Origin of the sequence: Vibrio kagoshimensis (assembly GCF_050337535.1) — a bacterium.
GTDB classification, from domain to species: Bacteria; Pseudomonadota; Gammaproteobacteria; order Enterobacterales; family Vibrionaceae; genus Vibrio; species Vibrio gallaecicus.
This window is the reverse complement of the sequence record NZ_JAKJSZ010000007.1, coordinates 115,343-171,102: the sequence shown is the minus strand read 5'-3', so window position 1 is coordinate 171,102 and position 55,760 is coordinate 115,343. Positions and strand designations below refer to the sequence as shown.

Annotated in this window: 58 protein-coding genes, 7 tRNA genes and 1 other RNA gene (2 of these 66 running past the window's edge); 33 read left to right on the top strand and 33 right to left on the bottom strand. The window is 42.0% G+C overall.

Annotated elements, in window-relative coordinates; all coding sequences use genetic code 11:
- The 3 genes from dnaG to rpsU all read right to left on the bottom strand — a co-directional run.
- Positions 1-1,700: the 5' portion of a DNA primase gene (gene dnaG, locus L4C37_RS08355; RefSeq protein WP_137374451.1), read on the bottom strand. It extends 52 nt beyond the left edge of the window; 1,700 of the gene's 1,752 nt are visible here — the first part of the coding sequence; its start codon is at positions 1,698-1,700; its stop codon lies beyond the left edge, outside the window.
- A 131-nt stretch (positions 1,701-1,831) separates the two neighbouring features.
- Positions 1,832-2,275: a GatB/YqeY domain-containing protein gene (locus tag L4C37_RS08350; RefSeq protein ID WP_429768321.1), complete on the bottom strand. Its 444-nt coding sequence runs from the start codon at positions 2,273-2,275 to the stop codon at positions 1,832-1,834.
- A gap of 25 nt (positions 2,276-2,300) precedes the next feature.
- Positions 2,301-2,516, bottom strand: a complete 216-nt coding sequence (rpsU, locus tag L4C37_RS08345; RefSeq protein ID WP_004396009.1) for a 30S ribosomal protein S21 — start codon at positions 2,514-2,516, stop codon at positions 2,301-2,303.
- Positions 2,517-2,773: 257 nt separating this feature from the next.
- Here rpsU and tsaD point away from each other — a divergent pair, with 257 nt between their 5' ends.
- Positions 2,774-3,790, top strand: a complete 1,017-nt coding sequence (gene tsaD, locus L4C37_RS08340) for a tRNA (adenosine(37)-N6)-threonylcarbamoyltransferase complex transferase subunit TsaD (protein WP_137374453.1) — start codon at positions 2,774-2,776, stop codon at positions 3,788-3,790.
- A 111-nt stretch (positions 3,791-3,901) separates the two neighbouring features.
- Positions 3,902-4,717, top strand: coding sequence for an alpha/beta fold hydrolase (locus L4C37_RS08335; protein WP_429768320.1), 816 nt, complete (start codon positions 3,902-3,904; stop codon positions 4,715-4,717).
- A 145-nt stretch (positions 4,718-4,862) separates the two neighbouring features.
- Here L4C37_RS08335 and plsY read toward each other — a convergent pair whose 3' ends face one another.
- On the bottom strand, positions 4,863-5,459 hold the full coding sequence (gene plsY, locus L4C37_RS08330; protein ID WP_372264411.1) for a glycerol-3-phosphate 1-O-acyltransferase PlsY: 597 nt from the start codon (positions 5,457-5,459) through the stop codon (positions 4,863-4,865).
- 160 nt (positions 5,460-5,619) lie between these two features.
- Between plsY and folB the strand changes: the two genes are divergently transcribed.
- The 3 genes from folB to L4C37_RS08315 are packed head-to-tail and all read left to right on the top strand — an operon-like array spanning position 5,620 to position 7,279.
- On the top strand, positions 5,620-5,979 hold the full coding sequence (gene folB, locus L4C37_RS08325; protein WP_273297396.1) for a dihydroneopterin aldolase: 360 nt from the start codon (positions 5,620-5,622) through the stop codon (positions 5,977-5,979).
- A complete protein-coding gene (gene folK / locus L4C37_RS08320; protein ID WP_429768319.1) occupies positions 5,976-6,458 on the top strand; it encodes a 2-amino-4-hydroxy-6-hydroxymethyldihydropteridine diphosphokinase in 483 nt (160 codons plus the stop codon). Before folB ends, folK begins: the two co-directional genes overlap by 4 nt.
- Positions 6,459-6,472: 14 nt before the next feature.
- Complete coding sequence (locus tag L4C37_RS08315; protein ID WP_137374458.1) at positions 6,473-7,279, top strand: undecaprenyl-diphosphate phosphatase; 807 nt, start codon at positions 6,473-6,475, stop codon at positions 7,277-7,279.
- A gap of 192 nt (positions 7,280-7,471) precedes the next feature.
- On the opposite strand, the gene L4C37_RS08310 is transcribed toward L4C37_RS08315, so the two are convergent.
- The 11 genes from L4C37_RS08310 to mutY form a co-directional block, all read right to left on the bottom strand.
- On the bottom strand, positions 7,472-9,097 hold the full coding sequence (locus tag L4C37_RS08310; protein WP_137374459.1) for a methyl-accepting chemotaxis protein: 1,626 nt from the start codon (positions 9,095-9,097) through the stop codon (positions 7,472-7,474).
- 278 nt (positions 9,098-9,375) lie between these two features.
- A tRNA-Asn gene (locus tag L4C37_RS08305) sits at positions 9,376-9,451 on the bottom strand.
- Between the two features lie 44 nt (positions 9,452-9,495).
- Positions 9,496-9,571 (bottom strand) — tRNA-Phe (locus tag L4C37_RS08300).
- A gap of 7 nt (positions 9,572-9,578) precedes the next feature.
- Positions 9,579-9,654, bottom strand: a tRNA-Thr gene (locus L4C37_RS08295).
- Between the two features lie 56 nt (positions 9,655-9,710).
- Positions 9,711-9,786, bottom strand: a tRNA-Asn gene (locus L4C37_RS08290).
- 35 nt (positions 9,787-9,821) lie between these two features.
- Positions 9,822-9,897, bottom strand: a tRNA-Phe gene (locus tag L4C37_RS08285).
- Between the two features lie 7 nt (positions 9,898-9,904).
- Positions 9,905-9,980: transfer RNA gene (locus L4C37_RS08280), tRNA-Thr, on the bottom strand.
- Positions 9,981-10,047: 67 nt separating this feature from the next.
- A tRNA-Phe gene (locus tag L4C37_RS08275) sits at positions 10,048-10,123 on the bottom strand.
- Positions 10,124-10,226: 103 nt separating this feature from the next.
- On the bottom strand, positions 10,227-11,360 hold the full coding sequence (mltC, locus tag L4C37_RS08270) for a membrane-bound lytic murein transglycosylase MltC (protein WP_137374460.1): 1,134 nt from the start codon (positions 11,358-11,360) through the stop codon (positions 10,227-10,229).
- A gap of 69 nt (positions 11,361-11,429) precedes the next feature.
- A complete protein-coding gene (locus L4C37_RS08265; RefSeq protein ID WP_137374461.1) occupies positions 11,430-11,702 on the bottom strand; it encodes an oxidative damage protection protein in 273 nt (90 codons plus the stop codon).
- Positions 11,703-11,733: 31 nt separating this feature from the next.
- Positions 11,734-12,795: an A/G-specific adenine glycosylase gene (gene mutY / locus L4C37_RS08260; RefSeq protein ID WP_273297359.1), complete on the bottom strand. Its 1,062-nt coding sequence runs from the start codon at positions 12,793-12,795 to the stop codon at positions 11,734-11,736.
- 166 nt (positions 12,796-12,961) lie between these two features.
- Between mutY and trmB the strand changes: the two genes are divergently transcribed.
- Both trmB and glsB read left to right on the top strand, forming a co-directional pair.
- Entirely contained in the window at positions 12,962-13,681 is a 720-nt protein-coding gene (gene trmB / locus L4C37_RS08255) for a tRNA (guanosine(46)-N7)-methyltransferase TrmB (protein ID WP_137374463.1), read from the top strand.
- Between the two features lie 188 nt (positions 13,682-13,869).
- Positions 13,870-14,790, top strand: coding sequence for a glutaminase B (glsB, locus tag L4C37_RS08250; RefSeq protein WP_137374464.1), 921 nt, complete (start codon positions 13,870-13,872; stop codon positions 14,788-14,790).
- Positions 14,791-14,845: 55 nt separating this feature from the next.
- Here the strand turns inward: glsB and hemW are convergent, their stop codons facing one another.
- The 7 genes from hemW to L4C37_RS08215 all read right to left on the bottom strand — a co-directional run bounded on the left by hemW (position 14,846) and on the right by L4C37_RS08215 (position 19,715).
- Positions 14,846-16,036, bottom strand: a complete 1,191-nt coding sequence (hemW, locus tag L4C37_RS08245) for a radical SAM family heme chaperone HemW (RefSeq protein ID WP_429768318.1) — start codon at positions 16,034-16,036, stop codon at positions 14,846-14,848.
- Positions 16,036-16,635, bottom strand: coding sequence for an XTP/dITP diphosphatase (locus L4C37_RS08240; RefSeq protein ID WP_273295297.1), 600 nt, complete (start codon positions 16,633-16,635; stop codon positions 16,036-16,038). Before L4C37_RS08240 ends, hemW begins: the two co-directional genes overlap by 1 nt.
- Before the next feature lie 50 nt (positions 16,636-16,685).
- The gene (locus tag L4C37_RS08235) at positions 16,686-17,117 is read right to left on the bottom strand and encodes a DUF4426 domain-containing protein (RefSeq protein WP_429768317.1); all 432 of its coding nucleotides are present in this window, start codon (positions 17,115-17,117) and stop codon (positions 16,686-16,688) included.
- A gap of 29 nt (positions 17,118-17,146) precedes the next feature.
- Positions 17,147-17,437, bottom strand: coding sequence for a DUF167 family protein YggU (gene yggU, locus L4C37_RS08230; protein ID WP_429768316.1), 291 nt, complete (start codon positions 17,435-17,437; stop codon positions 17,147-17,149).
- 64 nt (positions 17,438-17,501) lie between these two features.
- Positions 17,502-18,059 carry a YggT family protein gene (locus L4C37_RS08225; protein WP_137374469.1) on the bottom strand — a complete coding sequence of 186 codons (558 nt, stop codon included), beginning with the start codon at positions 18,057-18,059 and terminating at the stop codon, positions 17,502-17,504.
- 60 nt (positions 18,060-18,119) lie between these two features.
- Positions 18,120-18,938, bottom strand: coding sequence for a pyrroline-5-carboxylate reductase (gene proC, locus L4C37_RS08220; RefSeq protein WP_429768315.1), 819 nt, complete (start codon positions 18,936-18,938; stop codon positions 18,120-18,122).
- A 72-nt stretch (positions 18,939-19,010) separates the two neighbouring features.
- Complete coding sequence (locus tag L4C37_RS08215) at positions 19,011-19,715, bottom strand: YggS family pyridoxal phosphate-dependent enzyme (RefSeq protein ID WP_429768314.1); 705 nt, start codon at positions 19,713-19,715, stop codon at positions 19,011-19,013.
- A gap of 26 nt (positions 19,716-19,741) precedes the next feature.
- Between L4C37_RS08215 and L4C37_RS08210 the strand changes: the two genes are divergently transcribed.
- Together L4C37_RS08210 and L4C37_RS08205 are read left to right on the top strand one after the other, a co-directional pair.
- On the top strand, positions 19,742-20,773 hold the full coding sequence (locus tag L4C37_RS08210; protein WP_137374472.1) for a type IV pilus twitching motility protein PilT: 1,032 nt from the start codon (positions 19,742-19,744) through the stop codon (positions 20,771-20,773).
- A gap of 111 nt (positions 20,774-20,884) precedes the next feature.
- A complete protein-coding gene (locus tag L4C37_RS08205) occupies positions 20,885-21,994 on the top strand; it encodes a PilT/PilU family type 4a pilus ATPase (RefSeq protein WP_137374473.1) in 1,110 nt (369 codons plus the stop codon).
- A gap of 73 nt (positions 21,995-22,067) precedes the next feature.
- On the opposite strand, the gene ruvX is transcribed toward L4C37_RS08205, so the two are convergent.
- The 7 genes from ruvX to zapG form a co-directional block, all read right to left on the bottom strand.
- On the bottom strand, positions 22,068-22,493 hold the full coding sequence (ruvX, locus tag L4C37_RS08200; RefSeq protein ID WP_137374474.1) for a Holliday junction resolvase RuvX: 426 nt from the start codon (positions 22,491-22,493) through the stop codon (positions 22,068-22,070).
- A gap of 68 nt (positions 22,494-22,561) precedes the next feature.
- Positions 22,562-23,125: a YqgE/AlgH family protein gene (locus tag L4C37_RS08195; RefSeq protein ID WP_137374475.1), complete on the bottom strand. Its 564-nt coding sequence runs from the start codon at positions 23,123-23,125 to the stop codon at positions 22,562-22,564.
- A 99-nt stretch (positions 23,126-23,224) separates the two neighbouring features.
- Positions 23,225-24,175: a glutathione synthase gene (gshB, locus tag L4C37_RS08190; RefSeq protein ID WP_429768313.1), complete on the bottom strand. Its 951-nt coding sequence runs from the start codon at positions 24,173-24,175 to the stop codon at positions 23,225-23,227.
- Between the two features lie 9 nt (positions 24,176-24,184).
- A complete protein-coding gene (gene rsmE, locus L4C37_RS08185) occupies positions 24,185-24,916 on the bottom strand; it encodes a 16S rRNA (uracil(1498)-N(3))-methyltransferase (protein ID WP_273295308.1) in 732 nt (243 codons plus the stop codon).
- Positions 24,917-25,094: 178 nt separating this feature from the next.
- Entirely contained in the window at positions 25,095-26,156 is a 1,062-nt protein-coding gene (gene degS / locus L4C37_RS08180) for an outer membrane-stress sensor serine endopeptidase DegS (RefSeq protein ID WP_372264434.1), read from the bottom strand.
- Between the two features lie 244 nt (positions 26,157-26,400).
- Positions 26,401-27,756, bottom strand: a complete 1,356-nt coding sequence (locus L4C37_RS08175; protein ID WP_273297211.1) for a Do family serine endopeptidase — start codon at positions 27,754-27,756, stop codon at positions 26,401-26,403.
- Positions 27,757-27,891: 135 nt separating this feature from the next.
- A complete protein-coding gene (zapG, locus tag L4C37_RS08170; RefSeq protein ID WP_273297212.1) occupies positions 27,892-28,335 on the bottom strand; it encodes a Z-ring associated protein ZapG in 444 nt (147 codons plus the stop codon).
- A gap of 218 nt (positions 28,336-28,553) precedes the next feature.
- Between zapG and zapE the strand changes: the two genes are divergently transcribed.
- From zapE to sspB, 8 genes are all read left to right on the top strand, one after another.
- A complete protein-coding gene (gene zapE / locus L4C37_RS08165) occupies positions 28,554-29,657 on the top strand; it encodes a cell division protein ZapE (protein ID WP_429768312.1) in 1,104 nt (367 codons plus the stop codon).
- A gap of 245 nt (positions 29,658-29,902) precedes the next feature.
- Positions 29,903-30,331: a 50S ribosomal protein L13 gene (gene rplM, locus L4C37_RS08160; protein ID WP_010434689.1), complete on the top strand. Its 429-nt coding sequence runs from the start codon at positions 29,903-29,905 to the stop codon at positions 30,329-30,331.
- A gap of 13 nt (positions 30,332-30,344) precedes the next feature.
- The gene (gene rpsI / locus L4C37_RS08155) at positions 30,345-30,737 is read left to right on the top strand and encodes a 30S ribosomal protein S9 (protein ID WP_137374480.1); all 393 of its coding nucleotides are present in this window, start codon (positions 30,345-30,347) and stop codon (positions 30,735-30,737) included.
- A gap of 328 nt (positions 30,738-31,065) precedes the next feature.
- Positions 31,066-31,656, top strand: a complete 591-nt coding sequence (gene petA, locus L4C37_RS08150) for a ubiquinol-cytochrome c reductase iron-sulfur subunit (RefSeq protein ID WP_137374481.1) — start codon at positions 31,066-31,068, stop codon at positions 31,654-31,656.
- Positions 31,656-32,921 (top strand): cytochrome b, encoded by a 1,266-nt coding sequence (locus L4C37_RS08145; RefSeq protein WP_137374482.1) that lies wholly within the window; start codon positions 31,656-31,658, stop codon positions 32,919-32,921. Before petA ends, L4C37_RS08145 begins: the two co-directional genes overlap by 1 nt.
- On the top strand, positions 32,918-33,655 hold the full coding sequence (locus L4C37_RS08140) for a cytochrome c1 (protein WP_429768311.1): 738 nt from the start codon (positions 32,918-32,920) through the stop codon (positions 33,653-33,655). The genes L4C37_RS08145 and L4C37_RS08140 overlap by 4 nt, the downstream gene beginning before the upstream one ends.
- A gap of 87 nt (positions 33,656-33,742) precedes the next feature.
- Positions 33,743-34,378, top strand: a complete 636-nt coding sequence (gene sspA / locus L4C37_RS08135; RefSeq protein ID WP_137374484.1) for a stringent starvation protein SspA — start codon at positions 33,743-33,745, stop codon at positions 34,376-34,378.
- A gap of 19 nt (positions 34,379-34,397) precedes the next feature.
- Entirely contained in the window at positions 34,398-34,874 is a 477-nt protein-coding gene (gene sspB, locus L4C37_RS08130) for a ClpXP protease specificity-enhancing factor (protein WP_429768310.1), read from the top strand.
- Between the two features lie 88 nt (positions 34,875-34,962).
- Here sspB and L4C37_RS08125 read toward each other — a convergent pair whose 3' ends face one another.
- Genes L4C37_RS08125 through L4C37_RS08110 form a run of 4 tightly spaced genes read right to left on the bottom strand, consistent with a single transcriptional unit; the run spans position 34,963 to position 38,348 of the window.
- The gene (locus L4C37_RS08125) at positions 34,963-35,550 is read right to left on the bottom strand and encodes a BON domain-containing protein (RefSeq protein WP_372264438.1); all 588 of its coding nucleotides are present in this window, start codon (positions 35,548-35,550) and stop codon (positions 34,963-34,965) included.
- A 10-nt stretch (positions 35,551-35,560) separates the two neighbouring features.
- Positions 35,561-36,151: a phosphoheptose isomerase gene (locus tag L4C37_RS08120; protein WP_102576580.1), complete on the bottom strand. Its 591-nt coding sequence runs from the start codon at positions 36,149-36,151 to the stop codon at positions 35,561-35,563.
- A gap of 3 nt (positions 36,152-36,154) precedes the next feature.
- Entirely contained in the window at positions 36,155-36,550 is a 396-nt protein-coding gene (locus tag L4C37_RS08115) for a YraN family protein (protein WP_273293517.1), read from the bottom strand.
- A complete protein-coding gene (locus L4C37_RS08110; RefSeq protein ID WP_429768309.1) occupies positions 36,537-38,348 on the bottom strand; it encodes a penicillin-binding protein activator in 1,812 nt (603 codons plus the stop codon). The genes L4C37_RS08115 and L4C37_RS08110 overlap by 14 nt, the downstream gene beginning before the upstream one ends.
- A 61-nt stretch (positions 38,349-38,409) precedes the next feature.
- Here L4C37_RS08110 and rsmI point away from each other — a divergent pair, with 61 nt between their 5' ends.
- From rsmI to lpxC, 16 genes are all read left to right on the top strand, one after another.
- A complete protein-coding gene (gene rsmI, locus L4C37_RS08105; RefSeq protein ID WP_429768308.1) occupies positions 38,410-39,273 on the top strand; it encodes a 16S rRNA (cytidine(1402)-2'-O)-methyltransferase in 864 nt (287 codons plus the stop codon).
- A 108-nt stretch (positions 39,274-39,381) separates the two neighbouring features.
- Positions 39,382-39,773: RNase P RNA component class A (gene rnpB, locus L4C37_RS08100), an RNA gene on the top strand.
- A 227-nt stretch (positions 39,774-40,000) separates the two neighbouring features.
- Positions 40,001-40,951, top strand: a complete 951-nt coding sequence (gene rsmH, locus L4C37_RS08095) for a 16S rRNA (cytosine(1402)-N(4))-methyltransferase RsmH (RefSeq protein ID WP_429768307.1) — start codon at positions 40,001-40,003, stop codon at positions 40,949-40,951.
- Positions 40,952-40,957: 6 nt separating this feature from the next.
- Complete coding sequence (gene ftsL, locus L4C37_RS08090; RefSeq protein WP_137374490.1) at positions 40,958-41,275, top strand: cell division protein FtsL; 318 nt, start codon at positions 40,958-40,960, stop codon at positions 41,273-41,275.
- A complete protein-coding gene (locus tag L4C37_RS08085) occupies positions 41,272-43,008 on the top strand; it encodes a penicillin-binding transpeptidase domain-containing protein (RefSeq protein WP_429768306.1) in 1,737 nt (578 codons plus the stop codon). Before ftsL ends, L4C37_RS08085 begins: the two co-directional genes overlap by 4 nt.
- An 18-nt stretch (positions 43,009-43,026) precedes the next feature.
- Positions 43,027-44,514, top strand: a complete 1,488-nt coding sequence (gene murE / locus L4C37_RS08080) for a UDP-N-acetylmuramoyl-L-alanyl-D-glutamate--2,6-diaminopimelate ligase (protein WP_273293513.1) — start codon at positions 43,027-43,029, stop codon at positions 44,512-44,514.
- On the top strand, positions 44,511-45,872 hold the full coding sequence (locus tag L4C37_RS08075; protein WP_429768305.1) for a UDP-N-acetylmuramoyl-tripeptide--D-alanyl-D-alanine ligase: 1,362 nt from the start codon (positions 44,511-44,513) through the stop codon (positions 45,870-45,872). The genes murE and L4C37_RS08075 overlap by 4 nt, the downstream gene beginning before the upstream one ends.
- Positions 45,869-46,951 carry a phospho-N-acetylmuramoyl-pentapeptide-transferase gene (gene mraY / locus L4C37_RS08070; RefSeq protein WP_137374494.1) on the top strand — a complete coding sequence of 361 codons (1,083 nt, stop codon included), beginning with the start codon at positions 45,869-45,871 and terminating at the stop codon, positions 46,949-46,951. The genes L4C37_RS08075 and mraY overlap by 4 nt, the downstream gene beginning before the upstream one ends.
- 75 nt (positions 46,952-47,026) lie before the next feature.
- Positions 47,027-48,352: a UDP-N-acetylmuramoyl-L-alanine--D-glutamate ligase gene (murD, locus tag L4C37_RS08065; RefSeq protein WP_429768304.1), complete on the top strand. Its 1,326-nt coding sequence runs from the start codon at positions 47,027-47,029 to the stop codon at positions 48,350-48,352.
- Between the two features lie 22 nt (positions 48,353-48,374).
- Positions 48,375-49,571, top strand: a complete 1,197-nt coding sequence (gene ftsW, locus L4C37_RS08060) for a cell division protein FtsW (RefSeq protein WP_137374496.1) — start codon at positions 48,375-48,377, stop codon at positions 49,569-49,571.
- 7 nt (positions 49,572-49,578) lie between these two features.
- Positions 49,579-50,640, top strand: coding sequence for an undecaprenyldiphospho-muramoylpentapeptide beta-N-acetylglucosaminyltransferase (gene murG / locus L4C37_RS08055; protein ID WP_429768303.1), 1,062 nt, complete (start codon positions 49,579-49,581; stop codon positions 50,638-50,640).
- 13 nt (positions 50,641-50,653) lie between these two features.
- Positions 50,654-52,114 carry a UDP-N-acetylmuramate--L-alanine ligase gene (gene murC, locus L4C37_RS08050; protein WP_429768302.1) on the top strand — a complete coding sequence of 487 codons (1,461 nt, stop codon included), beginning with the start codon at positions 50,654-50,656 and terminating at the stop codon, positions 52,112-52,114.
- 190 nt (positions 52,115-52,304) lie between these two features.
- Positions 52,305-53,084: a cell division protein FtsQ/DivIB gene (locus L4C37_RS08045; RefSeq protein ID WP_137374499.1), complete on the top strand. Its 780-nt coding sequence runs from the start codon at positions 52,305-52,307 to the stop codon at positions 53,082-53,084.
- The gene (gene ftsA / locus L4C37_RS08040) at positions 53,077-54,342 is read left to right on the top strand and encodes a cell division protein FtsA (protein WP_137374500.1); all 1,266 of its coding nucleotides are present in this window, start codon (positions 53,077-53,079) and stop codon (positions 54,340-54,342) included. The genes L4C37_RS08045 and ftsA overlap by 8 nt, the downstream gene beginning before the upstream one ends.
- Positions 54,343-54,373: 31 nt before the next feature.
- The gene (gene ftsZ / locus L4C37_RS08035) at positions 54,374-55,603 is read left to right on the top strand and encodes a cell division protein FtsZ (protein ID WP_273293508.1); all 1,230 of its coding nucleotides are present in this window, start codon (positions 54,374-54,376) and stop codon (positions 55,601-55,603) included.
- A gap of 97 nt (positions 55,604-55,700) precedes the next feature.
- Positions 55,701-55,760 carry the beginning of a UDP-3-O-acyl-N-acetylglucosamine deacetylase gene (gene lpxC / locus L4C37_RS08030; protein ID WP_273293507.1) on the top strand. The gene runs 858 nt beyond the window's last position, so the window shows 60 of its 918 coding nt (coding positions 1-60); it begins with the start codon at positions 55,701-55,703; the stop codon falls past the right edge of the window.

The following is a 55,760-nucleotide window of genomic DNA, read 5'->3' as shown; positions in this document are numbered from 1 at the left end:
GATAAACCGATGCTTCTTGCTTTAGCTTGTAGATTTTCAATTTGTTTTTCCACGCACTGGGCAAGTATATTGTCCAATGAGTCTAAAAATATATCTTCTTGATTGTCTTCATCGAGGGGGATCTCCCAACTCGCAAGACGAGACAGAAGTGCCTCATTTTTACTATCGCGCCAATGTTCTAATAATTGACCCGTGTTGATATGGGGATTCGAACGACACTTATCAAGTACTTCTGTTAATAAACTTAACCCTGGGAGAGTAAGCTCTTTCACACTTGATAAATCCGGTACCATATCAGCATAGCTCGGATTTTGAATAAGCAAAGCAATAACCTCTCGCATTGGTGTTCGCTTCAACTCTTTATGAGGTTGAGGCTTGTTACCTTGGCTGTGATTTCTTGCTCTTCTTAGTTGGTTATCAAAACCGGTTCTTTCATCCAGTAATTTCTCCAGTAATTCTTGGAAATAACTGTCTGGAATTTTATTTATCATGGCACTGGCATGAGCTCGCAGTGCTGACTTCCCTTCATTTGTTCCTAGATTAAGCTGGTGTAGCTCAATCAAGTTATCAAATAAATAGGTAGAAAGCGGAGTCGCATTTTGAACTAAGTGTTCAAACGCATCTTTCCCGTTTTCTCTTATATAACTGTCTGGGTCTTCACCATCAGGCAAAAACAAAAACTTCAAAGTATTACCTGTTTTAAGGTATTCCAGTGAGTTCTCTAGTGCGCGCCATGCGGCTTCTTTACCTGCTCGGTCACCATCGTAACAGCTCACCACGGTATTCGTTTGGCGAAATAGCATTTGAACATGATCGCCAGTAGTGGATGTGCCTAATGATGCGACCGAATAATCTACACCATATTGAGCAAGCGCGACTACATCCATATAGCCTTCAACGACTAATATTTGAGGCGGTTCACGATATGCTTGTAAGACTTCATAAAGTCCGTATAGCTCTTTGCCTTTATGAAAGATCGGGGTTTCAGGTGAGTTAAGATATTTAGGTGTACCATCACCCAATACTCGCCCACCAAAGCCAATCGCGCGACCACGTCGATCTCTGATTGGGAACATCACTCGGCCACGGAAGCGGTCGTATCGGTTGCCTTTGTCGTTTTCAATTAACATGCCGCCAGTGACGAGCATATCTTGAGCATCTTTCTGCTGACCAAAATTCTTTCGAACTAAGTCCCATTCATCAGCGACATAACCGATACCAAACTTCTGGACAATTTCGCCTGATAAACCACGGTTCTTGAGGTACTCAATCGCAGGTTTATTGGCAGACAGTTTCAATTGAGAACGATAAAACTGGCTAATCCCTTCCATTAAATCATAGAGATTACGCTTTTGTTCTGAATTAGCTCTGGGTGCAGTTGTGATCGCACCGCTGCGCTGCTCTCGAGGGACTTCTAATCCGAGATATGAAGCCAGCTCTTCTATTGCTTCCACAAAATCTAAGCGTTCGAATTCCATGATGAAATCGATAGCATTACCGTGTACGCCACAACCAAAACAGTGGTAAAACTGCTTTTCTTGGCTGACGCTAAACGATGGTGTTTTTTCGTTATGGAAAGGGCAACAAGCACCGTAGTTTTTGCCTTTTTTCTTAAGTTTTACGCGTGCGTCAACGATGTCGACTATATCAAGACGTGCAAGGAGATCATCAATGAAACTGCGAGGGATGTGTCCTGCCATAAAACCTTAGAAAAAAGCACTAACTAGAGGAGTAGATAATAGTTAGGTATTAGTGAAAATTGAATAGGCTATAGATACAAACAAGCCGTGCTTTCCAAAGGATTACACGGCTTGCTGCAATTTTTATGGGATTAAGCGAGTTTAGAACGAACTAAACCACTAACTTTACCCATATCTGCACGCCCTTGAATTTGTGGTTTCAAGATAGCCATTACTTTACCCATGTCTTGCATGCCCGCAGGGTTAGATTCTGTGATTGCGCTATCAACTAGAGCAGACACTTCATCTTCCGTTAACGGTTGAGGCATAAAGCCTTCAAGTACAGTAATTTCTGCTTTCTCCACATCAGCCAAATCTTGACGATTAGCTGATTCATATTGGGTAACAGAATCGCGACGTTGTTTAACCATTTTTACTAGCACTGCAAGAATGTCGTCGTCGGTCAGAGTGACCCGCTCGTCAACTTCACGTTGCTTAATTGCTGATAAGGCTAAACGAATAGTACCAAGGCGCGGTTTGTCCTTGGCTTTCATCGCTAATTTTTGCTCGTCTTTGAGTTTTTCAATTAGAGCCATAACTCAGTCCTTATGGATTAAGTTATTAGTACAGGCGAACGCGACGTGCGTTTTCGCGAGCTAGCTTCTTAGCGTGACGCTTTTGAGCTGCTGCTTTAGCGCGTTTGCGAACTGTAGTTGGTTTTTCGTAATGCTCACGACGACGCACTTCAGAAAGGATACCTGCTTTTTCACAAGAGCGCTTGAAACGACGTAGTGCAACGTCGAACGGTTCGTTTTCACGTACTTTAACTATTGGCATATGCCTTTCACCTCAGGGGTTATTCATTATCGCTGGTTACTCATTTCCAAATCAGAGAAGTTACCCATCGAGCTAACTCTCTTTTATGTTTGGTCTCTAACCAGCTTGATCAAAAATGGTGCGGAATTTTAATCCGATCACAGTGGCTTTGTAAAGCACTTTGTCGATTATAGTCTGTACAATATTTGTTTGAAGAGCTTAGGCAGGGTAATATTGCGCTAATTTCCCATTTTAGACGAAAGCGTGCCGAGAAAATTATGCGCATTATTGGTATTGAAACCTCTTGTGATGAAACAGGAATCGCGATTTATGATGATGAGCAGGGGCTGCTTTCTCATCAATTATATAGCCAAGTAAAGCTGCATGCCGACTATGGCGGTGTTGTGCCTGAGCTGGCATCACGTGACCACGTGAAAAAGACCATTCCACTGATTAAAGCAGCTTTAGCGGAAGCAAACCTCACATCAAAAGATATTGATGGCGTGGCTTACACAGCTGGCCCTGGTTTGGTTGGCGCACTGCTGGTTGGTGCAACGATTGGTCGCAGTATTGCTTACGCTTGGGGCGTACCAGCTGTACCAGTTCACCACATGGAAGGTCACCTGCTTGCTCCTATGCTAGAAGATAATCCACCTCCGTTCCCATTTGTGGCTTTGCTGGTTTCTGGTGGTCACACTATGATGGTCGAAGTCAAAGGGATTGGCGAATACAAGATCCTTGGCGAATCGATTGATGATGCGGCGGGTGAAGCCTTTGATAAAACGGCTAAGCTAATGGGGCTAGATTACCCAGGTGGACCATTGCTGTCTCGCCTTGCTGAAAAAGGCACGCCTGGTCGATTTAAATTTCCACGTCCAATGACAGATCGCCCAGGCTTAGACATGAGTTTTTCTGGTCTTAAAACATTTGCTGCAAATACCATTCGAGCAAATGATGACGATGAGCAAACTCGTGCTGATATTGCTTATGCATTCCAAGAAGCAGTATGTGGAACCTTAGTAATCAAGTGTAAGCGCGCATTGGCACAGACAGGCATGAAACGTATAGTGATTGCTGGTGGTGTAAGTGCAAATAAGCAGTTACGTGTTGAGCTTGAAGCGCTTGCCAATAAAATTGGTGGTGAGGTGTATTACCCGCGTACTGAGTTCTGTACAGATAATGGGGCGATGATCGCTTATGCCGGAATGCAACGCCTTAAAAATGGCGAAGTGGCGGATTTATCAGTACACGCTACACCTCGCTGGCCTATTGACCAGCTTGAACCGGTGGCATAACAGTTTGAACTTTTACTGATGTATTATTTACTGACGTATTGATGTTCACGTATTTCTAAACGGTCGCTTTTATAGCGACCGTTTTGTTAGGTAAAGAAAGTAGGAAGAGAAATGGAAAAGTTTACGATAGACAATCAGACAATGACTTATATCGACCAAGGTGAGGGACCAGTTTTAGTCTTAGGGCATAGCTACCTTTGGGATAGCAAAATGTGGCAGCCTCAGATTGAAGCTCTTAGTCAATCCTATCGCTGTATTGTACCTGACTTATGGTCTCATGGTTCTTCGGAAGCAGCCCCTACGACCATGCGTAATTTAAAAGATTACGCACAGCATATTTTGTCATTATTGGATCATTTAGGGATCCAAGATTTTTCTATTATCGGTTTATCTGTTGGTGGTATGTGGGGTACGGAGTTAGCCGCGCTAGCGCCTTCTCGTGTTAAATCTTTAGTGCTGATGGATACGTTTGTGGGCCTAGAACCAGAAGTTGCTCATGCAAAATATTTTGAAATGCTAGGTGGTATTGAACAACTGAAATTGGTTCCTCAACCTATTGTTGATGCTGTTGTTCCATTATTTTTTGCTAATGATGCACAAACAGATAACCCTAAGTTGGTTGATGATTTTGCTCAAACTCTATCTAAAATACAGGGTGAGCATGCTGAGCAAATTGCACGAATTGGGCGCATGGTCTTTGGTCGAAGAGATCTCATTGATACTGTTGAACAGTTTGCTTTGCCAGTTCTGGTGGCTGTTGGTCAAGAAGATAAGCCGAGACCAGTATTAGAGTCTTACTTAATGCATGATTGCATTACAGGGAGTGAGCTTGTGCAAATTCCAAAGGCTGGGCATATCAGTAACTTAGAGCAGCCAGAATTTGTGACTAAGATGCTCGAAACATTCTTAGCTAAAGTTTATGGCTAGAGTCGTTATCTGACCAATCATCTTGATTACTTGAATGTGATTACAGGTAATAAAAATCAGTTTAGTCTTGTGGATTCATTGGCTTCAATCATTAACTCATGTTGAAGGTTTACTTCTTGCAAGTTAATAGCCAAATGATCATGTGCTAAGCTGATTTTTTTTGTCCAATTTTTGGTTCGCTTCCATCAATTAAGCGACGAATGTTTTGGTGATGTCGCAACACAATCAAGCAGCAAAGCATAGCGACTGGCAAAGTGTACTGCGGCTTAACTAGCCATGCATAAAATGGAGCAAGCAATACGGTGACAATTGCGGCAAGAGAAGAATAGCGAAAAATAAAAGCAATGATTAACCAGGTCGCCATAATCATGCCAGTTAGATCTAACCCTATCGGAGCGATGGCTCCTAAGGCTGTTGCCACACCTTTTCCACCTTTAAAGTGAAAGAAAAGGGGATACATATGGCCTAAACAAGAAGCAATGGCGATGACGCCAAGCATTACGGCGTCAATATTTAGAAAATATCCAAGCCAAACTGGAATGGTCCCTTTCAGCATGTCACAAAGAAGTACCGATGCCGCAGCATATTTCCCCCCTATGCGCAGTACATTGGTCGCACCTGGATTATTTGAACCGACCGTTCTAGGGTCTGGCAAACGGACGACACGGCAAATTAAGACAGCACTAGAGATCGAACCCAGTAAGTAGGCTGCAATAATCATAATGAGTGCTAAAGGGGTCATGTTTGTCCTTAAACAGGCTAATAAGTCTTAACGCTTGGAAAGTAACGCATTATTTAAGAGTCAATGCTTTATCCAAGAGTAATTGATATCATATCTGGAATCCTGTAAATAATACGTTTTTTTCCCTCATTTGGGTATCCGACCTCTAAAAGGACAAGTCATGGCTCTGGATAAAGTTTTCATTGAACAGTTAGAAGTAATCACAACAATTGGTGTCTACGATTGGGAGCAAGAAATTAAGCAAAAGCTTGTTCTTGATATTGAAATGGCGCATGACAACCGACCTGCAGGTAAAAGTGACGATGTGGTTGATGCTCTTGATTACTCGAAAGTCAGTACTTTGGTATTAGATCATATTGAAAATGGCCGATTCCTGCTGGTTGAGCGTGTGGCGGAAGAAGTTGCAGAGTTAATCATGGATCAATTTTCAGTACCTTGGATCAAAATCCGCTTAGCGAAACCAGGGGCGGTACCACAAGCAAAATCCGTTGGTGTTGTAATTGAACGAGGTCAAGCATGACACTCACCTATGTTGGTGTCGGAACTAACATAGACAGAGATAAGCATGCCAAAGCGGCGTGGGCTGAATTAAAGGCTCTTGGAAGAAATCTCCGGAGTTCAACTATTTACCACTGTGATCCAGTCGGCTTTGATAGCCGTGCGTTTTATAATTTCGTTATAGAACTTGAAACATCTCTATCATTGACTGAATTTTCACACGAGCTTCGTAAAATTGAGTTTAAATGGGGCAGGTCGGAGAACGCGCATAAATTGCAAGATCGGACTCTTGATCTTGATATTGTGCTTTTTGGTGATGTGGTTTCCAAACATTCTCCAGAACTACCTCGAAGTGATATTTTTAAATATCCTTTTGTAACACAACCACTTTATGATCTCTGTCCTGCGAGAGTTATCCCGCAAGACGGACGAACCGTCAGTGAAATATGGCAGAAAATGGAACGTTTAGATTCCTTATCTGTAGTAGACATAGAATTATAATTTAAAGGTAAGTAATGAGTTATTTTGAAGCGTTTATTTTGGCTTTGGTACAAGGCTTTACCGAATTTTTGCCGATCTCGAGTTCGGCGCATTTGATTTTGCCTTCAGCGGTATTAGGTTGGGAAGATCAAGGCTTAGCATTTGATGTGGCGGTTCATGTAGGAACCTTGACTGCTGTTGTTATATACTTCCGGAAAGAAGTTGTATCACTGCTCAGTGCGTTTTTCGCCTCTATCTTTAAAGGCGATAGAAGTAAAGAAGCGAAGCTAGCTTGGCTTATTATTCTGGCTACAATACCTGCTTGTATCTTCGGTCTTCTGATGAAAGACATCATTGAGATCTACTTACGTAGTGCATGGGTAATTGCAACGACGACCATCGTCTTTGGTTTGTTGCTGTGGTGGGTAGATAAGAACGCTTCATTACGTGATGATGAATACCAAGCGGGCTGGAAGAAAGCTTTGTTTATTGGTCTAGCTCAGGCTATGGCTATTATCCCTGGTACATCTCGTTCAGGTGCGACAATTACTGCTGCTCTTTACCTCGGCTTTACTCGTGAAGCTGCAGCCCGTTTCTCTTTCCTGATGTCTATTCCAATCATTACCCTTGCTGGTGGCTATTTAGGCTTAAAGCTCGTGACTAGTGGTGAGGTGATTGACGCAGGTGTACTTCTGGCGGGTATCGTCGTTTCATTCATTAGTGCGTATATCTGTATCCACTTCTTCTTGAAGCTTATTTCGCGTATGGGCATGACACCGTTTGTGATATACCGACTACTACTCGGTATTGGTTTGTTCGCCTTTTTGATTAGTACTCAATAATTAGTTTTTAGTAAGAAAGCCAGCTCCTCAAAGGATTAGAGCTTGCTCTAAAATGAATAAAACAAAAAGACCTCACTAGAAATGGTGAGGTCTTTTTTTGTTTATGGTGGATTATTGAAGGAGGTTAGCCGACCTTAGTCATTTAATTGGTCGGCATAATTCAGGACCGATGTAATTTAAATCACAAGAGCATTAATGCTTCACTTCAAATCGATTGACCCAATTTTCAAGTTCATTTGAAAGTGAAGTTAGGGTTTGAGTACTGTTATGGCTCTCTGTCACTACATCACTTAGTTGATTACCACTTTCTTCAATCATATTAATTCGTTTTGAAATATCATCACTTACTTGCGTCTGTTCCGCTGCTGCAGTCGCTATTTGGTGGCTCATGGATGAGATGGACTCAAGAGCATTAACAATCTGTTGTAGCGCTTCTGAAGCGTTTTGAGACTCGGTCACAGTACTTTGACTGGTTTCAGCACACACACCCATAGTATGAATTGCGTTTCTTGAGCCTTCTTGAAGGTTATTGATCATCAGCTGAATTTCTTTGGTACTGGCTTGGGTTCGACCCGCTAGGTTTCGAACTTCATCAGCAACAACTGCAAAGCCTCGACCTTGTTCACCAGCTCTTGCTGCTTCAATTGCCGCATTTAGTGCGAGTAGGTTAGTTTGCTCGGCAATGTCACCAATTACATCAAGTACTTTTACTATGTTATTTACGTCATTACCTAAATCAGCAACAGCATCACTCGCAGTGTTGAGCTGGCTTGCCAATCCTTGAATATTATCCACGGTGTTATGAATAAGCTGCTGAGTATGTTGGCTTTGTTTATCCGCTTCATCTGTATTTCTAGCGGTATCACCAGCAGAGTCTGCAACATTATTAGCTGAAGATGCCATCTCAGTCATTGCTGTAGCAATCATTTCAGTGGATTGCTGCTGTGTATCCGTTAGCTGAGCAATAGAACCAGCACGAGATTCAACACTGTGTAATTCAGAGCGTAGAGCAAGCATTGATGTGTTTAGGTTTGAAACGAGATCGGCAAGAGATAAACTCATCTGTTGCACCGCTTGGTAGATACTCCCTGGTACCGCTTCTGTATCGAAAGATGTTTGTATCTTACCTTGAGCTACCGCTTGTACTGCTTCACGTACATCTTTAGGTTCACCACCTAGCAAAGCAAGCATGCGTTTAATTGAAATGATTAAGCTGGTTAAGATAACCCCTGCAATCACTAAGCAGAGAAATAGCTGCCATTGTGCGGTAGACCAAAAACGTGCATTCACTTCATTAAAACCAATGCCTGTACCTACAACCCAGCCCCAGTGTGGTGTTTTTTCAGCGATGGATAACTTTTCTTCAATGCTTCCGTCTGGCTGCTTCTGTGTCCATGTATATTCAACTATCTGACCAGTTCTGTTACCTAATACTCTTTGTATTAGTTGCCCGACGCTGTTTCCATCACCATCTTTAAAATCATTAAAGCTGGTACCATGCAATTGTGGATCTAGCGGGGTCGCGACAAAAGTCATGTTTTCATCTGCTACATAAACATATTCATTGTCTTTATAAATGTTATTGCGGAGCAGTCGAGTCGCCAGTTGTTTTGCTTGTTCTTCTTCTAGGGTGCCATCAATAGTCATTTTCTCAACTTCAGTTAAGATGCTATACGCACTTTTAAAGAGTTCTGTTACTCGGGCTTTGTTGTCCATGTCACTTGCAACTCGTAAAGTCCAAAGTCCTGTAGCGGTTAATACAAGTAACGCAGCCAGTATTACAGTGGACAATAGATAAGCTTGTGTCTTTAATTTCATACATCCTCACACAGCGATAAATTAGAAAATATCATTTATAGTAATTATTCATTAAATCTTAATCTAAGTAGTGTAGTAGCTAATATGAGGAATGCTCTAAAGTATGATGAAGATTAAATTTACGATGCAAAAAAAGTAAAATGTGATGGTTAATTGGGTTTTATATAATAGATGGCGGGCGTTTGTGAGGTGAGTCGATTTAAAAAGGTGTTGGGGATTAGGAATGTTACTGCGTTCAGAATGCAAAAAAGCCGCATCATTGATGCGGCTTTTTAAATTGGCTCCCCTTGCAAGACTTGAACTTGCGACATACGGATTAACAGTCCGCCGTTCTACCAACTGAACTAAAGGGGAATTGTTTATTTAACTATTCTTAAGAATAACTAAATTACAAATTATGGTGCCTCGAGGCGGAATCGAACCACCGACACGAGGATTTTCAATCCTCTGCTCTACCGACTGAGCTATCGAGGCAAAAGAATGGTGCCGACTACCGGAGTCGAACTGGTGACCTACTGATTACAAGTCAGTTGCTCTACCTACTGAGCTAAGTCGGCACACTATATTCTTATGCTTTGTGAGTACAAGTTTAATCTAAACTCATTCTCGAATGTGGCTCCCCTTGCAAGACTTGAACTTGCGACATACGGATTAACAGTCCGCCGTTCTACCAACTGAACTAAAGGGGAATTATTTGCCTTAACATAAGTTAAGAACCAAATAATGGTGCCCGGAGGCGGAATCGAACCACCGACACGAGGATTTTCAATCCTCTGCTCTACCGACTGAGCTATCCGGGCAAAAGAATGGTGCCGACTACCGGAGTCGAACTGGTGACCTACTGATTACAAGTCAGTTGCTCTACCTACTGAGCTAAGTCGGCACACTAAATTCTTTTATTTTTTGTCCGTGTTTTACTTTAAAAATATCAACACCAACAAAACAAATTGTGGTGCCCGGAGGCGGAATCGAACCACCGACACGAGGATTTTCAATCCTCTGCTCTACCGACTGAGCTATCCGGGCAACGGGGCGCTATTAAAAGGCTTTTCCGTATTTTCGTCAACACCTTTTTTTGAAAATTTTTAAAAAAAGGTGTGTTCGTTGTTTTTTTATTCAAAAGTAGGCGTTAAGTTTTGCCAGAGTTAAAGTCTTTCTTGAATTTTGTTACTTTTTCTAGGTACCTACGTGATTCTTTATTGGGGTGTTTCTTAGTTAACGCCCAATATGCTTGGTTTGGTTGTAAGGCATTTAAGTCATTCATCGCACGCTTTCGGTTACTGCTGAATGTATTTAATACGCCCCCAGTGCCGCCGTTATAAGCGGAAATCATACTGTACTCGAGTGTTGTAGGGTGTTTTACATCTTTTAAATAACGATTTTTTAAGATGTAAAAGTAGGCAGTACCGGTGTCTATATTGGTTTCAGGGTTAAATAAATATTCCGGTGTTGGTTCACCTGGTTTATTTTTTACCAATTTAAATACGTCACGTCCCGCTGTTTTCGGTACGACTTGCATTAAGCCATAGGCATTAGCCCAACTTACCGCGTATGGATTAAAGCTGCTTTCTGTTTTGATGATCGCATAGATCAGGTCTTCTGGAATGTCGTATTTTCTCGAGGCACGTCTTACTATGTCGGCGTATTTATAACTTCGTTTAATGGCATGATCTTCCACCATTGGGATTTCAACATAATATGATTTCTTGAAATCGACTTCTTTAGTTTTTAGATTATTGGCGATGAGGTAATCGGCAAATCGATTAGCTCGCCATGTCCACTGAATTGGCTTTTGCTCTTGATCAACCACTTGATTATAAAGGAAAGGCTGACCTTCTAAAGTGATGCTTTTTGACGAAAATAGATCAACGTTTGCCGGATCATCAGGCGTGAGAAGCGTTGTCATGATCGCATTCTTAAGATGTTTTTTAGGCTCGGTTGGCGAAACCGTTTCAACAAGGATAGTACCTTTAGTGAAATTAACTTCAGAACGACTCAAGTAATTATCTATATATTTCACATAGTTACTTTTACCTGCCATTTTTATTTCTTTAGAGCCCCAGCGTTTTTGAATATTGCCGGAAAAGCTATTGATGAGAGAGTCTAAAGCTGCAGTATCTTTTTCAAATTGACCTGGAAGTTCAGCTAAGTTGCCAGCAAAGCGGTTGGTTGGCTCATAATTGACGTCGTATAAACCTTCAATAAATTCTCTGCTGCATCCTGTGAGTAGCATTGCTGCTAAGAAGTAACCAAGCTTTTTCATAGACCCTCATATAAAAATGACATCATAACCAAGGGTATGATGTCATTAAATTTTATCTAAATAAATGTCTTATTCGCTTGGTGGAGTGTAACCATCAATAACGACTTCTTTACCTTCAAAAAGAAAGTTAACCATTTCAGTTTCTAGAAGCTTTCTGTGCTCTGGATCCATCATGTTAAGTTTCTTTTCGTTAATTAGCATGGTTTGCTTGCTTTGCCATTGAGCCCAAGCTTCTTTAGAAATGTTGTCAAAAATTCGTTTACCCAAATCGCCTGGGTAAAGTTGAAAATCTAGGCCTTCAGCGTCTTTTTGTAATCGAGTACAAAATACAGTACGGCTCATAATGAATCCTTATTATCGCGTTATGTTGTTATTAAACGCATGTGTCTAGTTCGAATGGAAGGCTTTCTAACAGCTGTTTTACTGGAGCCGCTAAGCCAATTTCTTCTGGTTGAGATAAGTTATACCAGAGACCTTTTGTCCCTTCCATTATCAAATCAGGTTGTTTAGTTAATTTAACCAATACAGGGGTGATATCTAAATGGTAGTGACTAAAGGTGTGCCTAAATGCAATCAAGGTTTCGTTTGATTGTATATTTTGTTCTTGAATGGATCTGAGATCTAATTGGTGTTCAATTTCAGCAGTCTCATTTTGAGGGAAGCAAAATAGCCCTCCCCAAATACCTGATTGAGGTCTCTGTTCAAGCCAAACCTGATTATCGTGATAAAGCATCACAAACCAAGTCTCCTTTACTGGTTTCTCTTTTTTCGGTTTTTTCCCGGGAAAATCGAGTTGTTTATCTAATTTGTTGGCTTCACACATAGTGCTGACAGGGCATAACGAGCATTTGGGCTTACTTCGAGTACATACAAGCGCGCCCATATCCATCATGGCTTGATTGTATTTATCGACATCCTTACGAGGAGTGTGCTGCTCTGCATATTCCCAAAGTTTGTTTTCTACTTTTTTTTGCCCAGGCCACCCTTCAACTATAAAGTTGCGAGCCAAAGTGCGTTTCACATTACCATCTAAAATTGCATGAGGAAGCTTGTGAACAGATGAAAGAACCGCCGCCGCAGTAGAGCGCCCAACACCAGGTAGAGCATTCATTTTTTCTAAGTCTTTAGGGAACTCTCCATCATATTGTTCAGCGACTATTTTTGCTGCTTTATGTAAATTTCGCGCTCGTGCGTAATAGCCAAGCCCTGTCCAAAGATGGAGGACTTCATCTTGTTCTGCATTTGCAAGGTCGATGACGGTCGGAAAACGCGCTAAAAAACGTTCGTAATAAGGAATCACTGTCGTCACTTGCGTCTGCTGTAACATGATTTCAGATAACCAAACGGTGTAGGCGCTTTTGTTTTTTTGCCAAGGCAGTTCTTTACGCCCATAGGCGTCATACCACTTTAAAATGGCGCTTGCGAAAGGAGTCACGGCTTGCTCAATGCTTTGCTATTATTAGAGGTGAAATTGCACCACACTTAGCGTTGGATGTAAAACAGACAAATTGTGTGGGAATTTATCCACGGAAAGACTTGCACCGAAGGCATTTCTTTGGATAATCCCCGCTTTGATTAATCAATGTGCAGGCAAAAAATCAATGAGTGAAGTGACCACTAACGAATATACTGAAGACGGCAAACTGGTTCGTAAGATCCGCAGTTTTGTTCGCCGCGAAGGCCGTTTAACTAAAGGTCAAGAAAATGCGATGAATGAATGCTGGCCAACAATGGGTATCGACTACAACCCAGAGCTTCTTAACTGGAAAGAAGTCTTTGGTAACGATAACCCTGTTGTACTAGAGATTGGCTTCGGTATGGGTGCATCACTGGTTGAAATGGCAAAGAATTCACCAGAAAAGAATTTCCTAGGTATTGAAGTACATAGCCCTGGTGTGGGTGCCTGTTTAGGTACAGCTCGTGATGCGGGTGTTACTAACCTTCGCGTAATGTGCCACGATGCTGTTGAAGTATTTGAGCATATGATTCCAGACAGCAGCTTGCATACTTTGCAGCTGTTCTTCCCTGACCCATGGCATAAAGCTCGTCACCATAAGCGTCGTATCGTTAAAGCAGAATTTGCGGAAATGGTACGTGGTAAGCTTCAGCTTGATACTGGCATTTTCCATATGGCAACAGACTGGGAAAACTACGCAGAGCACATGATCGAAGTGATGAATGTTGCGCCTGGTTTTGAGAATATCGCTGAAGATGGTGACTATATCCCTCGCCCAGATGAACGTCCACTGACTAAATTTGAAGCTCGTGGTCACCGTTTAGGTCATGGCGTTTGGGACATTAAGTACAAGCGTACTAAGTAATTTCCGATCTCTAAAGCTGTAGAGGCTAATTGACTTAGTTTTTACCCCTACATTTTATGTGATTGATAAAAGCCAACATTATTGTAATGTTGGCTTTTTTGTCCTTAGGCTTTTATCAATGAATAGAGGCTTAAGGACAAAATAATGAAAACACCCCTACAAAAATAACAATATAGAAGTAAGCACTCATGAAACCCACTCAAGCTATTTTGACCGAGATATTAGAAGAAGTTCGCCCTTTAATTGGTCAGGGGAAAGTCGCGGATTATATTCCAGCATTGGCTCGTGTATCGAATCAAAAGTTGGCGATTGCGGTGTATACCAATGAAGGAGAAGTGATTCAAGCCGGTGATGCTGAAGAGGCTTTTTCTGTGCAATCTATTTCCAAAGCGCTGAGTCTTACTTTAGCTATGGTGTTGTATAAACCAGAAGAAATCTGGAAAAGAGTGGGTAAAGAGCCTTCTGGTCAGGCTTTTAATTCGATGATTCAGCTTGAGATGGAGCATGGTATCCCTCGTAATCCATTTATCAACGCTGGTGCGATAGTCGTCGCTGATTTGTTACAAAGCCGCTTATCAGCTCCTAGGCACCGTTTATTGGAATTTGTGCGCCAGTTATCTGGTGACACTCATATTGTGTATGACAAAGTCGTAGCGGCTTCTGAAATGATGCACAGTGATCGAAATGCGGCTATTGCCTACTTGATGCGTTCGTTTGGTAATTTTGAGAATGATGTTATTCCTGTTCTCAATAATTATTTTCATGCCTGTGCACTTAAGATGACTTGTGTTGATCTGGCTAAGACCTTTAGCTACCTAGCAAATAAAGGAGTGTCAGTTCAAACTAAGAAAGAGATCATTACCCCCGTTCAAACCAAACAATTGAATGCTCTACTGGCGACTTGCGGTTTATATGATGGTGCAGGGGAGTTTGCTTATCGTGTCGGAATGCCAGGTAAATCAGGCGTAGGTGGCGGTATTATCGCTATCGTACCTGGTGAGATGACCATTGCAGTTTGGTCTCCTGAATTAGACCCGTCAGGGAATTCACTGGCTGGTACTCAAGCTTTAGAGCTGCTTTCTGAGCGTATTGGTCGTTCCATTTTTTAGCGGTAAGTTGTTCTTAATTCAATAAAAAACCTCTCATGATGAGAGGTTTTTTATTTTAAGAGCCTTCATCGTCAGCCATGAAAGCTTCGAGAAGATCATTAAGGAAGAGTTTTCCTTTCTCGGTGATTTGCCAGTGTGTTGGCGTTTCATTCAAGTAGCCCAGCTCTTTTGACCAATCAATGGTTTCCTTAATTGAATCTAAACTTAGGCCTGTTGTGTCAATGAAATCTTGCTTTGGGCACGCTTCAATTAATCGAAAACGATTCATGAAAAACTCGAAAGGGCGATCATCATTTGCTACTTCAAACTCATCGGATAGATAAGGTTTGATTAAGTTCTGGTAAGCCGAAAGATAACCTCTGGGATGTTTCACTTTAGTTGTGCGGATGATTCGACCATCGGTAAAGCTGAGCTTACCGTGAGAACCACAGCCGATTCCTAAGTAGTCACCAAAGCGCCAATAATTTAAGTTATGTTGGCACTGGTAGTTGGGTTTGCTATACCCAGATATTTCATATTGTACATAACCAGCATCAGTGAGCTTTTGATGTCCTCTATCGAAAATGTCCCAAAGGTCATCGTCATCAGGTAGTGTCGGTGTTTTGTAATAAAACATGGTATTAGGTTCTATCGTCAACTGATACCAAGATAGGTGTGGTGGATCCAGTTCGATCGCTTTGTCCAAATCAGCCAATGCTTGATCAATGCTTTGATCGGGTAAACCATGCATAAGATCTAGATTGAAGCTATTTAAACCGATTTTATGTGCTAGGTGAGCGGCGTTTACTGCTTCATCTTGCCCGTGAATTCGTCCTAATCTTTCAAGCTTTTCTTGTTCAAAGCTTTGTACACCAACTGAAATGCGAGTAACACCTGCTGTTTTATACCCAGCGAAGCGTTCAGCCTCAATGGTGCCAGGGTTCGCCTCCATGGTTATTTCGATTTCGGGTTTGAACGGAATACGTTGCTCAATACCTTGAAGTAAACGACCAATGCCTTCCGGTGAAAATAGGCTGGGAGTACCACCACCAATAAAAATGGAATGTAATGGGCGAGGTGCACCATTAAGCTGATATTTTTCGATATCAGTGTCTAAATCTTCCAGTAGCGCATCAATGTATTCACTTTCAGGAATATCAGCTTTGAGTGCATGCGAGTTGAAATCACAATATGGGCACTTTTGTACACACCATGGAATGTGTACATAAAGACTCAATGCTGGTGGTGTTAATACAGCACTTGGCATTATAGAGCTTGCTCTTTTAGCGTTTTGAATAGTGCAGTTAGCGCTTTTCCACGATGAGATAATTGCTTTTTACGAGTTGATTCAAGCTCTGCAGATGCACAGTTATCTTCAGGAACAAAGAAGATTGGGTCGTAGCCGAATCCATTTTCACCATGCGCCTTCGTTAAAATACGACCTTCCCATTTACCGTGGCAAACAATTGGTGTTGGATCGTTTGCATGGCGCATCAGTACTAAAACACAATGAAAGCGCGCAGTACGCTTTGCTTCTTCTACGCCTTGCATCGCATCTAGCAGCTTTTCTAAGTTTTGCTGGTCAGATGCATCTTCGCCTGCATAACGAGCTGAATAAATACCAGGAGCTCCTTGAAGAAAATCAACTTCTAAGCCTGAATCGTCAGCAATAGCAGGTAGCCCGGTTTCTTGTGCAGCGTGGCGAGCTTTGATAATGGCATTTTCAATGAAAGTTGTGCCTGTTTCTGCAACTTCAGAAACGTTAAATTCACTTTGTGCTGTTACGTCGAAACCAAAATCAGACAGAAGATCTGCCATTTCACGTACTTTACCTTGGTTGCCTGTTGCTAGAACGATTTTACTCATGGTCGGATAACTCTAATAAATGGGTTGTGGAAGAAGCTTTTAGTTAAAGCTTAGTCTTCAGTGTAGAATTTTTGGGTGAATCGTAATGGACCCGCGCCTTTTATCCCAGCATTAACATCAATAGTGAAGGTGATATTTTCTTCGTGAGTAATGGGGAATTCAGTTAGGTAGTAAATGGCATCACCTTCTTTAATTTCTCTGAAGGTTAATTTGCGTGTGTTACCGACTAAGTTTTTTGCCGTGCCAGATACTTTTGCTGTGGTTGCTGGTTTACCCAACGCTGAGTTATCTAGAATACTGATGTTTAGAACCGCAGAGTAGCCGTTTCGTTTTAGTTGATACTGTTTGGCGACTTCCGCAGATAAGAAAGTGGAATTGAATGCTGAATAGTGAACCTCAACATCTTTAATGTTTTTAAATTGACCAGCCCAAGTAGGGAAGGCGATGACGCTGGTAAGTAGTGCTGTTATCCATAAACGCATATTGGCTCCAAAAATATAGCAAAAAGCCATCACAGGATGGCTTTGATTTCATTAGGGATTTGGTTAGGTGAGCAGATTCGAACTTGCTTGTGCCTACCTAACTCTCCCTTTTCAATTTTAATAAGCCCTTTAGCTACCTTAAATTGTTTCGCTAGGTATTTTGCTAAATGAGCATTGGCTTTGCCATCGACAGGTGGAGCTGTAATGGCAGTTTTAAGTTCATCCCCATGCAAGCCGACAATTTTATCTCGGCTTGCTTTAGGTTGGATATAGAGCCGTAAAAGAATATCGTCTTCATCAGCCCAAACTGCTTTTGGCATTGGTTAGTGCCTTAGTGTTTTAACTTAGTGCTACCTTTGGTTTGCTCAGCACCATAGGGTCTGATTATAGCTGATACCAAATAGGACCAATTAGGTCACCCATTAAGAAGTTCGCAAATTGCAGAACAATAAACAGTACCAGTACGCTTAAATCAAAACCGCCCATTGCTGGAAGAATACGACGAATTGGAGCAAGCATTGGTTCTGTCAATTGATGGAAAACATACTCGATTGGGCTGCGACCTTGACTTACCCAGCTTAGAATTGCGCGGATAAGTAGAACCCAGAAAATAAGCCCACCAGCTGCTTTAAGTAATGCAAGTAATCCAAAGATTAGGAAGCTAACATCAAATACCGCTGCGCCACCTGAAATCACTAGGTTTAGTGCCGTGAACTTCAATACACATAATACATAAGCAAATAGAATGGTTGCTACATCAAAGCTACCAATCGATGGGATGAAGCGTCGTAAAGGGGCCACAACAGGTTGTGTCGCTTTAACGATAAATTGTGAGAATGGGTTATAGAAATCTGCACGCGAGGCCTGTAACCAAATACGCAGAATGACCACCATGATGTAAAGATCAAATACGGTAGAGATCAAAAAGCTCATCGAATTCATAGAGTTTCCTTTTTCGGAGTGACTTGTGGCGAGCGCTTATTAATGCCTGCCACATAATAATTAAAACAGTTTTTCCATCTCTTCAGCACGAGACACAGCCGCTTGCATGGCTTTGGCTACAATGTCTGACAGTTGGTTTTCATTGAAAGTTCTGAGTGCTTCTGCTGTCGTGCCACCTTTTGATGTGACTTGTTCACGCAGTGTCGATAACTCTGTGCTTGGGTTAGCAACTACCATTTCTGCTGCACCTAATGCCGACTGTTGAACCAACTTACGTGCAGTGTCGGCATCGAAACCTTGTTTGATGGCTTCGGCTTGCATAGCTTCCATAAATAAGAAGAAATACGCAGGGGCACTGCCAGCTGCTGCGATAATGTTATTGATACCCGATTCTTGCTCAACCCAGCACACTTCGCCAACGGCTTGCATTAATTGAGAAGCGAAGCTTTTATCTTGCTCATTGACTTTCTGGTCGGCATAAAGCCCGCTCATACCTTTACCAAGTAATGATGGAGTATTTGGCATGACACGAACCAAGTTCAATTGGCTATCGAGCATTTCATTAAGGCGTTTTGCACTAATACCAGCAGCAATTGAAATCACTAATTTATTTTCGAAATTGATAGCTTGCAGAGGCTTGCACACATCAGCCATCATTTGCGGCTTAACGGATAACACAATGACGTCTGCATTTTGTGCTGCTGTGTAGTTATCACTGGTAGTTTGAATGCCATAGTCAGCTTCAAGAGGCTGTCTTCTAGTTTCTGAAGGAGCCGTCGCCGTGATTTTATGTGCGGGATAACCACTCGCCACAAGACCTGCAACAATTGAACGAACCATGTTCCCTGCACCAATAAAGGCGATATTCTTGTGTTCCATATTTCTCGGTCCTAACCTTGTAATGTGACGAACTAGCTTGTTCATCATTAGCTCAACTATTTGGGGCTGATATTATTTGGTGTAATTACGAGCACCAAAAATTGCCGTGCCTATTCTTACCATTGTGCTGCCTGCTTCAACAGCTGCATCCATATCACCGCTCATACCCATTGAGAGTGTATCTATGCCTGAATATTTATCACTAAGCTTATTGTTAAGAGATGCTAATTGTGAAAAAGCATTAAGCTGTGATTGATAATCTGACACGTTAGCAGGAATTGACATCAATCCTCTTAAGGTGAGGTTGGGAAGTGAAGAAATCAACTCTGCTAATTCAAAAACTTCGGCTTCAGAGGTGCCTGATTTTGAATCTTCACCGCTTGTATTGACTTGAATGAGTACCTGCAAAGCGGGTAGGTGTTCCGGTCTTTGATCATTTAAACGCTGAGCTATTTTTCCTCGTTCAATAGAATGTACCCAATCAAAATTTTCAGCGATTGGTCGCGTTTTATTGGATTGAATAGGACCAATAAAATGCCATTCTAAATTTAAGTTAGAATGTTGTTCTGAAAAGTGTTTTACTTTATCTACGCCTTCTTGGACGTAGTTTTCACCAAATGAAACTTGCCCACTTTGTGCGGCTTCTAGAATTGCCTCGATAGGTTTAGTTTTACTTACGGCTAAAAGTTGCACGGACTCTGGAGGTCGGCCACACTTTTGTTCTGCATTACGGATCTGCGAGGTGATCTGTTCAATATTTTGTTGAATACTACTCATAGCTGACTTTACTTAAGGGAAAATAAATGGATATCACTGAGTTACTGGATTTTAGTGTAAAGCATAACGCGTCAGATCTACATCTTTCTGCGGGTGTATCTCCAATGGTACGTATAGATGGTGAAGTAAGGAAGCTTGGAGTTCCTGCTTTTAGTCATGCTGATGTACATCGTTTGGTTTTTGAGATCATGAACGATTCCCAGCGCAGTGAATTTGAAGAAAAGCTGGAAGTTGATTTTTCTTTTGAATTACCTAGTGTCGGACGCTTCCGTGTTAATGCATTTAATCAGGCTCGTGGCTGTTCTGCTGTATTTCGTACCATTCCCGTTGAGATCCCAACCTTAGATCAATTAGGTGCGCCAGAGATCTTTGAAAAAATTGCAAATTATGAAAAGGGCTTAGTACTCGTTACGGGTCCTACTGGTTCTGGTAAGTCGACCACACTTGCCGCTATGGTAGATTATGTAAACCGTAACTATAACAAACACATATTAACCATCGAAGACCCGATTGAATTCGTACATACCAACAATAAGTGTTTGATAAACCAACGTGAAGTACATAGAGATACCCATAGCTTTAAAGCAGCCTTACGCAGTGCTTTACGTGAAGACCCTGATGTTATTTTGGTGGGCGAGCTTCGTGATCAAGAAACGATCAGTTTAGCGCTTACAGCGGCCGAAACGGGGCACCTTGTTTTTGGTACATTGCATACTAGCTCTGCGGCAAAAACCATTGACCGTATTATTGATGTATTCCCCGGTAGCGATAAAGACATGGTTCGCTCTATGCTTTCTGAATCACTTCGCTCGGTTATTGCTCAGAAGTTGCTTAAGCGTATTGGAGGCGGTCGTGTTGCTTGCCACGAAATTATGATGGCGACGCCAGCAATTCGTAACTTGATACGTGAAGATAAAGTGGCGCAGATGTACTCAATTATCCAAACTGGAGCTGCTCACGGCATGCAAACAATGGAACAAAACTCCAAGCAGTTGATTGCTCAAGGTTTGGTAGATCCAGAAGAAGTACAGAAGAAAATTGAAACATCGTTATTCTAGTTCGTTGGCTATCAATCTCGTCAGTTAACAGTATCGTCAGTTAAAATATTGCTTAAAGCTTTTTGGATTAAAGCTTTCTTGGTTAAAAATGTGCATTAAGGCTAAATTAAAATGGAATTGAATCAAATTCTCGAAGGGATGATCTCGCAAAAAGCATCGGATCTTTATATCACGGTGGATGCACCTATATTATTTAGAGTTGATGGGGAGTTGCGCCCTCAAGGTGAAAAGCTCAATGAAGCTCAAGTTGCTCAGTTGCTTGATGCCATGATGGATCAAGATCGCCGTGCTGAGTATCGTCGAACTCGTGAATCAAATTTTGCGGTAGTTCGAGATACTGGGCGTTTTCGTGTGAGTGCTTTCTTCCAGAGGGAATTGCCTGGTGCTGTAATTCGCCGTATCGAAACCAATATCCCTAGCTTTGAGCAGCTTAAACTTCCTGATGTACTTCAAGACCTATCTATCGCTAAGCGTGGGTTAGTGCTGGTGGTAGGTGCTACAGGGTCGGGTAAATCAACTTCTATGGCGGCAATGACAGGCTATCGTAATTCTAACCGCTCAGGGCATATCCTAACGGTTGAAGACCCTATCGAGTTTGTTCATGAGCACAAAAAATGTATCGTTACTCAGCGTGAAGTTGGGTTAGATACAGATAGTTATGAAGTTGCGTTAAAGAACTCGCTTCGACAAGCGCCTGATATGATTCTTATTGGTGAAATACGTAGCCGTGAAACGATGGAATATGCGATGACTTTCGCGGAAACTGGTCACCTTTGTATGGCGACACTTCATGCCAATAATGCTAACCAAGCGTTAGAGCGTATTTTGCATTTAGTGCCAAAAGAGCAAAAAGAGCAATTCTTATTCGACTTATCAATGAACTTGCGCGGCGTGGTTGCTCAGCAACTTATCCGAGATAAAAATGGTAATGGTCGACATGGTGTGTTTGAGATTCTGCTCAATAGCCCAAGGATCTCTGATTTGATTCGCCGCGGTGATCTTCATGAATTGAAGGCGACGATGGCGAAATCGAAAGAAGTTGGTATGCAAACTTTTGATCAATCATTATATGACTTAGTTGTTTCAGGGAAAATCAGTGAAGAGGATGCATTTCATAGTGCAGATTCTGCCAATGATCTACGCTTGATGCTCAAGACCCAACGCGGTGATGACAGCTACGGAACCGGTGCACTTGCAGGTGTGAAGATTGATATGGAGTAAGAACGATTTCTTACCAGTATGAATTTACAGATATAATAAAGGGTTGCTTGGTAGCAACCCTTTTTTTATTTGATTATTCGCCCCATTGAGCTTCAAACCAGCTTTCTAGGATAACCACTGCTGACTGATTATCGACATTACCTTTACTCAGTGCTTTATACCCACCCATTTCGAATAGGTCTGCTCTCGCTTCTGTGGTTGATAACCTTTCATCATGAAGCTCAACGTTCACACCAAAGCGTCCTTTGAGGCGATTCGCAAATTTCTTTGCTCTTGGTGTGATCGTTTCTAAATCTTTACCGTGAAGATCGGTAGGCAAACCAACGACAACCAAATCGGGTTGCCACTCTTTGAGCTGTTTCTCTATATCATCCCAGTTAGGGATACCATCTTTTGCTTTGAATGCTTTTAACGGGCTTGCTGTGCCAGTGATTTCTTGACCGATAGCGCTGCCGATACTTTTAGTACCGTAATCAAACGCCATAATTGTTCGTGACATGGTGTTTCCAAATGTTTTAAAGAAAAGGCTTTTTGTAGTGTGCGACTAAAATTTAGAACTTATGATCTCTAGGCGTGACCAGCATCCGAAGACAGTTGAGATACATTGATGCCTAGCATTTGTACCGCTACTTTCCAGCGTTCAGCTATCGGTGTATCGAAAATGACTTTTGGATCAGCTTCGATGGTAAGCCAAGAATTTTCGGTGAGTTCTATCTCTAGTTGACCTGGATCCCACCCTGAATAACCCAGAGCGATAAGGTAATTCTGAGGCTCCGCATCGGTGCCAAGTACTGAAAGAATATCTTTGGAGGTGGTCACCGAGATATGATCAGTCATATTGATGCTTGATTGGTAAGTATCTTTAGGTTGATGAAGAATAAAACCTCTATCTTCAGCGACAGGTCCACCATTTAATACAGGTTGCGCTAAGCTGGCTTGCTTATGCTGAGGTTGGATCGGTTCTACTTCAACTTGCTTGAGCATTGACCCTACTGTGACATCAATTGGAGCATTGATCATTAACCCCATTGCACCTTCATCATTATGCTCACATAAGTAGATAACTGAGTGCTGAAAGTAGGGATCTTTCATTCCGGGCATTGCTACGAGAAAATGGTTAGTCAAATTCATAATATCTCCTGCCACTAAGGAAAAATGAGCGACAAAGCTGTCGCTCTAATAGTATAGGTTTTGCTAGAGATTATCGAAATCCTTGAGACTTCGGAATTACTATTTATCGTTAACTCGGCGTTCAATCGCATCCATTAACTTGCCTGTTACCGAAACATCGAATGCAGCTTCAATTTCACGGATACAGGTTGGGCTCGTAACGTTAATTTCAGTTAGTTTGTCGCCAATAACATCAAGACCAACAAAAATCAGTCCTTTTTCTTTTAGTGCCGGTGCAACCGCTTTAGCGATCGCCCAATCAGTTTCGCTTAGAGGTCGAGCTTCACCTGTACCGCCGGCAGCAAGGTTGCCACGAGTTTCACCTTTAGCTGGGATACGAGCTAGGCAGTAAGGCATAGGTTCACCATCAACAACCAGAATACGCTTATCGCCATTACTGATATCAGGCACGAAAGTTTGTGCCATTGCGTAGTTTTGACCGTGGTTTGTTAATGTCTCGATGATCACTGATACGTTTGGATCGCCTTCTTTCACTCGGAAGATTGAAGCTCCACCCATGCCATCTAATGGTTTCAGGATGATATCACCGTGCTTCTCGCGGAACGCTTTAATCTTTTCAGCTTTACGAGTTACGATTGTCGTGGGTGTCAGTTCCGGGAACCAAGCAGTGAACAGTTTTTCGTTACAATCACGTAAGCTTTGAGGCTTGTTGACAATAAGAGCGCCATTTTCTTCTGCACGCTCAAGAATGTAAGTCGCGTAAATATATTCAGTATCGAAAGGAGGATCTTTACGCATCAATACAGCATCAAGTTCAGATAGTGCAATAGTTTGCTCTGATTTGAATTCATACCAGCCGCTTGGATCTTCTTTTAATTCGACTACTTTCGTATCTGCAATAGCGACACCTTGATCTAAGTGTAGATCATCCATTTCCATATAGTGGATTTCATAACCACGACGCTGTGCTTCAAGCATCATGGCAAAGCTAGAGTCTTTTTTAATATTAATGGATGAAATCGGATCCATTACGATGCCAAGTTTGATCATTTTATTCTCCTAGCCTAGATCGCCAAAACGGACTTGTAAGGCAGTAATTGCAGTTAGAGCCGCGGTTTCGGTACGTAATACACGAGGACCGAGTAGCGTCTCTTCAAATTTATATTGTTCTGTCATGCTGATTTCTTCAGCGGATAACCCACCTTCAGGTCCGATCAAGAGTCGAACTTTATTGATAGGCTCTGGAAGTGTGTTAATAGAGTATTGTGCTCGAGGATGTAAGTTCAGCTTTAGAGCTTCGCTTGGTTCACCGCACCATTCTTCAAGTTGCATGATTGGTCGGATAACTGGAACAGTGTTACGCCCTGATTGTTCGCAAGCTGCAATAGCAATTTTTTGCCATTGAGCCAGCTTCTTTTCGAAACGCTTGGCATCAAGCTTTACACCGCAACGCTCTGAAATTAGAGGGGTAATGGTATTCACACCTAATTCGACGGACTTTTGAATAGTGAACTCCATTTTATCACCGCGAGAGATAACCTGACCTAGGTGTAAATCCAGGGGGGATTCGCTGCTACGTTCAATACGTTCACTTACTTCAACAATGACACTTTTCTTTGTGACTTCTGAAATCGTTGCAGGAAACTCCGCACCACTACCATCAAATAGTAGGACCTCTTGGCCTTCCTTCATTCGTAATACTCGACCAACGTGACCGGCAGCGTCTTCACCTAAAGAAAGGGCGCCTAGCTGGTGGATGAATTCAGGGTGATAAATACGAGGTACTCTCATGTCAGCAAACCTATTGATATGTGCGTTTAGATATTTTTGTCTTTGCCTAACATGGATGCTAAGTAAAGAAAAAACAAGTAGCTATTTAAAATAGCTGAGAGATCACATCATGCCGCTAAAAGAAATGAACAGCATGATGAATTGATAAGGAGTTTAAGGAGGTATCACATTACCCAGTTTAACGAATAGCTTCCTCAACTGTTACTTGAAGCGTGATCTCTTCACCTTTGCGAAGTATACCGACATCAATCACAGTTCCTGGTCGTAAATCAGTGACTATATCCCTCACACTTTGTAGGTCGTTTATTTTTATGTTGTTAATTTTAAGGATTATGTCTTGCACTTCAAAGCCTGCATTTTCTGCCGGTCCATTCGGGTCAATGCGAAGTACGACAACACCTCCAATGCTTTTACTGCCGATGAGGCGACCAGTGACTGAATTTATATCTAGCCCGTTAACGCCGATATACCCACGTATAACTCGACCATCAGCAATGATTTTTTGCATGATTTTATTCGCTAATTGGTAGGGAATCGCAAATGAAATACCATAAGTTTCCATGTCCGTTGCTGGTTGATATGATGCGGTATTAATGCCGACTAGCTCACCTTGGGTATTAATTAAAGCTCCTCCAGAGTTGCCTTCATTAATAGCGGCATCTGTTTGAATGAAGGCTTGGTGCCCATCAGTATTATTTGAAAAGCGACCTGTCGCTGAGATAATCCCAAATGTAGTGGTTTGCCCTAGGTTGTAAGGGTTACCTATTGCGAGTACCACATCACCCACATTAGCTGTGTAATTTGGGTTAAGTGGGATCACTGGTAGGTTATCACCCTCGACTCGTAATATCGCAATATCCGTGCGCTCATCTGAGCCAACAAGTTGAGCAGCTGCAGACCGCCCATCTTGAAGTGCTACAATAATTTGGTCTGCCATTTCCACAACATGGTAGTTCGTAATAATGTAGCCTTTTTCACTTACGATGACCCCAGAGCCTAGCCCTTGAATGAGAAGTTTACTTCGGTCGTTATCGGAGTATTTTTGGCTATAAATATTTACAACTGCTGGCGAGGCTCGTCTTACCGCTTGGTTGAATGAGACTTGTAGTGAGTTGAGATTACTAACCTGTTGCTCAATAACTTGAGGAATAATTGAAGGTCGAAGACTAGGGGATACAATCAGTACAAGTGCCGCAGACACTAGCCCTAGTGAGATAGAACGAAATAGAAAGGACAGCATGTTTCCCTCTTCAACAGGTAAGGTATAAGTCACCGATGTAAGACGGCAAAGTGATTTACCAGTGAAGCATAGCATTTTGATTCAGCGAAATGAAAGAGTGAACACCCAACAGTTCATCGAATGTTCACTCTATTTTTCATAGGGTTTTGGTTTGTGTCGCGATGGTATTAACCATATTTTCAGCCATTCCCCTTACTTTTTGCATTGGTACAATTTTATACTGGTACCCAGTCAGTCAGTAACGTTATCTAACTACTAGGTAGATAGTGCGCTCACCTCTTTGGATATTTAAAGCGAGAACTGCTGGTTTCTTTTCTAGCATTGTTCGTAATTCTGCGAGGTTTTCTACTCGCTGTCGATTGAGACCAATTATGATGTCATTCTCTAGGAGTTGATAAGCTTCAGCTGGGGACCCTTTCGCTACCGAGGATACCTTAACTCCGACTACAGCATCTTTATCTGTGGTATTCGTAAGCTCTGCGCCCGCTAAACCGTCATGCAGTTTTTCTGCTTTCGTTTTGCTATTTGTCGATTCGCCAAGAGTAACGTCGAATGATTTTTGGTCACCATCTCGCACTGCTCCCAGTTTAATTTTTTTACCTGCCCCCAGAGTGGCAACTTTGGCTCTTAATTCACTGAAAGTGTCGATACGTTTGCCATTGATAGAGACAATAATGTCTCCAGCTTTTAAGCCTGCTTTGTCTGCCGCACTATCTGGCACAACTTGGCTAACGAACGCACCTTTACTGGACTCGTAGCCGAGGGCTTCAGCTAACTCCGAAGTGATTTCTCCACCTTGAACTCCCAACATACCGCGTTTAACCTCGCCAAAATCTAAGATTTGCTCTGTGAGGTTCTTCATCATATTGGATGGGATAGCGAAGCCAATTCCAACGTTTCCACCATTGGGGCCTAAAATAGCCGTATTGATACCAATCAGTTCGCCATTCAAGTTGACTAAGGCACCGCCGGAATTGCCGCTATTAATTGCCGCATCGGTTTGAATGAAGTTCTCAAAATTCTCAAGGTTTAGACCACTTCTACCTAATGCTGAGACAATACCAGACGTAACTGTTTGACCTAAGCCAAATGGGTTGCCGATTGCAACAGTAAAGTCACCAACACGAAGTTGGTCGGAATCCGCCAATTTAATTTGAGTTAGGTTCTTTGCTTCTTCTAATTTGAGAAGAGCGACGTCTGACATTTCATCACCGCCAATCAACTCAGCGTCGTATTCACGGCCATCGTGTAATTTTACTTTGATTTCGTCCGCACTATTAATCACATGATAGTTAGTAACGATATGACCTTTTTCAGCATCGACAATGACACCAGATCCTAATCCTCTGAATGGACGTTCTTGAGTTTGTTCAGGACCAAAGAAGAATTGAAATTGTTCAGGGATACGTTGACGTTGAACTTGCTTACCTTCAACGGCAATGCTCACTACTGCAGGGGTCACCTGTTCAAGCATAGGTGCAAGGCTGGGAAGTTGCTCACCATTTACACTCAGTGGTAGTGCTGCGGTGGCTTGAATGGGGGTGATGATGGAACTTAAGCTTAAAGTCATTATCGATAAAGCAAGCAAAGGTTTTTTCATCATAAACTCCTCTCTAGTTATGGTCTCGTATCATCATATGTAGATAAATAATGATGCTAATCAGTAGACCTGAGTGAAAGTTATGACTCAAAAACCTTTCTAAAGTTCACCTTAAATGATTTAGGTGCAATAAGATTATGATGCTTTTGCTGTCACTAGTTCAGGCGCATCGATAATTTCTTTTTCTGGTTCGCTAAACAAACCGGTTGCACCGTGAGCATAATCTTTTGGCGGTTGCTCAATTGAAGTTTCCGACTTCTCAGCTTTGTCAGAGTGAACTGCCGCCGTTTTTACAAACGGGTTGTCTTGCTCTGGTAAGTTTGGAAGAAGTTCAGCACTCGTTTTTTCCATATGTTGATACAGCTTAGTGTAGTCTTTTCCTAAGGTATCCAGCATTTCTGCTGTTTGTGCAAAGTGATCAGCTAACTCTTGTCGTTGTTGCTCTAATGCAAACTTTGCAGAGTCTAATTCTTTTTGTACGTTTTTCTGTTTGTTGTATTCAGGGGTCATGAGACGAGAAATAACGACCCCTAAAATTGCTCCCACAAGCAAACCAGCAACGGCATACATCCAAGGCATAACAGCTCCTTATAATTGTTTTTTAACATGTTTGTTACTGTGTAGTTACACGTATTGCGGCTCCATGGTACTATGAGAATGATGCAGTATAAAGAGAAATGCATGTGCGCTAGTTAGCAAGTTGGCGTCGATTTATACTATTGTGAACACTGTTTTATTCTGGCTTTATCTAAGTTTGGTAGCGAGCCAGTGTGGCTTTTATTGTGGAAACCTCCGTCATGAACCCAATTCAAAAATACGAACAAGATATACAAGAGCATGGTTTTCAAAGAGATCCAGCCCAAGAGCAAGCAGTTCAAAGCTTGGATAAACTGTTTCATGAATTTCAAGATTATTTGAATGCACCTACACCGGAGCTGACTCGTTTTCAAAAACTGCTGGGGAAGAAGCTTGAGCTTCCACAGCCTCCCAAAGGCCTGTATTTCTGGGGAGGGGTAGGGAGAGGTAAAACTTATCTAATGGATACGTTTTATGATGAATTACCAACCACAAAAAAAATGAGAGTCCACTTCCACCGCTTTATGTATCGGGTGCATGATGAGTTGAAGGCGCTGGGTAATGTCAGTGATCCATTACCTTTAGTCGCCGATAAATTGAAGCTAGAAGCAGACATTATCTGTTTCGATGAATTTTTTGTTTCAGATATCACAGACGCGATGATTTTAGGAACATTGTTCCAAGAGCTTTTCTCAAGAAGTGTTGTGCTGGTAGCAACATCAAATATTCCCCCTGCTGATTTGTACCGAAATGGGTTGCAGCGCGCTCGTTTTCTTCCAGCTATAAAACTTATCCAAGAGAATTGTTACATTCTTAATGTAGATAGCGGTATTGATTATCGATTAAGAACATTAGAGCAAGCTGAGATTTATCACTACCCTCTAGATAAGCAAGCTAACATCAACTTGGAAAAGTATTACGCTCAGTTAGTTGGAGAAGATAAAGAAAAGCTCTCTCAAATTGAAGTGAATCATCGCCAAGTGGATGTACTTGAAGCGAGTGATGGTGTTTTACATGCAACTTTTGCTCAGTTATGCCAATCAGCTAGAAGCCAAAATGACTATATAGAGCTATCTAGAATCTATCATTCAGTTTTGCTAGCTGATGTATTACAGATGGGAGCGACTTCAGATGATGCAGCTAGACGTTTTATTGCATTAGTCGATGAATTTTATGAGCGTAATGTGAAGCTCATAATTTCAGCCGAAGTAGCTCTTGAAGATTTGTATACTAAAGGTCAACTAGAGTTTGAATTTAAGCGTTGTCAGTCACGCTTAATCGAAATGCAAAGTCATGACTACTTAGCAAAAGAGCACCTCAGTTAGTATTAAATGTGTACAACAGAAACAGAGAATAAAAAAATCGTGATTTTGTTCAAAAAGAGGTGATTTTTTCTTCGCTCTTCTCTATAATCCTGCGACCTACCGTTACTGCGGGCCTCTAGCAATGAGTAAAATCTAGCTATGCCAAGAGTCTCCAACACTCGAAGGGGTGATGAATGGTACTCTTAGACAGTGGGAATACTTCCGTATTCCTTAAGTGTAAATTTTTTAAATAGGTAATTATTAGCATGAAAACTTTCGTTGCTAAACCAGAAACTGTAAAACGCGACTGGTATGTTGTAGACGCTGAAGGCAAAACTCTTGGCCGTCTAGCAAGTGAAATCGCTTCTCGCCTACGCGGCAAGCACAAAGCAGAATACACTCCTCACGTAGACACTGGTGATTACATCATCGTTGTTAACGCTGAGAAAGTTGCTGTAACTGGTAACAAAGCTAAGGGTAAGGTTTACTACCGTCACTCTGAGTTCCCTGGTGGTCTAAAAACTATCACTTTTGAAAAGCTAATTGCTAAGAAACCAGAAATGGTTCTTGAACTAGCAGTTAAAGGTATGCTTCCACGTGGTCCACTAGGTCGCGCGATGTACCGTAAGCTTAAAGTATACGCTGGTACTGAGCACAACCATGTTGCTCAACAGCCACAAGTACTAGACATCTAAGGGGATTATGAAAATGGCAGAGAATCAATACTACGGCACTGGTCGTCGCAAAAGCTCAGCAGCTCGTGTTTTCATCAAACCAGGCTCTGGTGAGATCGTAATCAACAAGCGTAGCCTTGATGTTTACTTCGGTCGTGAAACTTCTCGCATGGTTGTTAAACAACCTCTTGAGCTAGTTGAACTAACTGAGAAACTTGACCTTTACATCACTGTTTCTGGTGGTGGTATTTCTGGTCAAGCTGGCGCAATCCGCCACGGTATCACACGTGCTCTAATGGAGTTCGATGAAACTCTACGTCCTGCTCTACGTGCAGCTGGTTACGTTACTCGTGACGCTCGTTGCGTTGAACGTAAGAAAGTTGGTCTACGTAAAGCACGTCGTAAACCACAATTCTCTAAGCGTTAATTTTCTATTACAGAAAACACGCTTCAGTTTTATTACTGGAATTGTTGTCCAAAAGCTCGGCTATATGCCGGGCTTTTTGTTTTTTACACTTCGCAAAACTCCTTTCCTCACTAGATTTCTAATCCATTTCTTATAATTTGAAAGCTTTTATAACTCTATGTGCGCTTTGCCTCATGATTGTTACAAAAAGGTAGCTTTATCTTGTCAAAAAGTAGGGTTTTATTTATCATCTTCCGTCAATAAATAGAACTAAATGTATAATTTTGTTAGCCATGCTCTGTAAGCGGAATAATTATAATCCAAAAGGAGCAAATGGGAGAATGTTTGGATGAGCAACGCGCCATTAAATAACGGTCGCAGGCGTTTCTTAACCGCAACAACAGCAGTTGTTGGTGGTTTAGGAGCAGCTGCTGTCGCCGTGCCTTTTATTAAATCATGGAATCCGAGTGCTAAAGCGAAAGCTGCTGGTGCTCCGGTTGAAGTGGAAGTCAGTAAGCTTGAAGCCGGTCAGATGGTTCGTGTCGAGTGGCAAGGTAAACCTGTATGGGTTGTACGCCGTGCTGATTCGGTACTTGAAAACCTGAAATCTATCGGTAGCCAATTACGCGACCCACAATCAGAAGCTGAACAACAACCAGAATACGCACAGAATGAGTTTCGTTCTATTAAAGCTGAGTATTTTGTAGCTGTTGGTTTCTGTACACACTTAGGTTGTTCCCCAACTTACCTTCCTGATTCTTTTGCAGAACAAGTTCAAGGTGTTAAATCTGGCTTCTTCTGTCCGTGTCATGGCTCTAAGTTTGATATGGCTGGTCGAGTGTTCCAAGGTGTTCCTGCTCCTTTGAATCTTGTTGTGCCAAAGCATATGTATTTGAGTGACACTAAGATCCTTATCGGCATTGACGAGGGAGATGCATAATGCAAGGACTGCTTGATTGGGTAGAAAAACGTCTACCCGCGATGAATGCATATAAAAAGCATTTGTCGGAATATCCGATGCCTAAGAACTTTAACTTTTGGTACCTTTTTGGTTCTTTAGCAATGTTAGTACTGGTTAACCAAATCCTTACCGGTATTTGGTTAACAATGAACTACGTGCCATCAGGTGAAGGTGCGTTTGCTTCTGTTGAATACATCATGCGTGATGTGGAATACGGTTGGCTACTTCGCTACATGCACTCGACAGGTGCTTCTGCGTTCTTCGTTGTTATCTACCTGCATATGTTCCGTGGTCTAATCTACGGCTCTTACCAAAAACCTCGTGAGCTACTTTGGATCTTCGGTATGTTGATCTTCTTAGTGCTTATGGCAGAGGCTTTCATGGGTTACTTACTACCATGGGGGCAAATGTCTTACTGGGGTGCTCAGGTAATCATATCTCTGTTTGGTGCGATCCCTGTTATTGGTGATGACCTAACGCTTTGGATCCGTGGTGACTACATCATCTCTGGTGCAACGCTGAACCGTTTCTTCGCACTGCACGTTATCGCTCTACCAATCGTATTGTTGCTGCTTATCGTACTTCACGTACTAGCGCTGCACGAAGTTGGTTCGAATAACCCTGACGGTATCGAGACTAAGCTTCCTAAAGGTACTATGGGCGACGACTACAAGACTCAGTTCCCATTCCACAAGGATTACACGAAGAAATACGACATCATCGATTCTATTCCTTTCCACCCATACGGGACTGTGAAAGATATGGTAGGTGTTGCTGGTTTCTTATTCTTGTTCTGTTACGTGCTGTTCTTTAACCCTGAAATGGGTGGGTACTTCCTTGAGCCGCCTAACTTTGAAGCTGCTAACCCACTGAAAACACCTGAGCATATTGCTCCCGTTTGGTACTTCACGCCGTTCTACGCTGTACTTCGTGCTGTTCCTGATAAGTTGTTAGGTGTTGTAGCAATGGGTGCGTCTATTGTTGTGCTGTTCCTACTACCATGGTTCGATCGTTGTAAAGTGCGTTCATACCGTTACCGTAGCAAGCTGCATTTGATTAACATCATCCAATTCACAATAAGCTTTATTGCGCTTGGTATCCTTGGTGCGCTTCCAGCAACACCAACATACACATTATTAGCTCAAATCTTTAGCTTAGGTTACTTCATGTTCTTCGTTCTACTGTGGTTCTACAGTAAAAATGAAGCGACGAAACCATTACCAGAAAGGGTGACATTCAAATGAAAAAGTGGATTGTAATTTTATTTGCTATGTTACCTTCACTAGCAATGGCTGCTGGCGCAAGTGTACCGCTTGATAAAGCAAATAATGACCTAACAGATAAAGCTTCATTGCAAAATGGTGCGAAGTTATTCATGAACTACTGTTTCGCATGTCACTCTACGCAATATCAGCGTTATGAGCGTGTTGCGAATGATTTAGACATCCCAGTAGACCTAATGAAAGAGAACTTGGTTTTTGACCCTGAGGCAAAAATCGGTGATCTTATGGTTAACGCTATGCCTGCAAAGCAAGCTGCGAATTGGTTTGGTGCTCCGCCACCTGACTTAACTCTCGTTGCTCGTGTTCGTGGTGCTGATTGGCTATATACATATCTTCGTTCATTTTATGAAGATCCATCTCGCCCATTTGGTGTGAATAATATCGTTTTCCCAAGTGTTGGTATGCCGCATGTTCTTGAAGAGCTGCAAGGTATCCCAACTCCGGTTTACGATACACACATGGTCGATGGTGAAGAAGTAACTGCAGTTGTCGGTATTGAAACAGACGGTTCAGGTGAACTAAGTACTGGCGAATACGATAATGCTGTTCGCGACTTAGTGAATTTCCTCGTTTACTCAGGAGACCCTGTCCAACTTGAGCGACATGCTTTAGGTTGGTGGGTAATGGCATTCCTTGTGCTATTCACCATAGTTGTTGTGTTACTGAAGAAAGAGTATTGGCGCGATGTGCACTAATTGTGCTATAATTTCGTGCTAATTCCTAAATTTACAATGGAGGCTTAGGCCTCCATTTTTTTTATTTAAAGTGTACTGGAGGGCTCCATGGCTGTAGCTGCCAACAAACGTTCTGTAATGACTCTTTTCTCAAGTGCTTCTGATATGTATAGCCATCAGGTGCGCATTGTTCTTGCTGAAAAAGGCGTAAGTGTTGAAGTAGAGTTAGTCGATGAGGCAAACTTGCCAGCAGAACTCGTTGAACTGAACCCTTACAAGTCAGTACCAACTCTAGTTGATCGTGAGCTTGCTTTATATGACTCAAAGATCATCATGGAATATCTTGATGAGCGTTTTCCTCATCCACCATTGATGCCTGTGTACCCGGTTGCTCGTGGTAACAGTCGTCTAATGATGTACCGCATTGAGCGTAACTGGTACTCAGTTGCTGAAAAAATTGTTAAAGGTAATGCTGAAGAATCTGAAGCAGCACGCGTTAAATTACGTAATGACCTTCTAACACTAGCTCCAATTTTTGCTGAATACGAATACTTCATGAGTGAAGAATTTAGCTTGATTGACTGCTACCTTGCTCCTTTACTATGGCGCCTGCCAGAGTTAGGTATTGAGTTGATTGGTCCTGGTTCGAAAGAACTTAAGATCTACATGAACCGTGTATTTGAACGCGATTCATTCTTAGCTTCTTTGACTGAAGCTGAGCGTGAGATGCGATTAACTCGTTAAGTTTATGGATATTGAAAATATGACTCCACGCCGTCCATATATGCTTCGTGCATTTTATGAGTGGCTGGTAGATAACGAGTTAACACCTCACTTGGTAGTTGATGCAACTTTACCAGGTGTTCGTGTACCTGAAGAGTTCATTGAAGATGGTCAAATCATTCTAAATGTTGCTCCACGTGCCGTAGGTCAGTTAGAGCTAGGTAACGAAGCTGTAACTTTTAGTGCACGATTTGGTGGTCGCCCTCATAGCGTGATTGTACCTTTGTACGCCGTTCAAGCTATTTATGCCCGTGAAAACGGTGCTGGTACTATGTTTGAACCTGAAGAAGCATATGTTAATGCTACTGATAATGAGATTGAAGAGTCTCCATTTGAAGAAGTAACGACAGCGCCAACTTTAAGCGTAGCAAAATCAGAGGTAGCTTCTCAGGAGCCTGGTCCTGAACCAGAAATCCCTCGTCCTAAAGGCAAGCCAAGTTTGAGAGTTATCAAATAAAAAAAGCAGCGACTATCGCTGCTTTTTTCTTATCTAAAAATTGCTTTCATTAATTTGAACGATTTAGCTCTTTCGCTCAAATCTTTAATTAGCTTTCATCATTTTCGTGTTCACTGTACTGAAATGCTCTTATGACTTGCTTCACTCCTGAAATATTTCTTGCTACTTCAGTAGCAATATCGGCATGTTCATGAGATACAAAACCGAGTAAAAAGACCTCTTGATTTTCTGTAATGACTTTTACTTTAATGCCATTTAAATCGGCATTAGCTAAAAGTGCCGATTTAACTTTAGTCGTGATCCAACTGTCATTACTGATCTCTTTGACTGACAAAGGTTTTTGGACTCTAATCTGGTTATGAATTGAGGTAACGCCATCAATATCTTTAGCCTTACTTTCGAATGATCTTCGCTCTGCATCTGTTGAAGCTTGCCCCATCAAAATGATCGAGCCATTATAGGCACTTGCTGTGACTCTAGTGCTACCTTTGAATGGTGTTTTATTACTGATTGCAGCTATTTCAAATTCGATGTTGCTATCATTCCACATCTCTTTTGTTGTTCGGGTATCAGTAACCAAGTTTGCAGTAGTAGCTGCTCCGGCAATAAATAACCCTGCACATCCAGATAGAGAGAAGGCTAGTAAAGGTATAGTAATAATTTTTAATAACTTCATTGTCGCTCCATTACTCTTCATGGGCTGGGAATAGAACTTGATCTATCAAATCGCATAAGCAGTGAAGGGTGACCATATGTACTTCATGGATGCGTGCAGTTCTATGAGAAGGGATTCTGATTTCAACATCATGTTCACCTAATAACCCTGCCATTTCACCACCGTCTTTACCAGTGAAGGCAATGATTGTCATATCACGAGTTACAGCCGCTTCCATTGCTTTGATAATATTTTTGCTATTACCACTAGTCGAGATAGCAAGTAGGATGTCTCCAGTTTGCCCAAAAGCACGAACTTGCTTAGAAAAAATCTCTTCGTAATGGTAGTCGTTTGCGACTGCAGTAAGCGTTGTGTTGTCGGCAGTTAATGCCATCGCGGGTAAACTAGGACGCTCAGTTTCAAAACGATTAAGCAAGCATGATACAAATTGCTGTGCGTTAGATGCAGACCCGCCATTTCCACAGCATAAGATTTTATTACCATTTAGAAGAGTGGCAACCATCGCTTGAGCTGCATGGGTGATAGCATCAGGGAGTGCTTCAGCTGCAGCAATTTGAATTTGAATACTTTCAGTAAAACTTTCTTTAATGCTTTCTAGCATTGCTTATCCTTGGGTAATAGCGTTTTGGATCCAGTCGATGTTGTTCTCTTCACCTTGAATGGCGATAACATCAAACCTGAAGTCGGTTGTGTGGACAGACAAACCTTGTTTCATCAGCCAAACATTTGCTGTTTTATAGAGCTTTCGCATTTTTTGCGGCGTCACCATTTCTGCAGCATGCCCATAATGTGATTGTTTTCGGTATTTCACCTCAACAAACACAATGGTTTGGTGGTGTTTCATTATAAGATCAATTTCACCGAATTTAGTTGTGAAATTTGCAGTGATATACGATAAGCCTTGGCGTGAAAGGTATCTCTTTGCCAAGGCTTCGTAGTGATCACCTATTTGCTTTCGGGTGATTCTATCGGTTATTGCTTTACGGCTAAATAGCCCCATGCTCCGCCCAGCTGATTTGTCTTTGGATAATGCACTGGTTATCAATAGTGAGAACGCCGGTTTCACCGGAAATACTATAGCCATCGATCACTTTCATTTGTGGAAGTGCTTCCATTAATGAATAAGCATCCATTCCTAAAGCTTGTAAGCGTTTTTTTGCATGAGAGTTATTTGGCCATAATTCGTTTAATTGGCTATTTACAGCACTTTGTTCTTCAATGAGCAATGGAATATCACTGTAAATAACACCGGTTAAATCTTCATATTGCTTATCACCGCTATTACTACGCGAGTTGGAAAATAGCGCAGGCTGTTTTGCATCTGGGTTAATAGCGACTTCAATAAATGGTTTGATTAAAGTGAGCTCTGAATTTTTAGCCACAATGTATACTGAATCAATATCACGTCGGCTTCTTGGCTCAGTTTCAATTTGAAGGTTAAGCAGAGCATCCATTTGCGCGATACGTTGCTGGCTTTCTTGTAGACCAAACACTTGATTGATATTACGTTGTAATTGACGCTTATCAGCAAAAGAGCTCATCGCCACTTCATTGCTGCTGTATTTCTGCCATTCTTGCTCAAACGCTTCTTTCACTCGCTCACCAAGACGACCTTTTGGCGCTAAGATTAGGGGGTATTTGTAGCCTTGAGTGAATAAATGTTTAGCAGCTTGAGCTACTTCTTGCTCTGGTGACAAAGCGAGGTAGCACATGTTCGTTCCATCGACGATTTCGTTTGGAATGTTAAGCGCTAAAGCTGGAATTGCATCTACCTTTCCTGTTTGAGCTTGCTGAAGTTTAGTGATATTGCCTTTAATTAGAGGACCGACAATAAAATCAACATTATCTTCAATGAGCTTAGCTTTAATGGCTTCAGCACTTTGAGTGTTTGTATCTAGCACAGTCAATGTAGCATCTTGCTCTCTTTCTGTATCATTCATCATTGCGAAGATAAAACCATCTCTTACAAGTTGAGCTTGTTTACCAAACTTTCCTGTTAATGGAAGAAGTAGGGCTGTGCTTGTTGGCTTACTTATATCTAATTTTAAGATGTCAGAGATTTCAATGGGAGTATATAAAGCAGCTGGGTGATTTGAATTTTCTTCAAGCCAATGCTCAAGCGTATTCTTTAGCTGTGGAACATTAGAGTTGAGCGTCTTCATATAAATGGCTAGTTGCAGCCAACCGTCTAATACTTCTTCATTTTTATTCGTTTCTAATTCGGTGATTTCATACTGAGAATAGGCTGATAAGTTCTGCCAAATTCGATTAGCGATCAGTTCTTGTTCAGCTGTATCTACATAGTCCGATAGTAATACTAGCTCTCGACTTGCAGATAAATATTGACTCATGACTTCAAGCATATCTGAGCGCAAACTGTAATAGTCTTTCCATTGCTCACTTGGTAATTTCCACCACGCTTGAAAATTAAGCTGCTTATAAGCTTCTTCAGGTTGGTCGTTATTAAAAAGTAACTGAGCTCTAGATAATTGCCACTCTGCTTGTTGAATTTCAGAAAGTTGCTGCTTGGCTAACCGTTTGATAAGCAGTGTTGCTTGGTCAGTGCTACCAGATTGAATTGCAGCTTTAAGCGCCATGATTAACCAGTCGTTTTGTAGGCTTCCTTGACTACTATCTGCTTGCATCATGTAGTTTTGAGTGCTTTGAGATGGATCTAGAGTAATATCTACGCTTACAGGGGCTTGTGGTGAAGAAGAACAAGCTGCCAATGTAATTGCTAATGCAATTGGAGTTAATAAGCGTGGTACACTGAGTCTCTTATGGTTCATCATTGCCATGAGTTCTTATAATTCCGTATAAAGTTGTATCTATATTAATCGTTGAAGTGATGGTAAACAAATGACAGATAACAAAACCTTGCTCGAAGAGAGCCCGACTCTCTATATTGTGCCTACCCCAATTGGAAATTTGGGAGATATCACTCAAAGAGCAATTGAAATCTTATCAAGTGTTGATGTTATTGCTGCTGAAGACACTCGTCATACAGGCAAACTACTAGCACACTTCAATATCTCAACTAGAACGTTTGCATTACATGATCACAATGAGCAAACCAAAGCGCAAGTATTAGTTGAAAGGTTATTAGAGGGGCAGTCTATCGCATTAGTCTCTGATGCTGGAACCCCTTTAATTAGTGACCCAGGTTACCATCTTGTATCTCAATGTCGTCAAGCGGGTGTTAGAGTTGTCCCGTTACCTGGTGCTTGTGCTGTTATTACTGCGTTAAGTGCTTCGGGCTTGCCGTCTGATCGCTTTAGCTTTGAAGGTTTTTTACCTGCAAAAAGCAAAGGTCGTAAAGACAAGTTCTTAGAGATAGCTAAAGCTGAACGCACTTGTATTTTTTATGAGTCACCACATCGCATTACCGAATCACTGCAAGATATGCTCGAGATCTTAGGTCCTGATCGTGAGGTAGTATTGGCGCGTGAGCTAACCAAGACATTTGAAACTATTCAAGGCTTGCCGTTAGGAGAGCTTATTGACTGGATTGAAGAAGACTTGAATCGTAAGCGTGGTGAAATGGTGTTGTTGATTCATGGGCACCGTGAAGAAGCAACAACCGACATTCCTGATGAGGCGACTCGAACTCTTGGTATTTTAACGAAAGAACTTCCACTTAAAAAAGCGGCAGCAATGACGGCTGAAATTTATAATTTGAAGAAGAATGCACTCTATAAATGGGGACTTGAGAACTTAGATTAGTCTCTTATAGTTCGCTATCGATAGGCTGAATCAATAATTGGATTAGTTAGTGACCACTTAGTTGGTGTTTAGTAGACACTCTTAAACTTTCACTATACAATCCGCCTCGGAGTTGAACGGGTAATCGCTGCTTCATTGATGTCCTTCGGGAGACTGATGGAGGGGAGGAACGTCCGGGCTCCATAGAGCAGGGTGCCAGATAACGTCTGGGGGGCGCGAGCCCACGACAAGTGCAGCAGAGAGAAGACCGCCGATGGCCTCATTTCTTCGGAAGAGGCACAGGTAAGGCTGAAAGGGTGCGGTAAGAGCGCACCGTGCGGCTGGCAACAGTTCGTAGCAAGGTAAACTCCACCCGGAGCAAGATCAAATAGGCCCTCACATTGCGTTGCTCGCGTATGGGGGCGGGTAGATTGCTTGAGCCTGTGAGCGATTGCAGGCCTAGACGAATGGTTACCACCGTGAAAACGGTACAGAACCCGGCGTATGTGTCAACTCCACCTATTATAAGAACCCATCATTACTAACCAGTAGTGATGGGTTTTTTGCTTTATATTGACGTTAAGCTTTTAAATTGCTTTAACATTTGTAATATCCATTGAATTTGGCGGCAAAATCACGCGAAGCAATGCACAAATAGTGGCGATAAAGTACGAAATCAGTACACTGAAAGTTTAACGATATTTGAACATGCCGTATTAAATGGCCACATTCACTCATTGAGAAGACTATGACACAAGCATTCAAACATGTATCAGTATTGCTTAACGAATCCATTGACGGACTTGCGATCAAACCTGACGGTACCTACATCGATGGTACATTTGGCCGCGGTGGTCATAGTCGTACGATTTTGTCTAAGTTAGGTGAAAATGGTCGTTTATTTAGTATTGACCGTGATCCCCAGGCAATTGCTGAAGCAAAAACTATCGATGACCCTCGTTTTACGATTGTTCATGGTCCGTTTTCGGGCATTGCTGAATACGCAGAACATTATGACCTAGTAGGTAATGTTGATGGTGTACTGTTTGATTTAGGTGTTTCATCTCCGCAGTTAGATGATGCTGAGCGAGGTTTCAGTTTCATGAAAGATGGTCCGTTAGATATGCGTATGGACCCGACTTCAGGTATTCCCGTATCTCAATGGTTAGCTGATGCAGATTTAGATGATATTACTTGGGTGATTCGTGAGTTTGGTGAAGATAAGCATGCTCGCCGCATTGCGAAAGGCATTATTGCTTATCAAGAAAACGAAGAAAACGAACCTTTAACGCGTACTGGTCAGTTAGCAAAGCTTATTTCTGATGTTGCGCCTAAAAACTTTAAAGAGAAAAAACACCCAGCTACCCGTGCTTTCCAAGCTTTCCGAATTTACATCAATAGTGAATTAGAAGAGATTGATACGGCATTAAAAGGTGCGGCTAGCATTCTTGCACCGGAAGGTCGTTTATCTGTGATCAGCTTCCACTCATTGGAAGATCGTATGGTGAAGCGTTTTATTCGTAAAGAAAGCCAAGGACCACAAGTACCTCATGGCTTACCGCTTACAGAAGCTCAGATTAGTGAGCTTGGAAGTGCGGATTTAAAACCAATCGGTAAAGCAATTAAACCATCTAAAAATGAAGTTGATGATAATACTCGCTCACGCAGTTCAGTATTACGCATTGCTGAGAAATTGTAATTACAGATGAGTGCTTCAAAGCCAAATTTAGCAAAGATAATTTTTTTTGATTTACTGACGGTGGGACGAGTTCCATTACTGTTGTTGATCTGTATTTTTGTTAGTGCCATGGCAGTTGTGCTCAGTACTCATATGTCGCGCCAAGCCATTACTCAGAAAGATATGGCTCTTGTTGAAAGAGAACAACTGGATGATGAATGGCGCAACTTAATGCTTGAAGAAACTGCTCTTGCTGAACACAGCCGAGTTCAATCGTTAGCAAAAACAGAATTAGAGATGAAACGCCCTGATTCTGATAAAGAAGTCGTGATTTCATTGAAATGATAGCTAAAAAGGATAAAACGCCGAAAAGTGGGCGTTCTGAAAAGGAAGTAAAAGCGGCTCCAATTTTAATTAAATGGCGTTTTAACGTCGTTATTTTCTTCATATTTATTGTCTTTTCTGCGCTTGTTGCACGTGTCGCTTACATTCAAATTATTGAACCTGATAACCTCATCCGCCAAGGTGATTTACGTTCTGTTCGAGTCAAAGCATTACCTTCTGCCCGTGGTATTATTTCAGATCGAAATGGTGAACCGCTTGCGGTTAGTGTTCCTGTCGAAGCCGTTTGGGCTGATCCTAAAACGATCTTTAAAGAAGATGGCTTGCTAGAGAAAGATCGCTGGTATGCACTCGCTGATGTTTTGGGTATCGACCGCCAATCGATGATCAATAAAATCACTAAGAATAAGTCACGCCGTTTTATTTACCTTCAGCGCCAAGTTAGTCCTGCGATGGCAAAATACATTCGTGAGTTGAAACTGGCTGGCGTCGGTCTAAAAGCTGAATCTCGTCGTTATTACCCAGCAGGTGAAGTTAGTGCACATTTAATCGGTGTAACTGGTATTGATGGACATGGTTTAGAAGGCGTTGAGCGCAGTTATGACCAATGGCTTACTGGTGAAGCGGGTAAGCGTACGATACGTAAAGATCGTTATGGTCGTGTAGTTGAAAATATTGCTTTAGAAGAGCGTGAGCAGGGTAAGCCACTTACGCTAACTATTGATCAAAGGTTACAAGCTATTGCGTACCGCGCAATAAAACAGGCGGTCGCTGATCATCGAGCTACTTCGGGCTCTGCCATTTTACTCGATGTTAAAACCGGTGCCGTACTCTCAATGGTCAATGCACCGTCCTATAACCCAAATAATCGTTCGGACTTACAAAGCTTTAAAATGCGTAACCGTGTACTGACTGATTCAATGGAGCCAGGTTCAACAGTAAAGCCGTTTGTGGTATTAGCGGCTCTAGAAAATGAAACTGCCACCCCTGAGACTGTGATTAATACGGGCAACGGAATTATGCAGATTGGGGGTAGCCGAGTCCGCGATACATCAAAGGTTGGTAAGGCTGACCTCGCCACAATATTAAAGAAATCGAGTAACATCGGTGTCGCAAAGCTAGCTTTGGATATGCCTCTTGAAGCCCTACTTGGTATGTACAGTTCTGTTGGTTTAGGTGAAATGTCTGGGCTTAACTTAGTTGGTGAAACTTCTGGTATTTTCCCTAGCCGTCGCCGATGGTCAAAATTTGAAATTGCGACCTTATCTTTTGGTTATGCTATTTCAGTTACCCCTATTCAGTTAGCTCACGCGTACGCGACTCTTGCAAATAAAGGCATGTATGAGCCCATTCATATCATAAACAGTAACCAACAAGACTTTTCTAAACAGGTAGTCTCGCCAGAAAATGCTCAACTTGTTTTAGAAATGCTGGAAGGCGTGACTCAAAAAGGCGGTACAGCGACACGAGCTGCAGTGCCGGGTTACCGAGTTGCGGCTAAAACTGGTACATCTCGAAAAGCAGCGGCAGGTGGATACAGTGATGAATACATTGCAATTACCGCAGGTGTCGCACCTGTGAGTGACCCGCGAGTTGCACTTGTTGTTATTGTGAATGAGCCACAAGGTGACTTGTATTACGGTGGTTCGGTTGCGGCTCCGGTATTCTCAGAAATTATGAAAGGTGCGTTACAAATTTTAAATGTGGCACCAGATGAAAATCAATTCCAAAATTAGCGTAGATCAGGACTAGATATGAGCAATCTTCTTTCACTTTCCAGCCTACTTTCTCCTTGGGGAGATTTTAACTCCTCGCAACTAGATGCAATACCGGTTAAGTCTTTAGAGTTAGACAGCCGTAAAGTATCGAGTGGTGATGTCTTTGTGGCAGTGATTGGTCATGCTGTTGATGGTCGTCAATTTATTCCTACGGCTATTGAGCAAGGTGCTGCAGCAGTTATTGCTCAGGCGTGTGATGAACATCTTCATGGAAGTGTTGGTGTAGTAGGTGGAATTCCAGTTGTTTATATTGATGACTTAAATCAGTCGTTGTCTAAATTAGCAGGGCGATTGTATTCATCGGAAAACATGAAATTAATCGGTATTACCGGGACTAACGGAAAAACCACCATCAGCCAATTAATCACTCAGTGGTTAGACTTAATTGGTCAGCGATCTGCTGTGATGGGAACAACCGGCAATGGTTTTCTTGATAATTTAAAAACTGCAACAAACACCACTGGCAGTGCTATTGAAATTCAAAAGACATTAAGTGAATTAGCTAAGCAAGATGCCGCGTATGCTGCCATGGAAATTTCTTCTCATGGGTTAGTACAAGGTCGAGTTAAAGCTCTTACTTTTAGCGCGGCAGTATTCACGAACCTAAGCCGTGATCACCTTGATTATCATGGGACAATGGAAGAGTACGCACTCGCAAAGCAAAGCTTATTTACTCAGCATAAATGCCAAGCATCGATCATTAATATTGATGATCCTGTCGGTTATTCTTGGATAGAAGATTTACCTAATGCTGTGGCGGTTTCTTTAAAACCAATAGCTGATTTTGACAAAGGTATTTGGGCAACAAAAGTGGTTTATGCTGAAACGGGGATTAAGCTTTCTTTTGATGGCTGTTATGGGCAAGGGCATTTGTCGGTTCCGTTGATTGGACAATTCAACGCGTCAAATGTATTAGTGGCTTTTGCTACCTTGCTGTCGTTAGGTATTGATAAGCAAGCACTAATCGATACAGCATCTAAACTTCAGCCTGTTATTGGTCGAATGGAATTATTCCAAGTACCCGAGAAAGCCAAAGTTGTCGTTGATTATGCTCATACACCAGATGCTCTGGAAAAAGCGCTTTCAGCTTTGAGAGTGCATTGTTCTGGTCAGTTATGGGTTATTTTTGGCTGTGGTGGCGATAGAGACATCGGTAAACGACCAATGATGGCTGAAACCGCAGAAAAGTTTGCAGACAAACTTATTTTGTCAGATGACAACCCTCGCAGTGAAGACCCTCGATTGATCGTTAAAGATATGCTTGCGGGGTTAAATAAAGCTGATGAAGCTTTTGTCGAGCATGACCGTTATGAAGCCGCAAAGCTGGCACTGGCTCATGCATCTGCTAACGATATTATTTTATTGGCAGGTAAAGGGCATGAAGACTATCAAGTATTAAAGAATGAAACAGTGCATTACTCTGACAGAGAGTCTGCAACAGAACTTTTAGGTATATCATTATGATTGATGTATCCCTAGAGCAAATTTGCTCTGCCGTAAAAGGGAAATTAATTGGTGAAGATTGCACGATAACAGCAGTCTCAACGGACACAAGAACACTCGATACTGGTGCCTTATTTGTAGCCCTTGTTGGTGAACGTTTTGATGCCCATGATTTCTGTCAACAAGCAGTCGATGCTAAAGCGAGTGCTTTATTAGTTGAAAAGAAGCTTGCTCTTGATATTCCGCAAGTGATTGTTGAAGATTCTAAAATCGCTTTAGGTCAGTTGGGCTCTTGGGTACACAAACAGTGTGATATACCAACAATGGCTATTACTGGTAGCTGTGGCAAAACGACAGTTAAAGAGATGGTGGCGAGTATATTGCAATTACGCGGCAATGTACTTTTTACTGCTGGGAACTTTAATAATGAAATTGGCGTTCCTCTGACTTTATTACGAAGTGAAAGAGATGCTGAGTTTGCCGTTATTGAGCTAGGTGCTAATCATATCGATGAAATTGCGTACACGACACAACTTGTGCTTCCGCAAGTCGCACTAGTGAACAATGTTGCGGCTGCACACCTAGAAGGTTTTGGTTCTATTGACGGTGTTAAACAAGCCAAAGGTGAAATTTTCCAAGGGCTGCCATCTGGTGGAACTGCCATTCTTAATTTAGAAAGTAATGGTGGATATTTTTGGGATGATGTTTTAGCCGATAAGTCTGTTATTACTTTCTCTACAGCTGATACTGAAGCCGACTATTTTGCTAGAGATATCGAGATAAATACTGAAGGTGAAGCCAGCTTTGAGCTTAATACACCAACTGGTTCGATAGATGTGAAACTCGGTATTATTGGACGTCATAACGTTGCTAATGCTCTTGCTGCCGCCGCACTAGCCATACAGTTTGGCTCTACACTGAAACAAATTCAGGCAGGTCTTACAGATCTAATACAGGTTAAAGGTAGAGTTGAAGTTCAGCCTTTAACTGAGAAAATTAAATTAATTGATGATAGCTACAACGCCAGTGTTCCTGCTATGAAAGCGGCTGCAGAGTTGCTATCTGGCTTTAAAGGTCAGCGTTGGTTAATTTTAGGTAATATGGCAGAACTCGGCGATGAAAGCCTTGCACTTCACCGCCAAGTCGGTGAATATGCTGCCCCATTCAATTTTGAGTATGTCCTCACTTATGGTGAAGACACGAAAGTGATCAGTGATGTTTGTAACGGCATTCACTTCGAAACACATTCCGAGATGATTACATACATAAAGCAGCAATTAACCCTATCCAACAGCACGAACCACACCTTATTAGTTAAGGGAGCGAATAGTGCTGGGATGAGTAAGATAGCGGCTGCTTTAAAGGAGACTTTTTCATGATAATTTGGCTATCAGAGCTACTACAGCCATACTTTTCTTTTTTCCGATTGTTCGAATACCTTTCATTTCGTGCAATCGTTAGTGTAATTACGGCATTGTGCTTATCTCTTTGGATGGGACCTAGGCTAATTGAGCGTTTACAGATGCTACAAATTGGTCAAGTTGTTCGTAATGACGGTCCTGAATCTCACTTCAGCAAGCGCGGTACCCCAACTATGGGGGGGATAATGATCCTTGCAGCAATTGTGATTACTGTCTTGCTATGGGCAGATCTATCAAACCCTTACGTGTGGGCAGTATTAGCTGTTTTACTCGGTTACGGTGCTGTAGGTTTTGTCGATGATTACCGTAAAGTCGTGCGAAAAAATACAGATGGCTTAGTTGCTCGTTGGAAGTATTTTTGGCAATCCGCGATTGCATTAATTGTTGCTTTTGCTTTGTATGCTCACGGAAAAGATACTGCCGCGACTCAGCTTGTTGTCCCATTTTTTAAAGATATTATGCCTCAGCTCGGTTTACTCTATATCGTTCTGACTTACTTTGTTATTGTGGGAACCAGTAACGCTGTTAATTTAACCGATGGCCTAGATGGGTTAGCGATTATGCCAACAGTGCTTGTAGCTGCTGGTTTTGCTGCAATTGCATGGGCAACAGGAAATGTTAATTTTGCCGAATACTTACATATCCCATACATCCCTTATGCATCTGAGTTAGTGGTTGTTTGTACTGCAATGGTAGGGGCTGGTTTAGGTTTCCTATGGTTTAATACTTACCCGGCTCAAGTATTTATGGGCGATGTAGGCTCACTTGCATTAGGTGGCGCTTTAGGTGTTATTGCTGTTTTAGTTCGCCAAGAACTCGTATTGGTTATTATGGGTGGTGTGTTTGTAATGGAAACTTTGTCTGTAATTTTACAGGTAGGTTCATACAAACTACGAGGTCAGCGTATTTTCCGTATGGCTCCGATTCATCATCACTATGAGCTAAAAGGCTGGCCAGAGCCTCGTGTTATTGTACGTTTTTGGATCATTTCAATCCTTCTTGTTCTTATCGGCTTAGCGACATTAAAGGTTCGTTAATAGAAAGTACGTTAATAATTCGAGCATCTGTATTAAAGGCAGATGCTCACTTCAAATAGAGAGCATCGTGTTCAAATGGATCGTTGGCTGAATATTCATAATGTAGTGGTTGTAGGGCTCGGTATTACCGGGCTCTCCGTCGTTAAGCATCTCGTAAAATACCAACCTCAATGTAATGTTCGTGTGATTGATACTCGTGAACAACCTCCCGGTTTAGATGCTCTACCTAACTCAGTTTCACTGCATTCTGGAAGTTGGAATGAACAGTGGCTAGCTGAAGCCGATTTAGTCGTTGTTAACCCCGGTATTGCTCTTGCTACTCCAGAGATCCAAACTGTCGTTCAACGTGATGTGGCCGTTATTGGTGACATCGAGCTATTTGCTTGGGCGGTAGATAAACCTGTAGTGGCTATTACTGGCTCTAATGGCAAAAGCACTGTAACGGATTTAACTGGTGTACTTGCAAAAGCAACCGGTTTAAAAGTGGGTGTGGGTGGCAATATCGGTATTCCAGCTTTAGACCTTCTAGAGCTTGATGCTGATTTATATGTACTTGAGCTTTCTAGTTTTCAGCTCGAAACTACATCGAATTTACAACTTTCTGCCGCGGCCTTCCTAAATTTATCTGAAGATCATATGGATCGTTATGCGGGTATGGATGATTACCGTTTAGCGAAGCTTAGAATCTTTGATAATGCTCAGTGTGCAATTGTTAACCGAGAAGATAAAGAAACCTATCCTCAAAACATGGGTGAGCAGTTATCTATCGTAAGCTTTGGTTCTGATGAAAAAGAACTCGGTTTAATCAAGCTGAACGGTGAAGAGTGGTTAGCTGATTTTGGTAAGCCAGTCGTTAAGTGCAAAGACTTAACTTTAGTAGGTCGACATAATATTTCTAATGCATTGGTGGCGTTAGCGTTACTGAAAAATATACAAGTTGATTACTCTAAATCGATAAATGCTTTAAAAAATTACAATGGTTTGACTCATCGCTGTCAAGTAGTAGTAGAACAGCGTGGTATAAAGTGGGTGAATGACTCTAAGGCGACTAATGTCGCGAGTACTTTAGCCGCATTATCAGGATTAGATTGTTCAGGAACACTGTATTTGCTGGTCGGTGGAGTAGGAAAAGGTGCTGATTTCAGTGAACTTGCACCGGTCTTGTCTCAATTGAATGATCTTAAGCTATGCTGCTTTGGCAAGGATTCAGCTGAATTTATGCCATTACATAAGTCTGCAACCCAATTTGACACTATGAGAGATGTGATTGAAAGCATATCTAAGAGACTTAAAGCAGAAGATATGGTGATGCTTTCTCCCGCATGTGCAAGCTTCGACCAGTTCAATAATTTTATGGCGAGGGGGGATGTATTTACCCAACTTGCACATGAATTCGCGTAATTTGGTAAAGGATTAAGATTAAGTGCGAAGTGTACGAGAAATTAATCAAAACATATGGCAGTGGCTTAATCGATCTACGCCAGATACATTATTTGATCGTCAGTTAGTATGGATTGCACTTGGGCTTATGCTCACCGGGCTCGTGATGGTGACATCGGCTTCATTCCCTATTAGTTCGCGTTTAACTGATCAACCGTTTCATTTCATGTTTCGGCACGCTACTTTTCTGTTACTGGCTCTCGGTGTTGCGAGTGTGATTTTACAAGTGCCAATGAAACGGTGGATGCAGTACAGCTATTACTTGCTTGCCTTATCTTTCGTGCTTTTGGTTATAGTATTAGCTGCTGGTAAGTCGGTTAATGGTGCTTCTCGCTGGATCCCGCTTGGCTTATTTAATTTACAGCCAGCTGAAGTTGCGAAATTATCGCTATTTATATTCATGGCGGGTTACTTAGTGCGTAAGCAAGATGAAGTGCGAGCAACATTTTTTGGCGGCTTTGCTAAACCCATTATGGTTTTTGGGGCACTTGCCGTTTTGTTACTAGGTCAGCCTGATTTAGGGACTGTTGTTGTAATGCTTGTAACATTATTTGGAATGTTATTCATAGCTGGAGCAAAACTGACTCAGTTCATTGCTTTAATGGTCGCTGGTATTGCGGCGGTAATAGGGCTTATTGCTCTCGAACCCTATCGTATTCGACGAGTTACATCGTTTTGGGAACCTTGGAATGACCCCTTTGGTAGCGGTTATCAGTTAACACAATCATTGATGGCTTTTGGTCGCGGTGATTGGATGGGGCAAGGTTTAGGTAACTCCATTCAAAAGCTAGAATATTTACCTGAAGCTCATACTGATTTTGTGTTTGCTGTGCTTGCTGAAGAACTAGGCTTCGTTGGGGTGACCTTAGTTTTAATGTTGATATTTAGCTTAGTCCTAAAAGCAGTATTTATTGGGAAAAGATCGTTTGAAGCGAATCAACAATTTGGAGGCTACTTAGCCTTTGGTATTGGCATTTGGTTTGCTTTTCAAACCCTTGTCAACGTTGGTGCTGCTGCCGGGCTTGTGCCTACAAAAGGTCTGACGCTCCCATTGATTAGTTATGGTGGTTCAAGCCTAATAGTGATGACGACGGCGGTATCGATGTTATTGCGTATTGATCATGAGTGCCGACTTGAAAGGTTGGAACATGGTGATGATTTAGACGACCAAATAGAATAAGAATGACATGAAGAAAAATAAAAAACTCTTAGTAATGGCTGGTGGTACTGGTGGTCATGTGTTCCCAGGCTTAGCCGTAGCTAAAAAATTGCAGGCACAAGGTTGGGAAATTCGTTGGTTAGGAACTGCTGACAGGATGGAAGCCGACCTTGTACCTAAACACGGTATTGACATTGACTTCATCAAAGTCAAAGGACTACGCGGTCAAGGTGTATCCAAACTGATTAAAGCACCATTTCAAATAATAAATGCCATTATCCAAGCGAAAAAGCATATTCAAGCTTGGCAGCCAGATGTTGTATTAGGCATGGGGGGGTACGTAAGTGGTCCCGGTGGTATTGCGGCTTGGTTATCTGGTATTCCAGTTGTATTGCATGAACAAAATGCTGTTGCGGGTTTAACGAATCAATGGCTGTCTAAAATAGCAAAAAAAGTATTTCAGGCATTTCCAGGGGCATTCCCTAAAGCAGAAGTCGTTGGTAACCCAGTTCGTGAAGATGTGGTGGCATTGGAAGATCCAAGCGAGCGTATGAAAGATCGCCAAGGTGATGTTCGTATATTAGTGATGGGTGGAAGCCAAGGGGCTAAAGTTCTTAACGATACTTTACCAAAAGTCATGTCACAGCTGGGTTCTGGTTTTAGCGTTATGCACCAAGCTGGAAAGAATAATCAAGAAAATGTGTTAGATGCGTATCGCTCACACTCTGTTGATACTGTCCAAGTTACGGAGTTTATTGATGATGTTGCTCAAGCTTATGCGTGGGCTGATCTGTTAGTTTGCCGTTCAGGTGCGTTAACCGTATCTGAAGTCTCGGCTGCTGGTGTAGGTGCTATTTTTATCCCATTTATGCATAAAGATCGCCAACAAGCACTGAATGCTGACCACCTTGTAGAGTGTGGAGCTGCATTTATGATTGAGCAACCTGACTTAACTGTCGATAATTTAACAAATGCAATTGCAACACTAGACCGAAATGAATTAAAAATGATGGCGACTAAAGCTCGTAATGCTGCAAAGCTCGATGCTGACGTGACTGTCGCTGAAGCTATTAAAGCTTTAGCAAAATAACGAGAAAGAATTGATGACAATTGAACACACTCAAGATTTAGCACAGATACGTGCAATGGTTCCTGAAATGCGTCGCGTAAAATCAATCCATTTTATTGGTATTGGTGGAGCGGGTATGAGCGGAATAGCTGAAGTTTTATTAAATGAAGGCTACCAAATTACCGGCTCAGATATTGCTGAAAACCCAGTAACTGAGCGTCTAGTGAATAAAGGCGCCACTGTATATATTGGTCATCAAGAGAGTAATGTCGCTAACGCGAGTGTTGTCGTGATTTCTACTGCGATTAATGAAGAAAACCCTGAAATTAAAGCGGCACGTAAAGCTAGAACTCCAATAGTTCGAAGAGCTGAAATGCTAGCAGAATTAATGAGGTTTAGACATGGTATTGCGGTCGCCGGTACACATGGTAAAACGACTACAACAGCGCTAGTAACCCAGATTTATTCAGAGGCAGGGTTAGATCCGACATTCGTTAATGGTGGCTTGGTTAAGAGTGCAGGAACCAATGCTCGTTTAGGGTCTAGCCGCATCTTAATTGCTGAAGCCGATGAAAGTGATGCTTCATTCTTACACCTGCAGCCGATGGTCAGTATTGTTACTAATATTGAAGCTGATCATATGGATACTTATGGCGGTGACTTTGAAACATTAAAGCAGACTTTTATCGATTTTCTCCATAACTTGCCATTTTATGGGCAAGCGATAGTGTGTATTGATGATCCTGTTGTTCGTGGGCTGATTCCTAAAATTAGCCGACAAGTGATTACTTATGGCTTTTCAGAAGATGCAGATGTACGTCTTGAAAACTACAGCCAAACAGGGCAACAAGGTAAGTTTACTGTTGTACGCAAAGGAAAAGCGAACCTGGATATAACATTAAATATTCCAGGCCGACATAACGCACTCAATGCTTCAGCAGCGATAGCGGTAGCAACGGAAGATGATGTCAGTGATGAAGCTATTCTGAAAGCTATGGCTGGTACTGAAGGAACAGGTCGACGTTTCGATCACTTAGGTGAATTTGAAACTGGAAATGGAGTAGCAATGTTAGTCGATGATTACGGTCATCACCCGACAGAAGTGGACGTTACGATTCAGGCAGCAAGAAGTGGTTGGCAAGATAAGCGTTTAGTGATGATTTTCCAGCCTCACCGTTACAGTCGTACTCGTGACTTATTTGATGATTTTGCCAACGTACTTGAACAAGTCGATGTATTGATTCTCTTAGATGTCTATTCTGCTGGTGAATCTCCAATTGTTGGAGCTGATGGGCGTTCGTTAAGTCGTACAATTAGAGGGCGTGGGAAGTTAGATCCAATATTCGTACCTGACATACATACACTTCCTTCAGTGCTTGCGAATGTAATTCAAGATGGTGATCTTGTTTTAACACAAGGTGCAGGAGATGTGGGTAAAGTCGCTAAACAGCTAGAAAATCTTGAGCTTAATATCAATAGAATGTTAGAAGCATAAAGTAAGCGCTACAGAGCGTGGTCAATCGCTCACTTCTTGCGATTGACCCAAATTTGTCAAAAAATATCAATATCAATATTTGATAGTTTGAGCTAGCTCAGTATAATTCATAGGTTAAAGTAAGTGCTTTTACCTCTATTAAGAAAAGATAGGGAAGAGAATTGCGAACCATCGACAGGGACAGCGGGTTTTGGTAGAAAGTACTTTCAACGAAAACCGCCACCTATTCAGTTTACCATCGCTTAGAAAGCATGCCTTTGGTGGGGCGTTTTTTCTGATGGTTTTGCTATTCATTGGGTTCCTTTTCTATACCACGCTAAGTTGGATGTGGGATGATCAGCGATTGCCCCTTTCCAAAATAGTGCTTCAAGGCGACTTAACGTATGTAAGTGCAAGTGATGTTCAGCAGGCATTTGGTCAGCTTGATCATATCGGCACCTTTATGTCCCAGGATATAAATGCATTACAAGACAGCTTACAAAGTCTTCCTTGGGTATCGGTCGTTTCTATTCGTAAACAGTGGCCTGATACAGTTAAAGTTTTTTTAACTGAGCACCAAGCAACAGCTATTTGGAATGGCAACATGCTGTTGAACGAAAATGGCTTAGTGTTTTATGGCGATATTGGAGTATTGCAAGGGGATAGAGTCAAACTCTATGGACCTGAAGGTACAAGCCAACAAGTTATTGCAAAATGGCGACACGCGACGCCCTTATTTCAAAGTTTGGGATTAACCGTTACATCTTTAGTCCTGAATGAAAGACGAGCTTGGCAAATTATTCTAGATAACGGTATCCGTTTAGAACTAGGAAAAGATTCTTTAGATGAACGTGTTGAGCGCTTCATTTCACTTTATACCAAGCTTGGTGATAAAGCTGATAAAGTGAGCTACATAGACCTCAGGTATGATACGGGAGCTGCCGTTGGCTGGTTCCCAGAGCAAGAGTTAGAAGAGAATACAGATGACTAAGACCGTAGATGACAACTTAATCGTTGGTCTTGATATAGGCACTGCAACCATATCAGCTCTAGTGGGTGAAATACTGCCTGATGGTAAAATTAATATCATTGGATCGGGAAGTAGCCCATCTAGAGGTATGGATAAAGGCGGTGTGAACGACTTAGAATCCGTAGTTAAGTCGGTACAGCGAGCAATCGATCAAGCTGAATTAATGGCAGAATGCCAAATCAGCAATGTATTTATCTCATTATCAGGTAAACACATCGCAAGCCGAATTGAAAAAGGTATGGGGACTATTTCAGACGAAGAAGTATCCCAAGACGATATGGATAGAGCAATCCATACAGCTAAGTCGATTAAAATAGGAGATGAGCAGAGAATCCTGCATGTCATCCCTCAAGAATTTACTATCGATTACCAGGAAGGTATTAAAAATCCACTTGGTTTATCGGGCGTTCGAATGGAAGTCAGCGTTCATCTGATCTCTTGCCACAATGATATGGCAAAAAATATTATTAAAGCAGTTGAGAGATGTGGTCTTACTGTTGAACATATTGTGTATTCAGGTCTTGCGTCGAGCAATGCTGTAATCACTGAAGATGAACGAGAACTTGGAGTATGTGTTGTTGATATAGGCGCTGGTACCATGGATGTTTCTATCTGGACAGGCGGCGCATTAAGACACACAGAGGTATTTGCCTATGCCGGAAATGCCGTAACCAGTGATATTGCTTTTGCTTTTGGCACACCAGTGAGTGATGCAGAAGAAATAAAAGTTAAACATGGTTGTGCTTTAAGTGAGCTAGTAAGTAAGGACGATTCGGTTAACGTACCTAGTGTTGGTGGTAGACCATCTCGGAGTTTGCAAAGACAAACTTTGTCAGAAGTCATAGAACCACGTTACACTGAATTAATGGGTTTAGTTAACCAAACTATCGATACTGTACAAGTTAAGCTACGAGAAGATGGAATTAAACATCACCTTGCTGCTGGTGTAGTTCTCACTGGTGGAGCTGCGCAAATTGATGGGTTGGTAGAATGTGCGGAGCGAGTTTTCCGCAACCAAGTTAGAGTTGGTAAGCCATTAGACGTTAGTGGCTTAACTGATTACGTTAAAGAGCCGTATCATTCTACGGCAGTTGGTTTACTTCATTATGCAAAAGATTGCCAAATAAATGATGATGGTGAATATAGCGAACCAAAACGCTCACCGTCTATGTCAGGTTTATTTGGTAAATTGCGTAATTGGATACAAAAAGAGTTTTAACCTGAGTTGCAGGAAAAAACGGAGATAACAAATGTTTGAACCGATGATGGAAATGTCTGACGATGCGGTAATTAAAGTCGTTGGAGTTGGTGGCGGCGGCGGTAATGCTGTTGAGCACATGGTACGTGAGTCTATTGAAGGCGTTGAATTTATTAGTGTAAACACTGATGCTCAAGCACTTCGAAAAACAAGCGTGAGCAGCGTAATTCAAATTGGTGGTGATATCACTAAAGGTTTGGGTGCTGGTGCAAACCCACAAGTTGGCCGTGATGCAGCTCTCGAAGACAAAGAAAGACTTAAAGAATTCCTGACTGGTGCCGATATGGTATTTATCGCAGCAGGAATGGGCGGCGGTACTGGAACTGGTGCAGCTCCTGTAATTGCAGAAGTTGCTAAAGATCTAGGTATCTTAACGGTAGCTGTTGTGACTAAGCCATTTAGCTTTGAAGGCAAAAAGCGTTTAGCGTTTGCTGAACAAGGTATTGAAGAGTTATCTAAGCATGTGGATTCGTTAATTACGATTCCAAATGAAAAACTGCTTAAGGTACTTGGTCGTGGTGTTACATTGCTAGAAGCTTTCGCTAGTGCAAATGATGTACTAAAGAATGCTGTACAAGGTATTGCTGAGCTAATTACTCGCCCTGGTATGATCAACGTCGATTTTGCGGATGTACGCACCGTAATGTCTGAGATGGGTCATGCAATGATGGGTAGCGGCATCTCTAAAGGTGAAGACCGAGCAGAGGAAGCCGCTGAAACGGCAATTTCTAGCCCATTACTAGAAGATATTGATCTAGCTGGTGCTCGAGGTGTTCTAGTGAACATCACAGCTGGCTTAGATATGCGTTTAGATGAGTTTGAAACTGTGGGTAACACAGTCAAAGCCTTCGCATCTGATAACGCTACGGTCGTAATTGGTACTTCTCTTGATCCTGATATGACGGATGAAATTCGAGTAACTGTTGTTGCAACAGGTATTGGAACAGAGAAAAAACCAGATATTACGCTTGTTGCTGGTGGTAAAGCAAAAGTGGCAGCAACCTCTCAACCACAAGTGACAGCGCAGTCTGCACCTAAAGTGGAAGAGAAAGTGGCACAGCCATTGCAAGAAAAAACTGAGGTTAAACCTCAAGTTAAACCGCAGCCAACAGCGTCATCGGCATCTTCAGCGGTAGGGGCAAGTCAAAACACAGCACCTAAAGCTGAAAAAGAAAGTGGATATCTTGATATCCCTGCATTTTTGAGGCGTCAGGCTGACTAACTAGTAACCGTTAATTTGACAGTGTTCAAAATGATGGTAAAATTCGCGGTCGGTAGATTACTGACCGTGTTTTGTAGCACTGATAAGAGGCAAGCAGATGATCAGACAACGTACTCTGAAAGAAATCGTGAAAACAACTGGTGTGGGTCTCCATTCT

Excerpts from the sequence above, each read along its gene's own strand:
- L4C37_RS08350 (WP_429768321.1), bottom strand. The coding sequence starts at position 2,275 with ATGGCTCTAATTGAAAAACTCAAAGACGAGCAAAAATTAGCGATGAAA.
- rpsU (WP_004396009.1), bottom strand. The coding sequence starts at position 2,516 with ATGCCAATAGTTAAAGTACGTGAAAACGAACCGTTCGACGTTGCACTA.
- tsaD (WP_137374453.1), top strand. The coding sequence starts at position 2,774 with ATGCGCATTATTGGTATTGAAACCTCTTGTGATGAAACAGGAATCGCG.
- L4C37_RS08335 (WP_429768320.1), top strand. The coding sequence starts at position 3,902 with ATGGAAAAGTTTACGATAGACAATCAGACAATGACTTATATCGACCAA.
- plsY (WP_372264411.1), bottom strand. The coding sequence starts at position 5,459 with ATGACCCCTTTAGCACTCATTATGATTATTGCAGCCTACTTACTGGGT.
- folB (WP_273297396.1), top strand. The coding sequence starts at position 5,620 with ATGGCTCTGGATAAAGTTTTCATTGAACAGTTAGAAGTAATCACAACA.
- folK (WP_429768319.1), top strand. The coding sequence starts at position 5,976 with ATGACACTCACCTATGTTGGTGTCGGAACTAACATAGACAGAGATAAG.
- L4C37_RS08315 (WP_137374458.1), top strand. The coding sequence starts at position 6,473 with ATGAGTTATTTTGAAGCGTTTATTTTGGCTTTGGTACAAGGCTTTACC.
- L4C37_RS08310 (WP_137374459.1), bottom strand. The coding sequence starts at position 9,097 with ATGAAATTAAAGACACAAGCTTATCTATTGTCCACTGTAATACTGGCT.
- mltC (WP_137374460.1), bottom strand. The coding sequence starts at position 11,360 with ATGAAAAAGCTTGGTTACTTCTTAGCAGCAATGCTACTCACAGGATGC.
- L4C37_RS08265 (WP_137374461.1), bottom strand. The coding sequence starts at position 11,702 with ATGAGCCGTACTGTATTTTGTACTCGATTACAAAAAGACGCTGAAGGC.
- trmB (WP_137374463.1), top strand. The coding sequence starts at position 12,962 with ATGAGTGAAGTGACCACTAACGAATATACTGAAGACGGCAAACTGGTT.
- glsB (WP_137374464.1), top strand. The coding sequence starts at position 13,870 with ATGAAACCCACTCAAGCTATTTTGACCGAGATATTAGAAGAAGTTCGC.
- hemW (WP_429768318.1), bottom strand. The coding sequence starts at position 16,036 with ATGCCAAGTGCTGTATTAACACCACCAGCATTGAGTCTTTATGTACAC.
- L4C37_RS08240 (WP_273295297.1), bottom strand. The coding sequence starts at position 16,635 with ATGAGTAAAATCGTTCTAGCAACAGGCAACCAAGGTAAAGTACGTGAA.
- L4C37_RS08235 (WP_429768317.1), bottom strand. The coding sequence starts at position 17,117 with ATGCGTTTATGGATAACAGCACTACTTACCAGCGTCATCGCCTTCCCT.
- yggU (WP_429768316.1), bottom strand. The coding sequence starts at position 17,437 with ATGCCAAAAGCAGTTTGGGCTGATGAAGACGATATTCTTTTACGGCTC.
- L4C37_RS08225 (WP_137374469.1), bottom strand. The coding sequence starts at position 18,059 with ATGAATTCGATGAGCTTTTTGATCTCTACCGTATTTGATCTTTACATC.
- proC (WP_429768315.1), bottom strand. The coding sequence starts at position 18,938 with ATGGAACACAAGAATATCGCCTTTATTGGTGCAGGGAACATGGTTCGT.
- L4C37_RS08215 (WP_429768314.1), bottom strand. The coding sequence starts at position 19,715 with ATGAGTAGTATTCAACAAAATATTGAACAGATCACCTCGCAGATCCGT.
- L4C37_RS08210 (WP_137374472.1), top strand. The coding sequence starts at position 19,742 with ATGGATATCACTGAGTTACTGGATTTTAGTGTAAAGCATAACGCGTCA.
- L4C37_RS08205 (WP_137374473.1), top strand. The coding sequence starts at position 20,885 with ATGGAATTGAATCAAATTCTCGAAGGGATGATCTCGCAAAAAGCATCG.
- ruvX (WP_137374474.1), bottom strand. The coding sequence starts at position 22,493 with ATGTCACGAACAATTATGGCGTTTGATTACGGTACTAAAAGTATCGGC.
- L4C37_RS08195 (WP_137374475.1), bottom strand. The coding sequence starts at position 23,125 with ATGAATTTGACTAACCATTTTCTCGTAGCAATGCCCGGAATGAAAGAT.
- gshB (WP_429768313.1), bottom strand. The coding sequence starts at position 24,175 with ATGATCAAACTTGGCATCGTAATGGATCCGATTTCATCCATTAATATT.
- rsmE (WP_273295308.1), bottom strand. The coding sequence starts at position 24,916 with ATGAGAGTACCTCGTATTTATCACCCTGAATTCATCCACCAGCTAGGC.
- degS (WP_372264434.1), bottom strand. The coding sequence starts at position 26,156 with ATGCTGTCCTTTCTATTTCGTTCTATCTCACTAGGGCTAGTGTCTGCG.
- L4C37_RS08175 (WP_273297211.1), bottom strand. The coding sequence starts at position 27,756 with ATGAAAAAACCTTTGCTTGCTTTATCGATAATGACTTTAAGCTTAAGT.
- zapG (WP_273297212.1), bottom strand. The coding sequence starts at position 28,335 with ATGCCTTGGATGTATGCCGTTGCTGGTTTGCTTGTGGGAGCAATTTTA.
- zapE (WP_429768312.1), top strand. The coding sequence starts at position 28,554 with ATGAACCCAATTCAAAAATACGAACAAGATATACAAGAGCATGGTTTT.
- rplM (WP_010434689.1), top strand. The coding sequence starts at position 29,903 with ATGAAAACTTTCGTTGCTAAACCAGAAACTGTAAAACGCGACTGGTAT.
- rpsI (WP_137374480.1), top strand. The coding sequence starts at position 30,345 with ATGGCAGAGAATCAATACTACGGCACTGGTCGTCGCAAAAGCTCAGCA.
- petA (WP_137374481.1), top strand. The coding sequence starts at position 31,066 with ATGAGCAACGCGCCATTAAATAACGGTCGCAGGCGTTTCTTAACCGCA.
- L4C37_RS08145 (WP_137374482.1), top strand. The coding sequence starts at position 31,656 with ATGCAAGGACTGCTTGATTGGGTAGAAAAACGTCTACCCGCGATGAAT.
- L4C37_RS08140 (WP_429768311.1), top strand. The coding sequence starts at position 32,918 with ATGAAAAAGTGGATTGTAATTTTATTTGCTATGTTACCTTCACTAGCA.
- sspA (WP_137374484.1), top strand. The coding sequence starts at position 33,743 with ATGGCTGTAGCTGCCAACAAACGTTCTGTAATGACTCTTTTCTCAAGT.
- sspB (WP_429768310.1), top strand. The coding sequence starts at position 34,398 with ATGACTCCACGCCGTCCATATATGCTTCGTGCATTTTATGAGTGGCTG.
- L4C37_RS08125 (WP_372264438.1), bottom strand. The coding sequence starts at position 35,550 with ATGAAGTTATTAAAAATTATTACTATACCTTTACTAGCCTTCTCTCTA.
- L4C37_RS08120 (WP_102576580.1), bottom strand. The coding sequence starts at position 36,151 with ATGCTAGAAAGCATTAAAGAAAGTTTTACTGAAAGTATTCAAATTCAA.
- L4C37_RS08115 (WP_273293517.1), bottom strand. The coding sequence starts at position 36,550 with ATGGGGCTATTTAGCCGTAAAGCAATAACCGATAGAATCACCCGAAAG.
- L4C37_RS08110 (WP_429768309.1), bottom strand. The coding sequence starts at position 38,348 with ATGGCAATGATGAACCATAAGAGACTCAGTGTACCACGCTTATTAACT.
- rsmI (WP_429768308.1), top strand. The coding sequence starts at position 38,410 with ATGACAGATAACAAAACCTTGCTCGAAGAGAGCCCGACTCTCTATATT.
- rsmH (WP_429768307.1), top strand. The coding sequence starts at position 40,001 with ATGACACAAGCATTCAAACATGTATCAGTATTGCTTAACGAATCCATT.
- ftsL (WP_137374490.1), top strand. The coding sequence starts at position 40,958 with ATGAGTGCTTCAAAGCCAAATTTAGCAAAGATAATTTTTTTTGATTTA.
- L4C37_RS08085 (WP_429768306.1), top strand. The coding sequence starts at position 41,272 with ATGATAGCTAAAAAGGATAAAACGCCGAAAAGTGGGCGTTCTGAAAAG.
- murE (WP_273293513.1), top strand. The coding sequence starts at position 43,027 with ATGAGCAATCTTCTTTCACTTTCCAGCCTACTTTCTCCTTGGGGAGAT.
- L4C37_RS08075 (WP_429768305.1), top strand. The coding sequence starts at position 44,511 with ATGATTGATGTATCCCTAGAGCAAATTTGCTCTGCCGTAAAAGGGAAA.
- mraY (WP_137374494.1), top strand. The coding sequence starts at position 45,869 with ATGATAATTTGGCTATCAGAGCTACTACAGCCATACTTTTCTTTTTTC.
- murD (WP_429768304.1), top strand. The coding sequence starts at position 47,027 with ATGGATCGTTGGCTGAATATTCATAATGTAGTGGTTGTAGGGCTCGGT.
- murG (WP_429768303.1), top strand. The coding sequence starts at position 49,579 with ATGAAGAAAAATAAAAAACTCTTAGTAATGGCTGGTGGTACTGGTGGT.
- murC (WP_429768302.1), top strand. The coding sequence starts at position 50,654 with ATGACAATTGAACACACTCAAGATTTAGCACAGATACGTGCAATGGTT.
- ftsA (WP_137374500.1), top strand. The coding sequence starts at position 53,077 with ATGACTAAGACCGTAGATGACAACTTAATCGTTGGTCTTGATATAGGC.
- ftsZ (WP_273293508.1), top strand. The coding sequence starts at position 54,374 with ATGTTTGAACCGATGATGGAAATGTCTGACGATGCGGTAATTAAAGTC.